36 protein-coding genes are annotated in these 44767 nt (G+C 67.6%); 25 read left to right on the top strand and 11 right to left on the bottom strand.

Features of this window, described 5'->3' with window-relative positions; genetic code table 11:
* Positions 1-189 precede the first annotated feature (189 nt).
* Positions 190-1089, bottom strand: coding sequence for a LysR family transcriptional regulator (locus tag AB0M24_RS45445; protein WP_363781011.1), 900 nt, complete (start codon positions 1087-1089; stop codon positions 190-192).
* 288 nt (positions 1090-1377) lie between these two features.
* Positions 1378-2118: a hypothetical protein gene (locus AB0M24_RS45440; protein WP_363781009.1), complete on the bottom strand. Its 741-nt coding sequence runs from the start codon at positions 2116-2118 to the stop codon at positions 1378-1380.
* A 204-nt stretch (positions 2119-2322) separates the two neighbouring features.
* On the opposite strand from AB0M24_RS45440, the gene tig reads away from it, so the two are divergent.
* From tig to AB0M24_RS45405, 7 genes are all read left to right on the top strand, one after another.
* Positions 2323-3660, top strand: a complete 1338-nt coding sequence (gene tig / locus AB0M24_RS45435) for a trigger factor (RefSeq protein WP_363781007.1) — start codon at positions 2323-2325, stop codon at positions 3658-3660.
* A 228-nt stretch (positions 3661-3888) separates the two neighbouring features.
* Complete coding sequence (locus tag AB0M24_RS45430) at positions 3889-4473, top strand: ATP-dependent Clp protease proteolytic subunit (RefSeq protein ID WP_363781013.1); 585 nt, start codon at positions 3889-3891, stop codon at positions 4471-4473.
* Between the two features lie 20 nt (positions 4474-4493).
* Positions 4494-5123: an ATP-dependent Clp protease proteolytic subunit gene (locus AB0M24_RS45425; RefSeq protein WP_363781005.1), complete on the top strand. Its 630-nt coding sequence runs from the start codon at positions 4494-4496 to the stop codon at positions 5121-5123.
* A 244-nt stretch (positions 5124-5367) separates the two neighbouring features.
* Complete coding sequence (gene clpX, locus AB0M24_RS45420) at positions 5368-6648, top strand: ATP-dependent Clp protease ATP-binding subunit ClpX (protein ID WP_030468156.1); 1281 nt, start codon at positions 5368-5370, stop codon at positions 6646-6648.
* A 65-nt stretch (positions 6649-6713) separates the two neighbouring features.
* On the top strand, positions 6714-7307 hold the full coding sequence (locus AB0M24_RS45415) for an alpha/beta fold hydrolase (protein WP_363781003.1): 594 nt from the start codon (positions 6714-6716) through the stop codon (positions 7305-7307).
* Positions 7308-7327: 20 nt separating this feature from the next.
* Positions 7328-9859 carry a serine hydrolase domain-containing protein gene (locus AB0M24_RS45410; protein ID WP_363781001.1) on the top strand — a complete coding sequence of 844 codons (2532 nt, stop codon included), beginning with the start codon at positions 7328-7330 and terminating at the stop codon, positions 9857-9859.
* Positions 9856-11151 carry a serine hydrolase domain-containing protein gene (locus AB0M24_RS45405; protein ID WP_363780999.1) on the top strand — a complete coding sequence of 432 codons (1296 nt, stop codon included), beginning with the start codon at positions 9856-9858 and terminating at the stop codon, positions 11149-11151. Before AB0M24_RS45410 ends, AB0M24_RS45405 begins: the two co-directional genes overlap by 4 nt.
* On the opposite strand, the gene AB0M24_RS45400 is transcribed toward AB0M24_RS45405, so the two are convergent.
* Genes AB0M24_RS45400 through fdhD form a run of 3 tightly spaced genes read right to left on the bottom strand, consistent with a single transcriptional unit; the run spans position 11148 to position 14012 of the window.
* Positions 11148-12029, bottom strand: coding sequence for an alpha/beta hydrolase-fold protein (locus tag AB0M24_RS45400; RefSeq protein ID WP_363780997.1), 882 nt, complete (start codon positions 12027-12029; stop codon positions 11148-11150). The two genes, AB0M24_RS45405 and AB0M24_RS45400, sit on opposite strands and share 4 nt — an antisense overlap.
* A gap of 38 nt (positions 12030-12067) precedes the next feature.
* Positions 12068-13198 carry a CaiB/BaiF CoA-transferase family protein gene (locus AB0M24_RS45395; RefSeq protein ID WP_363780994.1) on the bottom strand — a complete coding sequence of 377 codons (1131 nt, stop codon included), beginning with the start codon at positions 13196-13198 and terminating at the stop codon, positions 12068-12070.
* Positions 13185-14012, bottom strand: a complete 828-nt coding sequence (gene fdhD / locus AB0M24_RS45390) for a formate dehydrogenase accessory sulfurtransferase FdhD (protein WP_363780992.1) — start codon at positions 14010-14012, stop codon at positions 13185-13187. Before fdhD ends, AB0M24_RS45395 begins: the two co-directional genes overlap by 14 nt.
* Positions 14013-14076: 64 nt before the next feature.
* On the opposite strand from fdhD, the gene AB0M24_RS45385 reads away from it, so the two are divergent.
* The gene (locus AB0M24_RS45385; RefSeq protein WP_363780990.1) at positions 14077-15591 is read left to right on the top strand and encodes an NAD(P)/FAD-dependent oxidoreductase; all 1515 of its coding nucleotides are present in this window, start codon (positions 14077-14079) and stop codon (positions 15589-15591) included.
* Positions 15592-15650: 59 nt separating this feature from the next.
* On the top strand, positions 15651-16142 hold the full coding sequence (locus AB0M24_RS45380) for a hypothetical protein (protein ID WP_363780988.1): 492 nt from the start codon (positions 15651-15653) through the stop codon (positions 16140-16142).
* Here AB0M24_RS45380 and AB0M24_RS45375 read toward each other — a convergent pair.
* Entirely contained in the window at positions 16087-16692 is a 606-nt protein-coding gene (locus AB0M24_RS45375) for a DUF2238 domain-containing protein (protein WP_363780986.1), read from the bottom strand. The two genes, AB0M24_RS45380 and AB0M24_RS45375, sit on opposite strands and share 56 nt — an antisense overlap.
* A 73-nt stretch (positions 16693-16765) precedes the next feature.
* Here AB0M24_RS45375 and AB0M24_RS45370 point away from each other — a divergent pair, with 73 nt between their 5' ends.
* Both AB0M24_RS45370 and AB0M24_RS45365 read left to right on the top strand, forming a co-directional pair.
* Entirely contained in the window at positions 16766-17323 is a 558-nt protein-coding gene (locus tag AB0M24_RS45370) for a helix-turn-helix domain-containing protein (RefSeq protein ID WP_363780984.1), read from the top strand.
* A gap of 274 nt (positions 17324-17597) precedes the next feature.
* Positions 17598-19790: a glycosyl hydrolase family 28 protein gene (locus tag AB0M24_RS45365; RefSeq protein WP_363780982.1), complete on the top strand. Its 2193-nt coding sequence runs from the start codon at positions 17598-17600 to the stop codon at positions 19788-19790.
* Here the strand turns inward: AB0M24_RS45365 and AB0M24_RS45360 are convergent.
* The 3 genes from AB0M24_RS45360 to AB0M24_RS45350 form a co-directional block, all read right to left on the bottom strand.
* Positions 19783-22068: an FdhF/YdeP family oxidoreductase gene (locus AB0M24_RS45360; protein ID WP_363780980.1), complete on the bottom strand. Its 2286-nt coding sequence runs from the start codon at positions 22066-22068 to the stop codon at positions 19783-19785. The genes AB0M24_RS45365 and AB0M24_RS45360 overlap by 8 nt on opposite strands.
* Positions 22069-22216: 148 nt before the next feature.
* Positions 22217-23104: a hypothetical protein gene (locus AB0M24_RS45355; RefSeq protein WP_363780978.1), complete on the bottom strand. Its 888-nt coding sequence runs from the start codon at positions 23102-23104 to the stop codon at positions 22217-22219.
* Between the two features lies 1 nt (position 23105).
* A complete protein-coding gene (locus AB0M24_RS45350) occupies positions 23106-23558 on the bottom strand; it encodes a hypothetical protein (RefSeq protein WP_363780976.1) in 453 nt (150 codons plus the stop codon).
* An 85-nt stretch (positions 23559-23643) separates the two neighbouring features.
* Between AB0M24_RS45350 and AB0M24_RS45345 the strand changes: the two genes are divergently transcribed.
* From AB0M24_RS45345 to AB0M24_RS45335, 3 genes are read left to right on the top strand one after another with little or no spacing between them, the layout of a single operon-like run.
* Entirely contained in the window at positions 23644-26271 is a 2628-nt protein-coding gene (locus AB0M24_RS45345) for a valine--tRNA ligase (protein WP_363780975.1), read from the top strand.
* A gap of 4 nt (positions 26272-26275) precedes the next feature.
* Complete coding sequence (locus AB0M24_RS45340; protein ID WP_363780973.1) at positions 26276-27613, top strand: folylpolyglutamate synthase/dihydrofolate synthase family protein; 1338 nt, start codon at positions 26276-26278, stop codon at positions 27611-27613.
* A complete protein-coding gene (locus AB0M24_RS45335; protein WP_363780971.1) occupies positions 27610-28008 on the top strand; it encodes a DUF4233 domain-containing protein in 399 nt (132 codons plus the stop codon). The genes AB0M24_RS45340 and AB0M24_RS45335 overlap by 4 nt, the downstream gene beginning before the upstream one ends.
* Before the next feature lies 1 nt (position 28009).
* Here the strand turns inward: AB0M24_RS45335 and AB0M24_RS45330 are convergent, their stop codons facing one another.
* Positions 28010-28702: a hypothetical protein gene (locus AB0M24_RS45330; protein WP_363780969.1), complete on the bottom strand. Its 693-nt coding sequence runs from the start codon at positions 28700-28702 to the stop codon at positions 28010-28012.
* 144 nt (positions 28703-28846) lie between these two features.
* On the opposite strand from AB0M24_RS45330, the gene AB0M24_RS45325 reads away from it, so the two are divergent.
* The 10 genes from AB0M24_RS45325 to AB0M24_RS45280 all read left to right on the top strand — a co-directional run bounded on the left by AB0M24_RS45325 (position 28847) and on the right by AB0M24_RS45280 (position 43351).
* Positions 28847-29152 (top strand): PE domain-containing protein, encoded by a 306-nt coding sequence (locus AB0M24_RS45325; RefSeq protein WP_363780967.1) that lies wholly within the window; start codon positions 28847-28849, stop codon positions 29150-29152.
* Positions 29153-29156: 4 nt separating this feature from the next.
* Positions 29157-29759: a DUF3558 domain-containing protein gene (locus AB0M24_RS45320; RefSeq protein WP_363780965.1), complete on the top strand. Its 603-nt coding sequence runs from the start codon at positions 29157-29159 to the stop codon at positions 29757-29759.
* Positions 29756-31033 carry a PPE domain-containing protein gene (locus AB0M24_RS45315; RefSeq protein ID WP_363780963.1) on the top strand — a complete coding sequence of 426 codons (1278 nt, stop codon included), beginning with the start codon at positions 29756-29758 and terminating at the stop codon, positions 31031-31033. The genes AB0M24_RS45320 and AB0M24_RS45315 overlap by 4 nt, the downstream gene beginning before the upstream one ends.
* Positions 31030-31734 carry an ESX secretion-associated protein EspG gene (locus AB0M24_RS45310; protein WP_363780961.1) on the top strand — a complete coding sequence of 235 codons (705 nt, stop codon included), beginning with the start codon at positions 31030-31032 and terminating at the stop codon, positions 31732-31734. Before AB0M24_RS45315 ends, AB0M24_RS45310 begins: the two co-directional genes overlap by 4 nt.
* 150 nt (positions 31735-31884) lie before the next feature.
* Complete coding sequence (locus AB0M24_RS45305) at positions 31885-32322, top strand: hypothetical protein (RefSeq protein ID WP_363780959.1); 438 nt, start codon at positions 31885-31887, stop codon at positions 32320-32322.
* A 51-nt stretch (positions 32323-32373) separates the two neighbouring features.
* Complete coding sequence (locus tag AB0M24_RS45300) at positions 32374-33882, top strand: alkaline phosphatase D family protein (RefSeq protein WP_363780957.1); 1509 nt, start codon at positions 32374-32376, stop codon at positions 33880-33882.
* A gap of 22 nt (positions 33883-33904) precedes the next feature.
* Positions 33905-35866 carry a hypothetical protein gene (locus AB0M24_RS45295; protein WP_363780955.1) on the top strand — a complete coding sequence of 654 codons (1962 nt, stop codon included), beginning with the start codon at positions 33905-33907 and terminating at the stop codon, positions 35864-35866.
* A 94-nt stretch (positions 35867-35960) separates the two neighbouring features.
* The gene (pulA, locus tag AB0M24_RS45290) at positions 35961-41336 is read left to right on the top strand and encodes a pullulanase-type alpha-1,6-glucosidase (protein ID WP_363780953.1); all 5376 of its coding nucleotides are present in this window, start codon (positions 35961-35963) and stop codon (positions 41334-41336) included.
* A gap of 49 nt (positions 41337-41385) precedes the next feature.
* Positions 41386-41868, top strand: a complete 483-nt coding sequence (locus AB0M24_RS45285) for a MarR family winged helix-turn-helix transcriptional regulator (RefSeq protein WP_363780951.1) — start codon at positions 41386-41388, stop codon at positions 41866-41868.
* A gap of 40 nt (positions 41869-41908) precedes the next feature.
* Positions 41909-43351 carry a DHA2 family efflux MFS transporter permease subunit gene (locus AB0M24_RS45280; protein WP_363780949.1) on the top strand — a complete coding sequence of 481 codons (1443 nt, stop codon included), beginning with the start codon at positions 41909-41911 and terminating at the stop codon, positions 43349-43351.
* Here the strand turns inward: AB0M24_RS45280 and AB0M24_RS45275 are convergent.
* Positions 43348-43965, bottom strand: a complete 618-nt coding sequence (locus tag AB0M24_RS45275) for a hypothetical protein (protein WP_363780947.1) — start codon at positions 43963-43965, stop codon at positions 43348-43350. The two genes, AB0M24_RS45280 and AB0M24_RS45275, sit on opposite strands and share 4 nt — an antisense overlap.
* A 117-nt stretch (positions 43966-44082) precedes the next feature.
* On the opposite strand from AB0M24_RS45275, the gene ndk reads away from it, so the two are divergent.
* Positions 44083-44493: a nucleoside-diphosphate kinase gene (ndk, locus tag AB0M24_RS45270; protein ID WP_363780945.1), complete on the top strand. Its 411-nt coding sequence runs from the start codon at positions 44083-44085 to the stop codon at positions 44491-44493.
* The last annotated feature ends 274 nt before the right edge of the window (positions 44494-44767 follow it).

Genomic DNA, 44767 nt, shown 5'->3' with positions numbered 1-44767 from the left:
GGTCAAGTCGACGAAAAGCGTGTCGACTTGACCCAACCCCTCGGCTGCGGCCAACGATCAGGCACGACTCGTGACGGGGCCCGCCGGAGCGCACGGAAAAGCAAGCTCGCCTTCGGCATCGCCCAGGGCAGCTCGGCTTCGCCTTCGCCCAGGCAGCTCGCCTTCGGCTTCGCCTTCGCCTGTCCCTTGTCAGGTCAGCGAGGCGACCTGGTCGCTCACCACTTGGGCTGCTGCTGACACCAGGGCTGTCACTGCCGGGTTCGTCGAGTTGTCCTGGCGCCAGCCGAACTGCGTGTAGACGCGGAACGGTGCGGACCAGGGCAAGCGGACCAACCTGCCGTCGGAGAGCTCGGAGGCGACGGTCACTTCGGGCATGAGGGCTATGCCCAGGCCTGAGGCGACGGCTCGTTTGGCGGCGTCTACCGAGTCGAGTTCCAGGACGGGGGCGCGGGTGTCGTCGTAGCCGAGGGAGTTTTCGAAGAGTTCGTGGTAGGAGGCGCCGTTCTCTGCTCGGATCAGGGTGCTGCTGGTGAGGTCGTCCTCGGTCAGCGACTGGCGTTGGGTGAGCATGTGGCTCGGGCCCGCGACCATGACGAGGGGCTCGGGGCAGAGGACTGTGGTTTCCAGGCCTTCGCGGGGTTCGATGGCGCCGATGAAGAAGGCGCAGTCGAGGGCTCCGTCGCGGACGGAGTTCAGGTTGTTCAGGGTGTTTCGCGAGTGCAGCGAGAGTTGGACTGACGGGTAGCGCCAGCACATGTATTCGATGAGCGGTAGCAGACGGTAGTCGGTCAAACTCTGTGCGGAGCCGATGACGAGTTTGCCGTGAGGCTCGCCGTTCATCGTTATGGCTTTTCGGGCCTTTTCGGTGAGGTTGATGATGTTTCGCGCGAACGGGAGCAGTTCAACGCCCGCGGACGTCATCTGGATACCTCGGGGGAGGCGTCGGAAAAGGACGACTCCCAGGGCCTCCTCCAGGGCCTTGATGCGGGTGGTGATGGTCGGCTGCGAGCAATTGAGCGTGGCTGCGGCCTTGGTGAAGCTGCCGGTCTGTACCACGGTTGTGAACGCGAGAAGCTGGCGTGTCTCCATCAGGCGGATCCTCGGAGTAAAACGGTGCGACGACTTTTTCTCGTTCGTTCCCGTGGTCCTGTTACGCATGGTGCGGGCGCAGTAACGCTACCTGTCGGTCGCGCGCACACGATTAGTGCTAACGGAGTCATCTTGATCGGTCTGGAATCGGTGTTGCGGCCGAAAGAGTGAAATTGAGATGGGGGCCTCAACGGGCCGTAGTTGGGTGACTCTTTTCGGTGAGGTTTTTAGCCTGACGAACAAAAAACGCCGCCGTCCGGGGGTGGACGGCGGCGTTGTGGCGGGCTTCTAGCAGGAGACGGCTCGGGTTCCCGCGAGGAGTCGGAGGGTCTTCTTGGTGCCGGTGCCCGGCTCCGGGTAGGTCATCACGATCTCGTGGCCGTCGGCCCGCACTCGTTCGCGGCCCGCGTACTTGCGGAACGGGTCGAAGTCGGCGATGTGGGCCGCGGTGCTCACGCGTTTGACCTCGATCGTGACGACTCCCGGTCCCGGGGCGTCGAGCGAGTCGGGGGAGGTGACCTGCCAGGCCTCCGCCGGTGAGGTCAGGTCGAGCACCTCGTGGAGCTCGCCGTCGAGCTTGCGCACGAACAGGCGTGGCTGCTCGAAGCCGACGAACCCCTCGCAGACCTCGTTGTCGCCGCCGAACTTGAAGACCAGGAACGGGACGTCGTAGTTGTTGCGGTCCATGAGCGAGATGAAGCCCTTGGTCCAGGCGGCGGTCTGGATGGCGGTCTCGCCCTGGCCCGCGTACGCCCTGATGTCCTGCCTCGGCAGGCCCGCGCCGAGTCGCTCGTCGGACAGGTGGATCGACCAGCCGGGGTGGGCGGCGGTGCGGTCCGCCACGTACTCGGGACGGGTCCAGCGCTGGTTCTCGACGGTGATCGACTCCTGGCCCGCATTGCCGATGAAGGCGTACGGGGACGCCGTCGCCTCGAACGGGGCCGCTGCCCGGGCCGGTGCGGTGGTGAGGCCGAGCAGGGTCGCGCCGGTGATGGCTGCGGCGAGAAGTCTGGTGCTGGTGCGTCTCATCGTGGTTCCCCCCCAGTGGAAGTGAGGTCGTTCTGGCCGCCTTCGGAAGAGCCAAATCAGCGGGCCTCACAGTCCGGTCACGTGCGACGGACCGGGGTGGCGGCGGTCACAGCGCGGGTCTCGCCTAGACTCGCTGGGAATCCGGGCGCCACCTAAGGCGGTACCGGCTGTCTGCACGTTCTTGTTCGTTACGAGGAGTCCACGTTGAAGAGCACCGTCGAGCACCTGAGCCCGACGAGGGTCCGGATCAACGTCGAGGTGCCGTTCGACGAGCTCAAGTCGAACTTCGACCAGGCGTACCGGAAGCTCGCCAAGCAGGTCCGCATCCCCGGTTTCCGTCCGGGCAAGGCCCCCGCCAAGGTGCTGGAGAGCCGCATCGGCCGCGCTCCGGTCCTGGACGAGGTCATCCAGGAGGCCATCCCGGCCAAGTACCTGGAGGCGGTCAACGCGGGTGAGGTGCGCACGCTCGGCCGTCCCGACTTCGAGGTCACCAAGATCGAGGACGGCGAGACGCTCGAGTTCACGGCCGAGGTCGACGTTCGTCCCGAGATCACCGTGCCCGCGTTCGGCGAGCTGGAGATCACGGTCGACGAGCAGGAGGTCGGCGACGAGGACGTGGCGACGCAGCTCGACGAGCTCCGCGCCCGCTTCGGCACGCTGACCGGCGTCACCCGCCCCGCCGAGACCGGCGACTTCGTCATCGTCGACCTGTCCGCCACCGTCGACGGCGAAGAGGTCGAGGAGGCGCGCACCAGCGGCCTGTCCTACGAGATCGGCTCCGGCCAGCTCGTCGAGGGCATCGACGACGCCCTGGTCGGCGCGTCCGAGGGTGAGACCAAGACCTTCACCACCACGCTCGTCGCCGGCGAGCACCAGGGCCGTGAGGCCGAGGTGTCCGTGGTGCTGAACACGGTCAAGGAGCGTCAGCTCCCCGAGCTCGACGACGAGTTCGCGCAGCTCGCCAGCGAGTTCGACACGCTCGACGAGCTGAAGGCCGACCTGCAGACCCGCCTGGGCCGCGTCAAGAAGATGCAGCAGGGCGTGCAGGCGCGCGACAAGGTCCTCGAGGCGCTGCTGGAGACCACCGAGGTCCCGCTGCCCGAGGGCATCGTCCAGGGTGAGATCGACGCGCGGAAGCACGACGCCGTGCACGCCTTCGACCACGACGAGGCGAAGTTCGCCGAGTGGCTGACCGAGCAGGGTCAGACGGAGGAGGAGTTCGACGCCGAGCTGCGCAAGGCCGCCGAGCAGGCCGTCAAGACGCAGCTGGTGCTCGACTCGATCGCCGACGCCGAGCAGGTCACGGTCTCCGACGGCGAGCTCACCGAGCGGATCATCTACCAGGCCCAGCGCTTCGGCATCTCGCCCGACGAGTACGTCAAGCGCGCGCAGCAGTCCGGCCAGCTCGGCGCGATCTTCGCCGACGTGCGCCGCGGCAAGGCGCTCGCGAGCGTCGTGCGCCAGGCTTCGGTGTCCGACACCTCGGGCACCAAGCTGGACCTCGACGAGCTCTTTGGCGAGACGAAGTCCGAAGAGGAGTGAGTCGATCATGCCGAGATCGGCGCAGCCCATCTCGGCATGATCGACTCCCTGCTTTGTGCGAGCGGGCGAGCTAAGGAAATACAGCCCTGAGCGAACGCGGGCGGTGTCGGGCATCTGACGCCGCCCGCCTTCGTTAAGGTCGGTTGCAGAAGGTTTTGGCATTCCAGATTCGTTCCACCTGGAGTTAGGCAGGCAGACGTGACGCAGCACTCCTTCCCGACCCCCGAGATGCGGTCGGCCACCGCCGGGATGAACCTCAACGACTCGGTGTACGAGCGGCTGCTCCGCGAGCGGATCATCGTCCTGGGATCGCAGGTCGAAGAGGGCATCGCCAACCAGATCACCGCTCAGCTGCTGCTTCTCGCCGCTGAGGACCCCGAGAAGGACATCACCCTCTACATCAACTCGCCGGGTGGCTCCGTCACGGCGGGCATGGCCATCTACGACACGATGCAGCTGATCGAGCCGGACGTGGCCACCGTCGCGATGGGCCTCGCGGCCTCGATGGGCCAGTTCCTGCTCTCCGCCGGTGCCCCCGGCAAGCGCCAGGCGCTCCCGCACGCGCGCATCCTCATGCACCAGCCGTCGGCGGGTGTCGGCGGTACGGCCGCGGACATCGCGATCCAGGCGGACATGCTCACGCGCACGAAGCTCGAGATGGCCCAGCTGATCGCCGAGCACACCGGCCAGACCGTCGAGACCATCACCCGTGACTCGGACCGCGACCGCTGGTTCACGGCGCAGGAGGCGCTGGAGTACGGGTTCGTCGACAAGGTCGTCACCCGTTCCCAGCCGGTCAGCTCGGGCAACTAGGAAGCTGAGGAGATCTCGAAGTGAGCCAGTTCCACACCCCTCAGTCGCGCTACGTGCTGCCCTCGTTCGTCGAGCGCACCAGCTACGGCATGAAGGAGTCGAACCCGTACAACAAGCTGTTCGAGGAGCGCATCATCTTCCTCGGCGTGCAGGTTGACGACGCCTCGGCCAACGACGTCATGGCGCAGCTGCTCGTGCTCGAGTCCGAGGACCCGGACCGCGACATCCTGATGTACATCAACTCGCCGGGTGGCTCGTTCACCTCGCTGATGGCCATCTACGACACCATGCAGTTCGTGCGCCCGGACATCCAGACGTACTGCCTCGGCCAGGCCGCCTCGGCCGCCGCGGTGCTGCTGGCCGCCGGCACGCCCGGCAAGCGCCACGCGCTGCCGAACGCGCGAATCCTGATCCACCAGCCCTCCATGGAGGGTGCGTACGGTCAGGTGTCCGACCTGGAGATCCAGTCCAACGAGATCCAGCGCGTGCGCCGCCTGATGGAGTCCACCCTCGCGCGGCACACGAACCGGACGGCAGAGGAGGTCCGCGAGAGCATCGAGCGCGACCGGATCCTCACGGCCGACGAGGCCAAGGAGTACGGCATCGTCGACTCCGTGCTGCCCTACCGCAAGCTCTCGGCCAAGTCTTGATGGGTGGTGCCCACGGCTTGGGAAACCCCATGCCGTGGGCATCGTTCACCCACCCGACACGCCGATGTGACCAGTTAACTGGCCTGATCGACGTGCCGGGGGGACGCTGGTCCTCCCCTGAAACGGGGTAGGCCAGGTACCGTCAGGAGAACGGGCTCAGCACCCACAGCCAGTGGGACTGCCACAGCAAGTCAGCAGGCGCACTACAGCAGGTGTGCGCCGGAGGGGACATAGGTCAGCGGTCATGGCGCGTATCGGTGACGGCGGCGACTTGCTGAAGTGCTCTTTCTGCGGAAAGAGCCAGAAGCAGGTGAAGAAACTCATCGCCGGCCCCGGCGTCTACATCTGCGATGAGTGCATCGATCTCTGCAACGAGATCATCGAGGAGGAGCTGGCCGAAGCCGGCGACGTGAAGCTCGACGAGCTGCCGAAGCCCGCCGAGATCCACGAGTTCCTCGACCAGTACGTCATCGGACAGAGTGACGCCAAGCGCACCCTCTCCGTCGCCGTCTACAACCACTACAAGCGCATCCAGGCGGGCGACCGCGGGCGCGAGGGTCGTGACGACGGCGTTGAGCTGGCGAAGTCCAACATTCTCATGCTCGGCCCGACGGGCTGCGGCAAGACCTACCTCGCGCAGACGCTCGCGAAGATGCTGAACGTGCCGTTCGCCATCGCCGACGCGACGGCGCTGACGGAGGCCGGGTACGTCGGTGAGGACGTCGAGAACATCCTCCTGAAGCTCATCCAGGCCGCCGACTACGACGTGAAGCGCGCCGAGACGGGCATCATCTACATCGACGAGGTCGACAAGATCGCTCGAAAGAGTGAAAACCCGTCGATCACGCGCGACGTGTCCGGTGAGGGCGTCCAGCAGGCGCTGCTCAAGATCCTGGAAGGCACCACCGCATCGGTGCCCCCGCAGGGCGGCCGCAAGCACCCGCACCAGGAGTTCATCCAGATCGACACGACGAACGTGCTGTTCATCGTGGCCGGTGCCTTCGCGGGCCTGGAGAAGATCATTCAGGACCGGGTCGGCAAGCGCGGTCTGGGCTTCGGCGCCGAGGTTCGCTCCAAGGCCGAGGTGGACGCGGCGGACTACTTCGCCGACTCCATGCCGGAGGACCTGATCAAGTTCGGTCTGATTCCCGAGTTCATCGGGCGTCTGCCGATGGTCGCCTCCGTCACCAACCTCGACAAGCCGTCGCTGGTGATGATCCTCACCGAGCCGAAGAACGCGCTGGTCAAGCAGTACCAGAAGCTCTTCGAGATGGACGGCGTCGAGCTGGAGTTCACCAAGACCGCGCTGGAAGCGGTCGCCGACCAGGCGATCCTGCGCGGAACCGGTGCTCGCGGCCTGCGCGCGATCATGGAAGAGGTCCTGCTCCCGGTGATGTACGACATCCCGAGCCGCACGGACGTCGCCAAGGTCGTCATCACCGAGCAGACGGTGAAGGAGAACGTGAACCCGACGATCGTTGCTCGGCAGCCCTCGCGCCGAGAGCGTCGGGAGAAGTCCGCGTAGTTTGATCGTTCCGAAAGGGCGTCGGTGGCCGCACCGGCGCCCTTTCGGCGTTCTAAGGTGGAGGCATGTCGCTGCCTCACGTGCTCCTGATCCACGGCTACACCGGTTCCGGTCCCGGTCACTGGCAGCGCTGGCTGGCCCAGACGGTCTCCGAGCACGGCGGCATGGCCGACATGCCCCACTTCAGCGACCCGGACCAGCCCGACCGCGACACCTGGCTGCGTGAGCTCGACACCCACCTCGAAGCCGCGCCCACCGACCGCGAACGGGTCGTCGTCGCCCACTCGCTCGGGTGCTACCTCTGGCTGCACCACGCCGCCCGCGAGGGCAGCGTCCTGAAGGGCAGGGGGCACGTCGACCGCGTGCTGCTGGTGGCCCCGCCCGCGCCGGACTTCCCGGAACCGGCCATCAAGTCGTTCTTCCCGGCCCCGCTCGACCCGGCCGGTCTGCGCCGCGCTGCCACCGAGACGCGCCTGGTCGTGGGCGACGGCGACCCGTACTGCTCGATGCCCGCCGCCAAGCAGCTCGCGGAGACGTTGCGGATCGAGGTCGACGTGCTGCCCGACGCGGCGCACATCAACATCGACGCGGGCTACGGGGAGTGGCCCGCCGTGCTCAAGTGGGTGCGGTCGAAGACGGTGCCGCTCTCACCGCGCTGACTCAAGTTCCTGGGGGGAACGTGCACAGCACAACCGAATGGCTGCGACGCAGGCTGCCCGAACTGATCGCGGAACACGGCGTGGTCGGCGCGCAGGCGGCGGTCCTGGTCGACGGCGAGATCTTCAGCGCTGCCGCGGGTGTCCTGAACAGTGAGACCCGCGCGCCGGTGACGGGCGAGTCGCTGTTCCAGATCGCGTCCATCACCAAGATCTGGACGGCCACGCTCGTCCAGGAGCTGGCGAACGAGGGCCTGCTCGACCTCGACCGTCCCGTGCGGGACGTCCTGCCCGAGTTCAGGCCGGTCGTGACACCTCGCCACCTGCTGACGCACACCGCGGGCATCGAGGGCGACCTGTTCTTCGACACCGGCACGGGTGACCACGCCGTCGAGAAGTTCGTGGCGCTGCTGGCCGACGCCGAGCAGGTGTCGCCGCCGGGCGAGCTCTGGTCGTACTGCAACAGCGGCTTCTCGGTGCTCGGCCGGATCGTGGAGGTGCTGCGCGGCAAGCCGTTCAACACGCTCCTGCGCGAACGTCTCGCGGATCCGCTGGGCCTCACCATCGAGACGCACATCGTCCGGGGTGCGCACATCGCCGACGGTCACCTGGACGGCGGTCCGGTGAGCGACTACGGGCCGGTGTCCGACTTCCCGGCCGGTTCGGCGTTGGCCACGAGCGCGCGCGACCTGCTTGCGTTCGTGCGCATGCATTTCGGCACGCCAGGTCTCGCCGTGATGCGTCGGCGCCAGTTCCGGCTGCCCGACCTGGGCGACCACTGCTCGTGGGGCCTCGGCTGGATGATCGTGGACGGCGTCGACGGCACGGTGATCGGCCACAACGGCGGCAACAAGGGCATCGAGTCCTTCCTGCGGGTCGTGCCGGAGACCGGGGTGGCCGTCGCGGTGCTGACCAACGGCGGCGATGCCCAGCCCGTGTTCGACGCGGTCCGCGAACAGTTCTTGGGCGTGCGCGCGCATCCTCGGCCCGTCCCGCCGGCGGTGCCGATCCCGGTGGACCTCGCCAGGGTCGCAGGCGTCTACCGGTGCGCCGGGTACGACGTCCACGTGACGCCCGCGGACGAGGGGCGTGTGCAGGTCCGCTACGAGGGCCGTACCGAGCTCACCAGGTCGCTGGAACGCCCGGTTCGCGAGTTCACGGTGCTGCACGACAACGCCCTGATCGCCGTCGACGAGCCGCACACGGTGCTCGGTGTGAACGGGCGCTGGCTGTACTTCGGCCAGAACGCCGAACGGGTCGACACCCCGGCCGAGTGGATCACCCGCAGGCTCCCCGAACTGCTGGAGGAGCACGGAGTCGTCGGCGCCCAAGTGGCTGTGCTGCACGACGGCCGAATCGTCGACGCGGCAGCGGGTCTGCGCCGCAACGACTCGAACGAGCCGGTGACGACCGACTCGCTCTTCCAGATCGGCTCGATCACGAAGATCTGGACGGCCACGCTGGTCATGCAGCTCGTCCACGAGGGCCTGCTGGATCTCGATCGTCCCGTGCGGGACGTGCTGCCCGAGTTCAGGCCGGACGTGACACCTCGCCACCTGCTGACCCACACTGCGGGCTTCGAGGGCGACAAGTTCGCCGAGGTCGACAGCGGCGACCCGGACACGATCGAGACCTACGTCGCCCAGCTGTCCGAGGCCGTGCAGATCAGTCCGCCCGGCGAACTCAACTCGTACTGCAACGCCGGCTACGTCGTGCTGGGCCGGATCGTGGAAGTGTTGCGCGGCAAGCCTTTCCACGCCGCACTGCGTGAGCATCTGGTCGACCCTCTCGGCCTGACACACGTCGCCACCCACCTCGCCGAGTACCCCGGCCACCAGGTCGCCTCCGGTCACCTGCGGGGAAAGCCCGTCGACGAACCGTTCCGCGAGTGGGACGCTCCGGCAGGCCGCGTGCTGGCCATGAACGCCCGCGACCTCCTCACGTTCGTGCGCATGCACTTGGAGACAACGGCTTTCGCCGCGATGCGCGAACCGCAGATCGCCCTGCCGGACTTCGGTTTCGGCGGCCACCAAGGCCTCGGCTGGATGCTGCTGCACTACGACAACGGCGTCGAGGGCATCGGCCACACCGGCCTCACCATGGGCTACCAAGCGATCCTGCGTGCCATCCCGCAGGCCGGCGTGGCCGTCGTCGTGCTCACCAACGGCGGCCGGGCGGTGCCTCTCGTGCAGGAGATCTACGACCACCTGCTCGGCGAGCTGTGCGGAGTCCGGTTGCCTGCCTTCCCGACGCCACCGGTCACTCCGCTGCCCGTGGACGTCGACGAAGTCGTTGGCACATATAGGTCTGGTCACGTCAACCTGCACGTGACGCCGGGTGCACCGGGCCGCGTCCGGGTGCGCTACGAGCCCCGCAACCGGGTGGGCGAAGCGCTGATGGTGGACGAGGAACGCGAGTACACCGGACTTCGCGAGGACGCGCTGATCTCCGTGGAACCGTCGGGAGGCCGGCACGCGGTGATCGTCCTTTGCCGACAGAACGGCCACGTGCGCTGGCTCCACTTCGGCCGGGCGGCGACCAAGGGGGAAGAATGATCAGCGAGTGGATCCAGCGCCGGTTGCCGGAGCTGCTGGAGGAACACGGAGTAGTCGGCGCTCAGGTCGCCGTGCTCGCGGACGGCGAAATCGTTGATGCCGCAGCAGGCGTGCGCAACGCCGTCACGAAGGAGCCGGTGACGAGCGACTCGCTCTTCCAGATCGGGTCGATCACCAAGGTGTGGACGGCGACGCTCGTCCTGCAGCTGGTGAACGAAGGTCTGCTCGATCTGGACAGGCCGGTTCGGGATGTGCTGCCGGACTTCAAGGTCGCGGACGAGCAGGCGTCGAAGGTAATCACGCCGAGACACCTGCTGTCGCACACCGCCGGGTTCGAGGGCGACCTGAGGTTCGAGACGGGCTCGGGCGACGACATGCTGGAGAAGTTCGTCCAGCTGCTCGCCGACGCCGGGCAGCCCACCCCGCCCGGCGAGCTCTACTCGTACTGCAACAGCGGCTACGGCGTGCTCGGGCGGATCGTGGAAGTGTTGCGCGGCAAGCCTTTCCGGGACGTGCTGCGCGAACGGCTGGTCGAGCCGCTCGGGTTGCGGGTGGCCGTGTCCCGCGCCGAGTACGCCGACCACGAGATGGCGGACGGGCATCTGCAGGGAGAGCCGGTCACCCAGCACCTGCTGGAGTCCGGTGTGGCGGCCGGTTCGGTGCTCGCGATGCCCGCTCGTGAGCTGCTTCGGTTCGTACGCATGCACTTGGAGACCACCGAGTTCGACGGCATGCGCGAGAAGCAGGTCGCGCATCCGGACTTCGGCACCGGCGGATGGTGGTGGGGCCTCGGCTGGGAGCTGTCGAACTACGAGGGCGGTGACGTCATCGGCCACACCGGCATGACCATGGGCTACCTGTCGGTGCTGCGGGTCGTGCCGGCCGCCGGGATCGCGGTTGCCGTGCTGGCCAGCGGGGGCAACGAGGCGGGGCCGTTGTTCGGGGCGATCTTCGAGCACCTGCTCGAGGAGCTCGCGGGCGTGCGCAAGCGCAAGATGCCCGAGGTGCCGTCAGATTCGGCGGTGGATCACGAGAAGGTCGTGGGTGTCTACCGCTGCACCGCGCTCGACATCCACATCACCCCTGCGGACGAAGGCAGGGTGAAGGTGCGGAAGGCCGGACGCGACCCGGTCACCGCGCCGCTGATCTCGACGGACGAGGTCGAGTACGTGCACCTCACGGACGACGTGCTGATCGCGGTGGACAAGAGCGGCGTGCTCCCATTGGGCGATCGGGACGAGCACGGCCGCGTGCGGTGGGTGCACTGGAGCCGTGCGGCGATGAGGATCTAGACGGCGCGCTTGGCGTACTTGGCGAGGAACCGCACGACGTCCGGCGTCACCTTGCGGTAGAAGCCGTCGTCGTGCCCGCCCGGCTTCACGACGCCGACCTCGGGCTTCACGTCGCGGATGAACCGGCGGGTGCCCTCGATGAACCTGTCGCGGTCGCCGATCCACACGCCCAGCGCGGTCGGGCCGGTGGACTTGAGGTGCCGCAACGGGTCCAGCGACGCCCACTCGCCCTCGTCCTTGAACGCTCGCCGCTTCGCCATCTCCTGCCACGTCGTCAGCAGGCCGGGGGAGATGGCGGCGGTGGCGGCGATCGGGTCGCCGCGTTCGGCGCGGCGGCGGGCGTAGAGCAGGGCGCCGAAGCCGCCCATGGACGCGCCCGTGATGGCGAAGGGTTCGCCGTAGCCGCGGTCGTGCAGCCAGCGCGGGACCTCGTCGAGCAGCATGGCCATCGGGTCGTCGCCCGGGACGTTCTCGTGCCAGTAGTTGTCGCCGCCGTCGACCGCGACGAAGCCGAACGCCGGCACCGAGCCCTTCGCGACGGCCGAGGCGAGCACGTCGGCCAGGTCGCCCACGGCCGCGTGCCGGGCGTCGCCGTGCAGGCCGTGCAGCAGGATCGACATCGGCAGGCCGCGCGGGGGCGTGCCGGACGGGAGGTAGAAGGCGAGCGTGACCCAGCGGTGGCGGGCGTTCGAGTAGACGCGTTCGAAGTTGACGGTCGGCTTGGCGGTGCTGGTGCCCTGGCCGCGGTCGGTCGTGGCGATCTGCCGTTCGGGAGCCGAGGAGGACGACGCCACGTACGTCGCGACGCCGGTGGCGGTCGCGATGACCACGCCGATCGCCGCGAGCAGTGTGCGGCGGCTGTACCTCGGTTCCCCCATGCTCACCTCATCGCGCGGGTTCCGGTCCCCGTTTCCTTCTAAAGGACGGAACGCACGCGTAAGGAGGACAGTTCCTCCTCTGAACAGCCCAGCCAGCGCAGCACCTGATCAGTGTGCGCGCCGAGGGCCGGGACCGCACCCGGTGACCACTCGAAACCGGCCACGGGAGGCGGCAGCATCCGCACGGATCCGCCGGGAACCCGCACGTCAACCCATGTGGAGAGCTGCGGATGCGTGGGCAGGTCGGTGATCGGGCGGGTCAGTGCGGCGGGCACGTCGGCGGCGTCCAACGCGGCCAGCAACTCGTCCGCCGTCATGGTGCAAAACGCCCGTTCGAGGAGCTTCTGCAGCTCGTCCCGATGCTCCACACGGGACGCCACTGTGGCGAACCTCTCCTCCGCGGCGAGCCCGATCAGGCCGCACAGCCGTTGCCACTGGCCATCGTTCTGCACGGCCAGATGCACGGCGCCGTCCGCGCACGCCACCGGCCCGTACGGCGCGATGCTCGGGTGGTGCGCGCCCGACCGAGGAGCCGCGGCGCCCGTCCCGGCGGCGTAGAGCATCGGCTGGTGCATCCACTCGGCCATCGCCTCGAACAGCGACAGCCGCAGCCTCGCTCCGGAGCCGGTGCGCGCCTTCTGCAACAACGCCGCCAGCACTGCCGAGTGCAGCTGCACCCCCGCCGCGATGTCCGCCACGGAGATGCCGGCGCGGGCTATCACGTCACCCTCGCCGGTCAGCGACACCAGCCCGGCCTCGGACTGCACCAGCGCGTCGAACGCCTTGCGGTCCGCGTACGGGCCGTCCCAGCCGTAGCCGGACAGCTCGCCGACGATCAGCGTCTCCGGCAGGTCGAGGTTCAGGCGCGACCACACGCACGGCGACAGGTTGCACAGCAGCACATCGGCCTTGGCGACCAGCCGTTCGAGGATCTCGCGGCCGTCGGGGTGGTTGATGTCGAGCGTCACCGACTCCTTGCCGACGTTCGTCCACGCGAAGTACGACGAAACGTCGCCGCACGACGAGTCGTAGTGCCGCGCGAAGTCGCCGGTGCCGGGCCGTTCGACCTTGATGACGCGCGCCCCGAGATCGGCCAGCAGCCGCGTCGCGTACGGCACCGCCACGGCCTGCTCCAGGCTCACCACGACGACGCCGTCAAGCGGTCTCAAGCACGCGCTCCCCACCGGTGTAGACGTTCATCGAGTCACCGCGCAGGAACCCGACGAGCGTCATGCCCTGCTCCTCGGCCAGCTCCACGGCGAGCGACGACGGCGCGGACACCGCGGCCAGCACCGGAATCCCTGCCATCGCGGCCTTCTGCACCAGCTCGAACGACGCCCGCCCGGACACCATCAGCACGGCGCCGCGCAACGGCACCAGGTTCTGCAGCACCGCCCAGCCCAGGACCTTGTCCACGGCGTTGTGGCGGCCGACGTCCTCGCGCACGACCAGCAGCTCGCCGTTCACGAACAGCCCTGCCGCGTGCAGCCCGCCGGTCGACTCGAAGACCTTCTGCCGTTCCCGCAACGCGTCCGGGAAGCCCGTGAGCGCCTCGGGAGTGACCCGCACGTCGTCGAGCGCGGGGGAGTAGCGGGTCTTGAGCTTCACCGCGTCGAGCGCCGCTTTCCCGCACACACCACACGATGAGGTGGTGTAGAAATTTCGCTCCACCCCGGTGTCCGGCGGCGGCACACCCTCGGCCAGCGCGATGTCCAGCACGTTGTAGGTGTTCATCCCGTCCGGCCCCGTGCCCTCGCAGAACCGGGCGATCGAGACGTCCTCCGCTGACCCGATCACACCCTCGCTGAGCAGGAAGCCGTGCGCGAGCTCGACGTCCTGGCCGGGGGTGCGCATCGTGACGGCCAACGCCTTCCCGTCGACCCTCAGCTCCAGCGGTTCCTCGGCTGCCAGGGCGTCCACCCGGCGGCGCCGACCGTTCGACGACACCCGCTCCACCGCTCGGCGCACCGTCACTCGGCCCATGTGCACATCTCCTTCGGACCGCTATGTTCCCCACGACCAGGCTACGTGGGAGGGATTCCGGGGCATGGACGACGTCGTGATCGTGGGAGGCGGCCACAACGGGCTGGTGGCGGCCGCGTACCTCGCACGGGCGGGGAAGTCGGTCAGGGTGCTGGAGAAGCTGCCGCACGTCGGCGGCGCGGCGGTCAGCGCGTCACCGTGGGAGGGCGTCGACGCTCGCCTGTCCCGCTTCTCCTACCTGGTGTCGCTGTTACCCGACCAGATCGTCGCCGACCTGGGGCTGAACCTGGCGTTGAAGTCCCGTTCGGCGTCGTCGTACACGCCCAACGGCAAGTCCGGGCTGCTGGTCGAACGCTCGCCCGGCGAGGCGACCGTGCGGTCGTTCGAGGCCGTGTGCGGGTCGCTCGACGACTGGGAACGGTGGCAGCGCTGGTACGCGGACCTGGAGCTGTTGGCGGCCGCGTTGGCGCCGACTCTTTTGGAGCCACTGGTTTCCCGGGACCACCTGCGCGTGCACGTCGACGCGGTGGCGCGCGGCCGGGTGTGGGACCAGGTCTTCGAACGGCCGATCGGCGCGACGCTGCAGGAGCTGTTCGACAACAACCTGGTGCGCGGGGTCGTCGCCACGGACACGTTGATCGGTACGCACTCGTCGCTGCATTCGTTGCGCGCCAACAAGTGCTTCCTCTACCACATCATCGGCAACGGCACGGGTGAGTGGAAGGTGCCGGTCGGCGGCATGGGCGCGGTGACCGCCGAGCTGGAACGGGTCGCTCGCGAGGCCGGTGCGGAGATCGTCACGGGTGCTGAGGTGACCGCGATCGAGTCCGACGGCAAGACCGCGTCGGTGACGTACGGCGGCGAAACGGTCGAGGCGCGGTTCGTGCTGTCCAATGTGGCGCCGTCGGTGCTGGGACGCTTGCAGGGCAAGGAAGTCCACGACGCACCCGGCTGCCAGCTGAAGATCAACATGCTGCTCCGGAAGCTGCCGGAGCTGAAGTCCGGGGTCGACGCGCGGCTCGCGTTCGCGGGCACGTTCCACCTCGACGAGTCCTACGACCAGCTGGAGACCGCGTACCTGGAGAGCGCCGCGGGCCAGGTGCCGTCGGTGCTGCCGGGCGAGATGTACTGCCACTCGCTCACCGACCCGTCGATTCTCGGGCCGTCGCTGGCGGGCCACGAGACGCTGACGTTGTTCGGCCTGCATCTGCCCGCGTCGTTGTTCGAGGGCCGCAACTCCGAACTGCGCGACGAGCTGGTGGGCCGCTACCTCGACCAGCTCAACGCCCACCTCGTCGAGCCGATCCAGGACTGCCTGGCGACCGACGCCGAGGGCAAACCGTGCATCGAGGCGCGCACGCCGCTGGACCTGGAGGACGAGCTCGGACTGCCGGGTGGCAACATCTTCCACGGCGAGCTCGACTGGCCGTTCGCGGAGAGCGCCGACGACGTCGGCAAGTGGGGCGTCGAGACGGACGTGGACAACGTCTTCGTCTGCGGCGCGGGCTCCCGGCGTGGCGGTGGCGTGAGCGGTATCGGCGGCCACAACGCCGCGAAGGCCGTCCTCGAGCGCATCTGAGACAGATTCTGCGACATTCTTGATGACGTAGGCCGTTATCTCTGGTTACAGTGGATTCCGTGGGGGACTTCTACGGGATCGCGGAGATCGCCGACGCCATGGGGCTCAGTCGGCAGCTGGTGACGGTGTGGCGCAAGCGCCGCTCGCACGGCATTCCGGAGCCGGACGCGGAGCTCGCGTCCGGCCCGATCTGGCGCAAGGAAACCGTCGAGCCGTGGATCGAGCGCACGCGCGGCCGCCTCGGTCTCGCGGGTGGCGCGGAGTCGGCCAGCCGCAGCCTTCGTCTGCGCACCTGCCGTCGTGTGCTGCGGCTCGCGGCGTTGATGCTGGAGGAGCCGCAACGGCCCCGCGTGCTCAACGAGGCCGCCGCTCAGCTGCGCGACCTGGCGCACGAGATCGACCAGACCGCGGACGACGTCGTCGGGGCGTTGCTGCGCGAACTGGTCGAGCCGGTGCGCAACCCGGACGAGTCGGCCGAACTGCTGCGCGTGCCGATCATCGAGTCGTTGCCGCTCGTGACCGCCGTAGCGCGAAACTCACCAGACTGGTGACCAAGGCGCCCAACGCGGCCAACGCCATGTCCGCGTGGGCGTCCCACATGTCGCCCTGCTGGCCGTTGTAGGCCTCGGCTGTTTCGGCGCCGAGCGTCATCGCGATCGCCCACTCCAGCAGCTCGTAGGCCGCGCTGGTCGCGAGCACGATCTCCAGCGAGCGCAACCACTTCTGTCGCAGCAAGGCGGTCAGGCACACGCCGTACGCGAAGTGCACGAGCCGGTCGAAGTGGTTGCGCTCCCACCCGAACACGTCCGACAGTCGCACGCCCAGGACGGCGTTCGTCCAGTCGTCGTACGGCACGAACGAGTAGATCCAGCGCGCCGCGATCGTGTGCAGCGCCAGGAAGAGCAGCGCCCACGCCCACTGCGCGGTGTCGAGGCGCTTGCGGAGCAACCACAGCGCGATCAGCGCCACGGCCGTCAGTGAGCTGTGAAGTGCCTGCTCGGCGGGCCACGGCGGGTTGATCCACGTGGCCACGACCAGTGCGCCGAACGCTCCCAGCAACCACAGCTGCCCCCGAGTCATGCGCACAGCTTGGCTGATCATGGCCGGTTTTATATCAGGATTTATATATCAAGGAACCTTGCTAAAGGTTTATTGAGATGGGTACCGTGGTGTCATGACCGACGGCTACGTTCGCGATCCCAAGGCGCTGCGGGCGCTCTCGCACCCGTTCCGCTGGAAGCTGCTCCACCTGCTCGGCGAGCGCGGGCCGCTCACGGCCACGCAGTGCTCGGAGCGGCTCGACGAGAGCGTGGCGAGCTGCTCCTACCACCTGAACATGCTGGCCAAGTACGGCTTCGTGGAGGAGGTGGAGGGTCCGGGCAGGCAGAAGCCGTGGCGGATCGCCCAGACCCGGCAGTCGATCTCGCCGGACGGACTCGACCCCGAGTCCGCGATGGCCGCCGAAGCAGCCGTGATGTCCTACCTGGACCAGGAGTTCGCGAGGCTGCGGGAGCGGCTGGCCACTCGCAAGCTGCTGCCGGATGAGTGGCGCGACTCGGTGGGGACGACCGGCAGCACCAAGTTCCTCAACGCGGACGAGCTCGCTGAGCTCAAGGGCGAGTTGGAAGCGTTGCTGGAGAAGTACCACGAGCGCGGTGAGGATCCATCGCTGCGGCCGGAGAACGCCCGGCCCGTCCGGATGTTCCTCGGCATCACCGTCGCCGAAGACTGATCAACTGACCGAACTGAGGGGATTCGTCATGTTGTCACACGACCAAGCGTTTGCTATCGCGAAGATGAGGCAGTCTGAGTTGGAGTCTGACGCCGAGGCTCGGCGACTCGTTCGCGCACCTGAGGAACCCGCCCGTGAGGCAAAGGGCGGCGTGGTCGCGTCGGGCCGTCGTCGCTGGAGGCTGTTCGGTCGCGTTCGACCGGCGTAGCGTGTGCACTCGCCGCCGCTGTAAAGGTTTTCACCACGTTTCAACCCATCCGAGGGGAGAACAAGGGTGTTCCGGAGACTCGGCGTGGCGGTGAGCGCGGCACTGTTGGGCATGGCAGTGCTGGCGGAACCCGCGCAGGCGGCGGAGTTCAACGTGAAGGACTACGGCGCCGTCGGCAACGGCAGCGCCAACGACACGGCGGCCATCGACAGGGCGATCACGGCGGCGAACGGTGCGGGTGGCGGCACGGTGAGGTTCCCGTCCGGCACCTACCGCTCGCCCAACTCGATCCACATGAAGAGCAACGTGACGCTGCAGCTCGACGCGGGCGCCACGATCATGGGCGCGAGCGGCAGCGGCTACGACAAGCCTGAGCCGAACCAGTGGGACGACTACCAGGACTACGGGCACAGCCACTTCCACAACGCCATGATCTGGGGCGACCGGCTGACCAACATCGGCTTCGTCGGCGCCGGCACCATCGACGGCGGCGGCGCGCTGATCACCGGCAACCCGAGCAGCGGTCAGGCCGACAAGATCATCTCGTTGACGCGCTGCGAGAACCTCACCGTCAGCGGCATCAAGCTGCGGCGTGGCGGGCACTTCGCGATGCTGATCAACGGCTGCCGCAACGTCGTCAGCGACCGGTTGACCATCGACACCGCGAGCGACCGCGACGGGTGGAACGTCATCAGCACCACCAACGTGACGATCACCAACGGCAACTTCGCGGGCAACGACGACGCGCTGGCGTTCAAGAGCGACTACGCCCTCGGGCAGAAGCTCAGCAACGGCAACGTGAAGGTCTACGACACCAAGCTCAGCGCGGGGTGTTGCAACGCGTTGATGTTCGGCTCGGAGACGTGCGGTGACTTCACCGGCTACGACTTCCAGCGGATCTCCATCAACGGCTCCAACAAGTCCGGTCTCGGGCTCGTGTCGATGGACGGCTCGGTGATCTCCGACGTGCACTACAAGGACATCACCGTCACCGGCGTCAAGTCGCCGATCATGCTGAAAGTCGGCGCTCGCAAGCGATGCGGGAACAGTCCCGGCGTCGGCACGATCAAGAACATCACCTACGACAACATCACGATCAACGGCGCGTCCGGCGGATTCAGCCCGACGATCATGGGTGACGTCGACGGTCACGTGACCGACGTGACGTTCAACAACGTGAAGATCAACGTGCCCGGCGGCAGCGGCACCATGTCGACCAACCCGCCGAGCAACGACCGCACCAACTACAACCCGAACAGCATCGGCACGCGGCCCGCGTACGGCTGGTACATCCGCTACGCCGACCGCATCAAGTTCCTGAACGGCAGCGGGGTCTCGTTCACGAACAACGACGGCAGGCCCGCCGTGATCACCGACAACTCGAGCGACATCACGTTCGACACGTTCGGCTTCGAGCGCGGCACGAACAGTCCGACCGACTTCCTCTTCCGCAACGTCAACGGGTTCTGCGTGCGGGCGAGTGGTTCGCCGCGGATCCAGAACACGTCGTCGACCGAGAAGTGCGGTGTCAGCAACGACTTCAGCCTCACCGTCGACCCGGCGGCGCGGACGATCCAGCCCGGCGAGACCGCGTCCTACGCGATCCGCACGGCCGCGACCGGCTCACCCGGCCCGATCGCGCTGGACGCGTCGAACGTCCCGCCCGGCACCGTGGTCCAGTTCAACCCGGCGACGGTCAACCCAGGCGACACGTCGGTGATGACAGTGGCGACTCTGCCGGACACCCCGGAAGGCACCTCGGACATCACCGTGACCGGCACGGCGGGCTCGATCACCAAGTCCGCCACCGCGAAGCTGACGATCGGGGACGCGCCGGACGAACTGGTGCTGAGCGCGCTTTCGGTCGCGGACACCGGGAACGCGGGGGACTGGTCGTTGCAGACCAACCTGCGCACCGGCGTCGCGCAGTACGGCGACCGCGACTTCACGTTCAGCGCGGTGCCGGCCGAGGTCGCGGGCGCGAAGTGGGTCCGCACCGCCAACGACTCGAAGTCGGCGACGCAGAACCCGTTGGCGCGCTTCACGATCAACCGCGACGCGGTGGTCTACGTCGCGGTCGACACGCGGCTCGGCAAACGTCCGTGGATGGACGCTTTGTGGCTGGACAGCGGGCTGCAGCTGGTCAACACCGAAGGGTCCCCGAAGACCTTCCGCCTGTACGCCAAGGGTTTCCCGGCGGGCGAGGTGCAACTGGGACCCAACGGTGGTGCGAGCAACTACAGCGTCATAGTCAAATAGCTTCCAGTCGCACGATCACCGACTTGGAAGTCGGCGTCCCCGAGGTGTCCGCCTTGGAGTCCAGCGGGATCAAGGGGTTCGCCTCGGGGAAGTACGTGGCCACGCATCCACGCGCGGTCGAGTAGGAGACGATCCGGAACGACTCGGCGCGGCGTTCCACAACGCCCGTCGGGTCGTCCTTCCACTCCGACACGATGTTCACCATCTGACCGTCTTTGAACCCCAGATCGGCAATGTCCTGAGGGTTCACGAACACCACGCGACGGCCGTCCTTCACGCCGCGGTAGCGGTCGTCCAGGCCGTAGATCGTGGTGTTGTACTGGTCGTGGCTGCGCAGCGTCTGCATCAGCAGGCGGCCGTCCGGCACCTCGATCACCGTCATCGGCGCCGCGGTGAAGTTCGCCTTGCCGGTCGCCGTCGCGAACTCCTGCTTGTCGCGCGGCGGGTGCGGCAGCACGAAACCGTCGGGCTGGCGCACGCGCGTGTTGTAGTCGGTGCAGCCCGGCACCACGCGCGAGATGTGCTCGCGGATGATGTCGTAGTCCTTCTCGAAGTCCTCCCAGGCAACGGGATGCGACGAGCCGAGCGTCTTGCGGGCGAGCCGGCAGACGATCGAGACCTCGGACAGCAGCTGGTCCGACGCGGGCGTCAACCGGCCTCGCGAGCGGTGCACGACCGACATCGAGTCCTCGACCGTCACGAACTGCTCACCCGAGTGCTGGACGTCGCTCTCGGTGCGGCCCAGCGCGGGCAGGATCAAAGCGGTGCGACCGTGGATCACGTGCGAGCGGTTGAGCTTCGTGGAGACGTGCACGGTCAGCGAGCACTGCTCCAGCGCCTTCTCGGTCACCGGGGTGTCCGGGGTGGCGCTGACGAAGTTGCCGCCCATCGCGATGAACACCTTGCCGCGGCCGTGGCGCATGGCGTTGATGGCGTCCACGGTGTCGAAGCCGTGCTTGCGCGGGACGGAGATGCTGAACTCGTTCTCCAGCGCCAGCAGGAACTTCTCGGGCATCTTCTCGTAGATGCCCATCGTGCGGTCGCCCTGCACGTTCGAGTGGCCGCGCACGGGGCACAGGCCGGCGCCGGGCTTGCCGATCATGCCGCGCAGGAACATGACGTTCGCGACCTCGCGGATCGTCGGCACGCTGTGCTTGTGCTGCGTCAGACCCATGGCCCAGCAGGCGATCGTGGCCTTCGAGTCGACGAACATGCCGGCGACGCGGGTGATCTGCTCGCGGGTCAGGCCGGTCGCGGTGAGCACGGCGTCCCAGTCGAGGTCCTTGACGTGCTCGGCGTAGGACTCGAAGCCGTGCGTCTTGGCGTTGATGAACTCGCGGTCGACCTTGTCCCACTCCAGCAACAGGTGCGCGATCGCCTGGAACAGCGCCTGGTCGCCGCCGACCTTGATCTGCACGAACTCGTCGCACAGCGCGGTGCCGCGACCGATGACGCCCGCGACGTTCTGCGGGTTCTTGAACCGCATCAGCCCGGCTTCCGGCAACGGGTTGACCGCGATGATCTTCGCGCCGTTCTTCTTGGCGTCCTCCAGCGCGGACAGCATCCGCGGGTGGTTCGTGCCGGGGTTCTGGCCGACGACCACGATCAGGTCGGCGAGCTCGAAGTCCTTGATCGACACCGAGCCCTTGCCGATGCCGATGGTCTCGTTGAGCGCGGCGCCCGACGACTCGTGGCACATGTTCGAGCAGTCCGGCAGGTTGTTGGTGCCGAACGAGCGGACCAGCAACTGGTAGAGGAACGCGGCCTCGTTGCTGGTGCGGCCGGACGTGTAGAAGATCGCCTCATCGGGTGAGGAGAGCGCGTTCAGCTCCTCCGCGATCAGCGTGAACGCGGCGTCCCAGCTGATCGGCGAGTAGTGCGTCGCACCCGGCTTGAGGACCATCGGCTCGGTGAGGCGACCCTGCTGCCCGAGCCAGTAGTCCGTCTTCGTCTGCAGGCTCTCGACGGAGTGCTCGGCGAAGAACTCCGGTCCGATGCGTCGCTTGGTGGCTTCCTCGGCGACGGCCTTGGCGCCGTTCTCGCAGAACTCCGCCATCTTGCGGTGACCCTGCGGCTCCGGCCAGGCGCAACCGGGACAGTCGAAACCTTCACGCTGGTTGAGCAGGCGCAACGTCTTGACGGTCCGGCTGACACCCATCTGCTCGACCGCGCGGTCGAGCGACACGAGCACGCCGGGAATGCCCGCCGCCCATGTCTTGGGAGTGCTGACTTCGAGCGCGGACTCGTCGACGTCGTGCTGCGGGGGCTTGCTGCTCATACGTCCATTGTTCGCTGATCGACGTCGGCGCCGCCAGCGCCCCCGAAGAACGCGGCGGCGTCGTCGTCACGGGCCCCAAGGGGTTAGACGGTCCGTGACGGCTAATTGTGATCGCCGTCACCTCTGTGCGGCACCTCTGAAAGAGTGATCACTTGCAGCCGTCGTCGGTCGGCATCGGCGCGTTGGAGGCGAACCACTCCTCGGTCGAGCGGTCGCTGGTCTTGCCGGCCGGCTTCGGCTTCTCGGTGAAGGCCGGTGCGAGGTAGCCCTCCTCGGCCGCCTTGCACGCCATCAGATACGTGTAGCCGTCGATCTTCACGACCCAGAGCCCTTCCTCCGTGAGCACGAAGTCGGCGTCGGACCGCACCATCGCGAGCAGCTCGGTCTGCTCGACCAAGGAGTCCTTCCTGTCGCCCGGATCGAACGCGTAGGCGAACCGGTAGCTGGTGTGCACGAGCGGGCGGCCGTCCGCGTCCCGGTCGGCCCACATCCGCCCGTCGACCCTGACCGGCACGGGCAGCAGCGTCGTGCCCTCCTTGATGCTGGTCCACAGCACGGTGTCCTTGATGGGCTCGAAGTGCGCGCGGTTGTCCGGCGCCAGCATCGAGAGCAACGGCTCGCGGTTGCGTTCGACGACCACGGCCCGGTCGAGGTGCCCGGCCATGACGGCCTTGCGCGCGGCCTCGTAGAGCGCCGTGTACTCCGGGTTCTGGTCGGGCGCGACGATGCCCTTCTCGCCCTCGGCCCACTGCTCGGCCGGCGTGCGGGCGAACGGGTTCTCGGTGTCGACCCCGTGGTAGGCGGCGGGCAGCTTCATCTCCGGCAGCGACACCTCGCCGAACTTGCCGGCTTTGTGGAGACCGAACAGCACCGCGCCGATGACGACCAGCGCGATCAGGGACACGACCTTGCCGCCGTGCCGGCGCAGGCGCGCCTGTCTGCGCTGCCTGCGGATGTCCCGCTTGGCGAGTTTGTTCGCCTTGCGGATCCAGGCCGCGTCCTTCAGGTCCGGGTGGTCCTCGAGGTCGTACGGCATTTCATCCCCCAGGTCTTTCAGTGGTCGTCGCGGCGAGGACCGTCAAGCCGTCGTCCCGCAGCTGGAAGTCGGCCTGCGCTGTCAGGAACACCACGCTCGGGGAGCCGTCCGGGTTGTCCAGCGCGTATGCGAACCGGTAGTCGGTCATCACGACGAGCCGGTCGTGCTGGTCGGTCGCCTCGAACATCGATCCGCTCACCCGCACCTCGCGCGGCTTCCGCAGCGTGACCAGCGACGGCAGCAGCGCGTCGCGGCCGAAGACCCTCCGCGACTCGGGTGCGACGAAGTCCAGGAACGCCGCCGGGTCGCAGTCGACACGCGCCAGGACCAGCGCCCGCCGCACGGCCAGGTACGCCGGGTCGTCGGTCAGCGGCTCGATGCCGGCCGCGCCCCGAGCCCAGCCGACGGCCTCGGTGCCCGCGAAAAGATCTTGGATTCCCCCAGGTGGTGCCACGGTTCGGGGATGCTACGTCGCCCGGAGCCCGTTAGCAGGTATCTCGGTTTAAGTCGATACCCGGCGCTCCGTAGACTTGACAGCTGTGACTGAACTCGACACCGCAACCCAGCGTCCTGACCTCCCCGCCGCGTGGACTCCGGCGGAGGTAGAGGCGGAGCTGTACCAGCGGTGGGTCGACCGGGGCTACTTCACGGCGGACCCGAACAGCGACAAGCCGCCGTTCACCATCGTGCTGCCGCCGCCGAACGTCAACGGCAGCCTGCACATGGGCCACGCCCTGAACCACTCGGTCATGGACGCGCTGACCAGGCGCCGCCGCATGCAGGGCTACGAGGTCCTGTGGCTGCCGGGCACCGACCACGCGGGCATCGCGACGCAGAACGCCGTCGAGCGGGCGCTCGCGGGTGAAGGCCTGTCGCGGCACGACCTCGGGCGCGAGAAGTTCGTCGAGCGCGTCTGGGAGTGGCGCGAGGAGGTCGGCGGCAAGATCCTCGGCCAGATGCGCCGCCTCGGTGACGGCGTCGACTGGACGCGCACCCGGTTCACCATGGACGAGGGCCTGTCGCGCGCCGTCCAGACGATCTTCAAGAAGATGTTCGACGACGGCCTGATCTACCAGGCGGAGCGGATCATCAACTGGTGCCCGCGCTGCCAGACGGCGTTGTCGGACATCGAGGTCGACCACAGCGACGACGACGGCGAGCTCGTCTCGATCCGCTACGGCGAGGGTGAGAACTCGATCGTCGTCGCGACCACGCGCGCCGAGACGATGCTCGGGGACACCGCGGTCGCCGTCCACCCGGACGACGAGCGCTACCAGCACCTCATCGGCACCGAGGTCGAACTGCCGCTGACCGGCCGCAAGATCCCGATCGTCGCGGACGAGCACGTCGACCCGAAGTTCGGCACGGGCGCCGTCAAGGTCACGCCCGCGCACGACCCGAACGACTTCGAGATCGGGCAGCGCCACAACCTGCCCAACCTGACGATCATGGATGAGCGCGCCACGATCACCGCGCACGGCCCGTTCTTCGGGCTCGACCGGTTCGAGGCGCGTCCGGCGATCGTCGCCGCGTTGCGCGCCGAGGGCCGGATCGTCGCGGAGAAGCGCCCGTACGTCCACGCGGTCGGCCACTGCTCCCGCTGCGACACGGTCGTCGAGCCGCGGCTGTCCCTGCAGTGGTGGGTCAAGGTCGAGGGCATCGCGGCGGCGGCTTCGGCGGCGGTGCGCGACGGCCGCACCAAGATCCACCCGGCCGAGCTGAACAAGCGCTACTTCGACTGGACCGACAACCTGCACGACTGGTGCATCTCGCGCCAGCTGTGGTGGGGCCACCGGATTCCGGTCTGGTACGGGCCGAACGGCGAGGTCGTCTGCGTCGGACCGGATGACGAGGCGCCGACGGGTGAGGGCTGGCGTCAGGACGAGGACGTCCTCGACACCTGGTTCTCCTCTGGTCTGTGGCCGTTCTCGACCTTGGGCTGGCCGGACGAGACCGAGGACCTCAAGAAGTTCTATCCCACCACGGTTCTGTCGACCGGCTACGACATCCTGTTCTTCTGGGTCGTCCGGATGATGATGTTCGGCCTGTACGCGATGGGCGAGGTCCAGCCGTTCGACCACGTCTTCCTGCACGGCCTGGTTCGTGACCAGTACGGCAAGAAGATGTCGAAGTCCAAGGGCAACGGCATCGACCCGCTGGAGTGGATGGACCGCTACGGCGCCGACGCGACGCGCTTCACGTTGCTGCGCGGGGCGAACCCCGGTTCGGACCTCGCGGTCGCGGAGGAGTGGGCCGCCGGGGCGCGCAGCTTCACCACGAAGCTGTGGAACGCCACGCGGTTCGCTTTGTCCAACGGTGCAACGGTTTCTCGCCCGCTGCCGGATCGTTCCGAACTCACGGCCGCGGACCGCTGGATCCTGGACACCCTCGACGAACTCGTGTCCACTGTGGACTCGAACTTCGAGGCGTTCCAGTTCTCCCGCGGCTGCGACGCGCTCTACCGCTTCACGTGGGACGAGTTCTGCGACTGGTACCTGGAGATCGCGAAGGTCCAGATCGCGGAAGGCCGCGTCGAGGCCACGCAGTCGGTGCTGGGTCACGTCCTCGACGTCCTGCTGCGCCTGCTGCACCCGTCGATCCCGTTCATCACCGAGACGCTGTGGACCGCGCTGACCGGCGAGGAGTCGCTCGTCGTCGCGGAGTGGCCCAAGCCGGTCGGCGGGGAGCGGGATGAGGATGCCCGCGCGCAGATCGAGGGTCTGAAGAAGTTGATCAGCGAGATCCGCCGGTTCCGTTCCGAGCAGGGCCTCAAGCCGGGGCAGAAGGTCGCGGGCAAGGTCCGCGGCGCGTGCTGCGTCGGCCTGATCGACCAGGTGCCGTCGGTGCGCTCGATCACGCGCCTGACCGAGCCGGGCGACGAGTTCACCGTCTCCGCGACGCTGGAGGTCGGTCTGCCCAAGGGCGCGGTGAAGGTCGAGCTGGACCTGTCCGGCGCGATCGACGTCGTGGCCGAGCGCAAGCGCCTCGAGAAGGACCTGGCGGCGGCGCAGAAGGAGCTCGACGGCACGACGAAGAAGCTGGGCAACGAGGCGTTCCTCGCCAAGGCGCCCGCGGACGTCCGCGCCAAGATCGAAGAGCGCAAGGCCGCCGCCGAGTCCGACATCACCCGCATCAACGAGCGCCTCGCGGCGTTGCCGGAGGCGTAGTTCCGTGGAAACGAACCTCGACGAGTTCCTCGACGTCGAGAACGAGCTCAACCAGCGGTGGCCCGAGACCAAGCTCGAGCCGTCGCTGGACCGGATCAAGGCGCTGGCGCACGTGCTCGGCGACCCGCAGACGAACTACCCCGTGGTTCAGCTGACGGGCACCAACGGCAAGACGTCGACGTCCCGCATGACCGATGCGCTGTTCACGCGCATCGGTCTGCGGACCGGCCGCTACACGAGCCCGCACCTGCAGCTCGCGACCGAGCGGATCAGCCTCGACAACCAGCCGATCGCGCCCGAGCGGTACGTCGAGGTCTACCGCGACATCGAGCCGTACCTCGCGATGGTCGACTCGCAGTCCGAGATCCCGCTGAGCAAGTTCGAGGTGCTCACCGGCATGGCCTACGCGGCCTTCGCGGACGCGCCCGTCGACGTCGCCGTCGTCGAGGTCGGCATGGGCGGCACGTGGGACGCGACCTCGATCATGGACGCGAAGATCGCCGTGCTGACGCCGATCGGCCTCGACCACACCGAGTACCTCGGCACGCGCGTCGAGGACATCGCGCGCGAGAAGGCCGGCATCATCAAGCCGGACTCGGTGGCGATCGTCGCCGAGCAGGGCCCCGAGGCGATGAAGGTCATCCTCGAACGCGTGGCCGAGGTCGACGCGATGATCGCCCGCTTCGGCAGCGAGTTCGGCGTCGTCTCGCGCTCGGTCGCGGTCGGCGGCCAGATGATCACGTTGCAGGGCCTCGGCGGCGTCTACGAGGACATCTTCCTTCCGCTGCACGGCGAACACCAGGCAGCCAACGCCGCTCTGGCACTGGCGTCGGTGGAGGCGTTCTTCGGTGCCGGTGCCGATCGTCAGCTCGACGTGGAGATGGTTCGCGAAGGTTTCGCCTCGGTCATCACGCCAGGCCGCCTGGAGCGCGTCCGCTCCGCCCCCAACGTCTTCGTCGATGCCGCGCACAACCCGCACGGCGCCGCCGCACTGGCTCGCGCGTTGGACTCGGAGTTCGGCTTCCGCAAGCTCGTCGCGGTCGTCGCCGTCATGTCCGACAAGGACGCCGAGGGCATCCTCTCCGCCCTGGAACCGGTCGTGCAGGAGCTGGTGATCACCACCAACTCGTCCCCGCGCGCCATGGACCCGGACGTGCTCGCCGGCATCGCCGTCCCGATCTTCGGCGAGGACCGCTTCGAAGTCCGTCCGCGCCTCGCCGACGCCATCGAGGAAGCCATCCACCTCACCGAGGACGAGCTGTCCGGCGGCGGCGTGATCGTCACCGGTTCCGTCGTCACCGCGGGCGAGGCCCGTGCCCTGTTCGGAAAGGAGCCGGCATGACCACCGAGCCAGCCCCTTTGAAGAAGGACCCGCTGAAGGCCTTCCGCGGCATCATGGCCGGCACGCTGATCCTCGAGGTCATCGTCGTGGGCCTGGCCCTGCCGGTGATCGCCAAACTGCACGGCGGCGTGGGCACCCTGGTCGGCTGGGTGGCGTTCGGCTTCATCGCGGTGTTCATCGCGATGTGCGCCTTCGTCCGCCGCCCGTGGGCCATCCCCGCGGTAGTCGCGCTGCACGTGCTCCTGATCGCCACCTGGATCCTGCTGCCCGCGCTGGGCGTGATCGGCGTGATCTTCGGCCTGGTCTGGATCTACATGCTGTGGCTGCGCAAGGACCTGCTCAAGCGCATGGCCGAAGGCCGCCTTCCCGCGCAGCAACAACAGCAGCAGTCCTAGCTCACGTCCGGTCGTAAGCCATCAACGCGTCGGCCGCGACCAGCACCCGCCGATCAGCGTCGTCGTAGTCAGCGGTGAACGGGGTCCTGGAGTCACTGCTCCGGCGCAGGTCGACGCTCCACGCCGAGCCGTGGCCCGGGATCTCGATCGTGTAGGAGGCCTGGTCCGACCCCGTGAACCGCTGCCACTCGGTGCGCACGGCCTTGCGCCCCTTCACCTGAGTGACCGTGCCCAGCGGGTTCGGCTCCACGAACCAGTCGTACGAGGCATTTCCGGGCTCGTACGGCGACAGATAAATACTCAGAGTGTTGTTGAGGCCGGTCTTCCTGCTGACCGCAATTTGGCAATAGAACTTGCTGGACACCACCCGGATGACGTCTTTCGTACCCAGAACTTTCTCGGCGACATCGTCACTGATGGCGGCACACCAGTAATACGGACCCCACTGCACACCCTTACCCACGCCCGCTTCCTCGGCGTTGATCGGCAGCACCAACGCGAAGCCGTGCGGTTCGGGCGCGGTCCACGCGACACACGACTCCGGATCACCCGTGAGCACGTTCTCGCAGTTCCCCTGCGGCCCGACGGCAGGCGTCGGCGGCTTGATCTTGGCCGGAACAGCTTTCGGTTCCACCGACGAACACGAGGCGAGCAGCATTGCGGCGCTGACGAAAAGCGCCAATGAACGAAGCATGCAGCACTTCGTACCCTCACTTGTCGCAATGTCGTGGTGACACTTCGCCTTGTTCACCCGATCGTGCCGTGAAGCCCGGACAAGGCCCCTGACCCGGCGCTATGCTGCTTAACGCACGAATCTGCGTGGGGAAGGGTACTGGGGATGAGCGGGACCAAGGTCGACCTCGAGACACTGCGCGCTGCCATCAAGGAGTACGAGTCCATCTACCTCGACCTCGAGAAGGCACACCTCGCCGGCGAGGAGCTGGTGAGGGTCGAGGCCGCTGGGCTCGACATGCCGAGCAAGGTCTACAACAACTGGGCGGTCACCTCTGGCGACGCGCACCAGAAGTCGAACGAGCAGCTGCGCAAGACGCTCAAGACCCGCATCGAGAACCTCAGGGCCACGCTCACCCAGTACGAGCAGACAGAGCACGGCAACCAGGCAAACCTCAAGCCGAAGGACTGAGCAGTTGCGCATCCGAACGATCGTCGCCGGTACCGCCGCGCTCGCACTGCTGGCGGGCTGCAGCACCGGTAACGGCACCACCGGTACGCCGACGAACGCGACCCAGCCGACCAGCACCAGCCAGGGTGGCGGAGCGCCCAAGGTCTCGAACCCGCTCAACCTGACGGCTGCCGAAGGTGCTCCGTGCAACGTGGTCACCGCGGCTCAGCTGACGGCTTATGGTCTGCCCGGCGTCACCGGGTCGCCGAACTCCTCTGCTCTTGGTGCCGCCTGCCAGTGGTCAGGCTCGCTCACCGCCGCGGAGATGTCCGTCGGCATGTCGATCCTCCCGGCGGGGACGACCCTCGATTCCCAGTACGCCAAGAAGGACACGTTCGGCGTGTTCGAGGAGCGTCCCGCGATCCAGGGCTACCCAGCGATCGTCTCCCTCCTCTCCGACCGGCGCAAGGAAGGCAACTGCGAGCTCACCGTCGGCGCCTCCGACGAGCGGGCGATCCTCTTCACCTTCCTCAGCGATGAGAAGAGCAAGTACTTCGCGGACCCGTGCGCTGGGGTGACCGAGTTCGCGAACCAGGCAATCACGACGATCAAGGCAGGTGTGAAATGACACGGCCCGCGCCCAGTTGTTTCTCCGAGGACACCTCCCGCGCGGAAGCGTTCACGGGGCATCAGATCTACGCCCAGATGCACGGGGGACCGGGCACCGCGCCGGCGCAGCGCGCCGCGGACAAGGCATCGGAGCTGGAGCGCACCTATGCCGGTGTCGAGGCCAGGCTCAAGAGGGTCGGTGAGACGCTCGGTGAGACGTGGACCGGGGCCAGCGCGGACGCCGCTCAGGCCGCCGCGAACCCCATCAACCAGGCCATGATCCAGATGCAGGACGCGCTGCGGCAGGCCGACCACTCGATCTCCAACCAGGTCTACCAGTTCAACCACAACAAGTCGCAGCTCAAGAACATGCCGGAGAACAAGCCGGAAACGGGCTTCTGGGACGACGCGACGCCGTGGGACACGGACACCGAGGACGCGGTCAACGCCTACAACGGCGATGAGAACCACAACCGGAACGTCTACAAGGAGTTCCAGAGCGCGAGCAACACCAACCGCAGTGAGCTGCCGAAGCAGTTCCCCGGCGTCACGGCGGACACCCTCAACGTCGAGGTCATCAACAACAACGACAACGGTGGCATCGACAAGCCTGGCACCAACGTCGGCACCACCGGCATGCCGAAGGGCACGCCGACCTTTCCGAGCTCGACGGGTGACCCACAGGGCACGACCGGCAGCACGTGGACCCCGCCCGGCAGCATCACCGGCGGCAACGACACCACGACGTCCCAGGCCGTCGGCGGCGACGTCAACAGTCCTCTGAGGACCGAGCTCCCCGGTGGCAAGCCGCCCGTCGGCAGCGTGATCGACCGGCCGCCGAACACGGGCATCCCGCCCATCGGCGTGCCCGTCACCCCCGGTCTGAACGGCCCCGGCGGCAGCGGGCGTGGTCCCGGTGGCGGTGCGGGCAGAGGCCCCGGTGGTGGCGGTGCTGCGGGCAAGTTCGGTGGCGGGTCCGGCTCCGCGGCAGGCAAAGGCGGGCTCGGCGGCGTCGGCACCGGCAGCAGCAGCGGTCAGCAGCCCGGTGGCAAGTCCGGCGTGTTCGGCGGCATGGGAGAGACCGGGCCGAACGCGGCCGGTCGCGGTGGTGCCGCGGGTGCTGCGGGCCGGGGTGGTGCCGCGGGTATGGGCGGCATGGGCGGCCACGGCCAGAAGGGGCAGGGGGAGGACGACCTGGAGCACAAGTCGGCCGACTACCTGGTCACCGAGGAGAACACCAACGAGATCATCGGTGACATGCCGATGGTCGCGCCGCCGACGATCGGGGGGTGAGCGTGCTGCGTTCGTCCATTCAGCTGTCCGACCTCGCGTTCGACGTGCTGTGGAAGCAGGAACGGCTGGGCGAGTACCACCCCGCGCTGTCGGTCGAGTCGCCCGGTGAGACCGAGGACGAGCGCGCGCTGATCGAGCGCGACGTCATCGGCGAGCTGCGCCGGGTCGGGCTCGATCATCCGGACGTGCGGGGCACGTTGCACCTGATCGCCAAGGCGGAGCAGGACTACTCGGCGTGGATCGCGGTCACGCCGGAGGAGACGAAGCCCGTGGTGGTCGCGGCGAACTCGCAGCACGGTGTTCTCGCCGTGCACGACAACGGGTTCGTGCAGCTGCACCCGATCCGGCCGGAGAACGCGCCGGAGGTGCTCGCGATGCAGCTGCCGGACGTCCCGGCGGGGCGCGGCGCGTCGATCAACGTGCACGAGTCGGAGATCAACGTCCACCAGCCGGGCAAGGCGTCGCCGTCGATCTCGCTGCGCCAGCTGCTCGCCCAGCCTCGCAAGGGCACGGCGAAGCTGTACGCGGCCAAGCGCAACGGCGAGGGCCGGCAGCGGGCCAAGACCTTCCTCACCACGATCGACTTCGAGGACGGCCGCTGGCTCGTGGTCAAGTACACCGACCAGAACCACCAGACGTGGGTGCACGCCACGCCCGCGTCGCGCCAGATCATCACCGACTGGCTGAAGCGCCTGACGTAGTGGCGCGACCCGGAACGTGGCGGGGTAATTCACGCTCAGCAGGGCACCTCGCGGCACCCGTCTGACCGCGAATTGCCCAGCTACGTTCCGGGCCACACCACTACAAAGGGATTTACCGCCGCATAACCGGACTGCACCAGCGTCGCGGCTGTGAGAAAGCCACTTGCCCTCGCCGCCGCACTGGCCGCGACGCTGCTGTCCGTCGGGATCTCCGGCACCGCCAACGCGGCCGAGACCGTCCCCGGTTGCCCGAGCGCCAAGCAGATCGGCTCCACCGGAGCCATCACCTTCCAAGGCAAGCAGATCGGCTCCGTCAAGCAGTTCGCCGGCTGCGGCAAGAACTACCCCTACCTGTGGGTGTGGGACTCGTACTACTCGAGCCACCGCAACGTGAGCGTCAGCAACTGGATCGCGGAGTTCAGCGGCGGCGAGGAGATCCCCCACGGCGGCGGCGAGGCCACCGGCAAGCAGGAGCTGTGGGGCAAGGGCGCGGCGACGCTGGACAAGTGCACCAAGGCCGTCGCCACGATCCGCACCGGCTCCGGCGTCACCGACTACGTGTGGGGCGCGACGGACAAGCGCTGCTGAAGTTCACCTCGGGTTCGGCGGCCGGTCAGCATCGCCGACTAGAAACCGCGCATGACCTTCGACCGTCGCACGTTGTTCAAGGCAGGCGCACTCGGCACGGCCGCAGCCCTGGTGCCGAGTGGCGTCAGCCTCGCCAAGACCGACCGTCCCGTTCTCACCCACGGCGTCCAGTCCGGCGACGTCACCTGGGACGGTGGCATCGTCTGGACCCGCGCGGACCGTCCTTCCCGGATGCTCGTCGAGGTGTCCAACGACCCGAAGTTCCGCCTCTCCCGCCACATTCGCGGCCCGCTGCTCACGCCGGAGACCGGTGGCACGGGACAGGTCAGGGTCGGTCACCTGCTGCCCGGCCGCACCGCCTACTACCGCGTCACGGCCGAGGACCTGCACGGCCGCACCTGCAGCGAGCCCGTCACCGGCAGCTTCAGCACCGCCCCGCTCGGCCGCGACCAGGTCAGCTTCGTGTGGTCCGGTGACGTCGCGGGCCAGGGCTGGGGCATCAACCCCGACATCGGTGGCATGCCGATCTTCAAGGCCATGGCCGACCGCAAGCCCGACTTCTTCATCCACAGCGGCGACAGCGTCTACTCCGACGGCCCGATGCAGCCACAGGTGACGCTCCCGGACGGCCGGATCTGGCGCAACGTCGTCACGCCCGAGAAGTCCAAAGTGGCCGAAACGCTCGACGAGTACCGCGGCCAGTTCGCCTACAACCTGTTGGACGACAACCTGAAGCGCTTCGCCGCCCAGGTTCCCACGTTCGCCCAGTGGGATGATCATGAAGTTACGAACAACTGGTACCCCGGCGAGATCCTCGACCTCCCGCAGTACACCGAGAAGCGCGTAGATGTGTTGGCACAGCGCGCTTTCCAGGCGTTCCACGAGTGGATGCCGCTCGACCGGCACAAGGCTGTCGACGGCCGCGTCTACCGGAAGTTCTCCTACGGCCGCAACGTCGAGATCTTCGTGCTCGACATGCGCACGTACAAGGACAAGAACACCTCGCCCAAGGACAAGCCGGGTGTGATCCTCGGCGAGAAGCAGGCGAAGTGGCTCGTCGACAGCCTGGCGCGCAGCACCGCCACGTGGAAGATCATCGCGGCGGACCTGCCGATCGGCCTCACCGTCCCGGACGGCGTGGACATCGAGGGCGTCGCCAACGGCCTGCCGGGCGCGCCCAACGGCCGTGAGCACGAGATCGCGTGGGTGTTGCGCGAGCTCAAGAAGCGCAAGGTCCGCAACACCGTCTGGCTCACCGCGGACGTCCACTACACGGCGGCGCACCACTACTCGCCGGACCGCGCGGCCGTGGGCGACTTCGACCCGTTCTGGGAGTTCGTGTCCGGCCCGGCGCACGCGGGTGCGTTCGGCCCGAACACGCTCGACCCGACGTTCGGCCCGCAGGCGGTCTTCGTGCACGCGCCGCCCGCGCCGAACACCACGCCGCTCGACGGTTTCCAGCACTTCGGCGAGGTCCAGGCGAACCGGCACGAGCTCACCGTCTGGCTGCGTGACGCAACCGGCGCAGCGCTCTGGTCCAAAACGCTGAAAGCCGCGTAGCAACCGCAATAGGGTCGGGTGCGTGCCCATCTCGTTCGACACCACCGGATTCCGCCAGCTCGACCAGAAGACCTGGAAGCACGGCAACGGGGACCACGTAGATCTCACCTACTACGACCTGGTCCCCGACCTGCCCGCCGCGCTGGACGACCTGCCCAGACTCAGGCACGACCTGGCTGAGATCCACGCCAAGGACGGCTGTCTGATCGAGGCGCACGTCGTCCAGCTCGCGGGTGTGCCCGCGCTGCTGCGGATCATCAAGGTGCCGCTGCCGAACCGCCCCGCCGGGCAGGCTTTCCTGTGCTCGTTCACGGTTCCGAAGGCGAACGGCAGCGCGGTGTTGCAGCTGATCGCGGCGGAAGGCCAGGTCACGGGCATGCGCGAGGGCGTGCTGGCGCCGGAGGTCGGGTTCGAGCGCTGGATCATGCAGCACCCGTACGCGCCTCAGCTGCAAGGCCGGCTGCCGTTCCACGCGGGCGACGACCCGCGGTACGACAGCCGGTTCCCGGATCACCCGCTCTCCCGCGCCCGAGCGTGGGCCCACCACGTCGTGCGCACCGCACGGCTCGACCCGGAGTTCGCCGCGCTGCCGCCGTTCCAGCCCGGTCAACCGCAGCAGCCGGAGGTGCCGCCCGAGGTCGCCGAGATCTTCAACTCCCAGCTGATGACCGCGACCTGCGGCGTCCCGGTCGCGGGCTACCTCGCGTTGCAGATCGGCGAACGCACGACGTACTGGAAGACCCTCGACGGCGCACTGCAACACCGCCTCGCACGCGGAACCCTCGGCCGCTCCCCGATGAGCCAGGGCCGGTTCCGCGAGATGGTCATGGTCGACGAGCAGTCCGGCAGCGCGTTGATGATGGACCGCTTCATGACCGACGGCGCCACGCTCGGCATCCAGCTCGGTCTGCAGCAGGTCAGCAGGGAAGAGGCGTACGCGGCCGTCACGCCCGAGGCGCTCAAGGAGGCCTACCGCTGGGTCGGCCGGATGATCGAGATCGCCAACGGCCGCAGCGAGTACCTCACGCTGGAACCGATCGTGAACCAGGGCGAGCAGGTCGAGCCGTACGCGCTGATGGCCATGCAGTACCGCGACGGCGAGGACATCGTCCTGGTCTCGTGCGCCCCGGCACCGTCGGTGAACACACCGTTCAAGGGCGGCCCCGGTATCAACGCGCCGGTCTCGCGGGCAGCCGCTCAGGGCATCGGCGAACTGGCGCTGGCCGCGATGCTCGAATGGGGCCCGCACCCGCTCGACATGGCGATCACCTTCAACCGCTGGAAGGGGTCGATCGAGGCCCAAGGCACTCCCGAGAGCGTCACCGACGAGGTGCGCGCGCAGTTCTCCGGCCAACTCGTCACCGCGGTGCCGGGCATGTCCGTCGGCGGCTACGTCGCGTTGCAGGTCGGGGACCAGCGGACGTACTGGCGGCTGCCCGACACCGACCTGGCCGACCGGCTCGGGTTCGGTGGGCTGGCGCGCACCCACTCGCCGGGCCACCGGTTCCGCGACGTGGTGCTGATCGACCAGCACAGCGGCGAGCTGCTCATCCCCGGCCGCTACAGCGACGACGGCTCAACGTCGGGCACCAAGTCCGCGCTGGTGCGGGTGAGCCAGGAGGAGGCGATGGCCGCGGCCACGCCGGAAGCCTGCGAGGAGTCGTTCCAGCGGCTCGGCCGAAGCGTGTACATGGCGGCGAAACGCAGCGAGCACGTCTTCGTCGAGCTGCTGGAGAACGACCTGCGTCAGGACCCGCAGGTGTTCCTCGGCGTCCACGGTTTCTTCGACGACGACCCGACCGCGGTCGCGTCCGCCTCGCCGGCACCGTCGGCGAACACGCAGTTCAACGGCCTGCCCACGCTGGAGGGGCCGGGGGAGCCGGGGACGATCGTCGGGCTCGGGCCGCTCGCACTCCAGGCGCTCAACGACTGGGGCATCCACCCCCTCCACGCAGTGCCCACGTACCACCGGCCGACGCGCTGATCGCAAATATTTGCAAGGCCCGACGTATTGTTTCCCGCCGTTTGTCGTGGTTTCGTGCAGCAACCCTGCAAGAAGTTGCGACAAGGAGGTCGCGATGCGTCGGGTCGTCGCCGCGCTCGCTGCACTGGTGCTACTACCGCTGACACCGGTCCAGGCCGTTGCTCAACCGAAGCAACGCCTGGCTGTGGGGGAGGTGGTGGACATAGCGCCCGGTGTGCGCGACGGGGACGCGAAACTCGCGTTGCCACCGAAGCGCGACGACCTGCGAGGTGAGCGCTTCTACTTCGTGATGCCCGACCGGTTCGCGAACGGCGAGAAGCGCAACGACAAGGACGGCTTCAACCCCGCCGACAAGGGCTTCTACCACGGCGGCGACCTCAAGGGCCTGCACTCGAAGCTCGACTACCTCGACGGCATGGGCATCACCGCGATCTGGATGACGCCGATGTTCCTCAACCAGTGGGTGCAGGGCGACTCGGCCGCGTACCACGGTTACTGGACCGTCGACTTCACCAAGCTGGACCCGCACTTCGGCACCGTGCAGGACATGCGCGACCTGATCCGGGACGCGCATCGTCGCGGCATCAAGGTGTTCTTCGACATCGTCGCGAACCACACCGCCGACGTGATCAAGTACGCCGAGAACAAGACCTCGTACGTGTCCACGGGCGCGCAGCCGTACCTGGACGCTGACGGCAAGCCGTTCAACATCTCGGACTACGCGGGCAGCAAGGACTTCCCGAAGCTCGACGCGAAGAAGTCCTTCCCGTACACGCCGGTGCGTCAGGGCCCGACGAAGTACCCGTTGTGGCTCAACGACTCCACGCTCTACCACAACCGCGGCGACTCGACGTTCTCCGGCGAGTCGAGCGAGCAGGGCGACTTCTCCGGCCTCGACGACCTGATGACCGAGCACCCGCGCGTGGTCAACGGCATGAAGGACATCTTCACGAGCTGGATCGACACGCTCGACATCGACGGCTACCGCGTCGACACGGTCAAGCACGTCAACATCGAGTTCTGGCAAGCGCTTGCGCCGCACGTGAAGCAGTACGCGAACCGCAAGGGCAAGAAGGACTTCTTCGTGTTCGGCGAGGTCTTCGACTCCTCACCGGAGAACACCTCGAAGTACACGACGACCGGGCGCATGCAGGCCACGCTCGACTTCCCGTTCCAGAGCAGCGCGCTGAGCTTCCTGTCCGGCAAGGGTTCCCAGCGCCTGGGCGAGGTGCTGCTCGACGACGACCGCTACACCGACGCCGACTCCAACGCGTCCTCCCTGCCCACGTTCCTGGGCAACCACGACATGGGCCGCATCGCGTGGATGATCCGCAACGACCGGCCGGGCATCTCGGACGACGAGCTTCTGCAACGGCTCAAGCTCGGCAACCAGCTGATGTACCTGTGGCGTGGCAACCCGGTCGTCTACTACGGCGACGAGCAGGGCTTCGCGGGTACGGGCGGCGACAAGCTGGCCCGCCAGGACATGTTCGCCTCGAAGACGCCGGAGTACATGGCGGAGAAGCTGGTCGGCTCCGACCGCACGGGCGCTGTTGACAACTACAACACCGCGCATCCGCTGTACCAGCAGCTCAAGGCACTGGCGGCGCAGGTCGACCAGGACCCGGTGTGGCGGGACGGCAACCAGGTGCTGCGGTACGCCGACGGTGACGTGTTCGCGTTCAGCCGGATTCTCGGCCGCGAGCACCTCGTCGTGGCCAACGCGGGTACCTCGCCCGCGACCGTGACCGTGCCGGTTTCTTCAGCTGGGTTCGAGAACGCGCCCGTCCAGAACGGCCGTGTCACGGTGACGGTGCCCGCGTTGTCGTCGTTGGTGCTCAAGGGAACCAGCGATGTCGTCGCGTCGAAGCCCGCGCCGGTGCTGGTCGCTCCGGCCGCCGGAACCGTGCTGGACAAGCGCGTCGAGCTCCGCGCGGACGGCATCGGCACGCCCAACGCCGCGGCGACCTTCGCGGCGCGCGTCGAGGGCACGAGCGACTGGACCGTGCTCGGCACCGACGACGCTGCTCCCTACCGCGTTTTCGCGGACCTGGCGGCACTTCCGGGTGCTGCGGTCGGCAAGCGCGTCGAGCTGCGCGTGGTCGCGAAGTCCGGCGAGATCGGTGCGGACGGCGCGTTCGTGTCGCTCGTGGCCGCGCCGCCGATCCCCGATCCCGGCACGAGGAACCCGGACTGGCTGGTCGTGCACTACCAGCGGGACTCGTACGACGGCTGGGGTCTGCACGCCTGGGGTGACATCGAGACGCCGGTCGACTGGAACGCGCCGCTGCCGTTCGCCGGTGAGGACGCCTACGGGCGCTTCGCGTGGATCAAGCTGAAGCCGGGTGCCAAGTCCGTCGGGATCATCGCGCACAAGGGCGACGAGAAGGACACGTCGGTCGACCGGTTCGTGGATCCGAGCGTGACGCCCGAGGTGTGGCTGAAGCAGGGTCAGACGCCGGTCTACGCCTCGGAGCAGGCCGCTACCGGCAAGGCGGTCGTGCACTACGTCGGTGACTCGACCGGTGTCGTGGTTCGTGTCGCAGGTCGGCCGGATGTTCCAGTGTCGAATGGTATTGCTGAACTACCGCCCACCACCGACTTCTCCGTGGTGCGAGGGACGACCGTGGAGGCGTCGGGCAAGTTCACGAGTGGCCACTCGTGGGTCGCGGGCGGCAAGGTGCACGCTACGAAGGCCGCCGCCGAGAACCGGGCGGTGATCCACTACAACCGGGCGGACGGCGACTACACCGACTGGACGATGTACCACTGGACGGGCTCCGCGGAGCCGTCGCCGGGCTGGAACCAGTCGCGGGTGCCGGACGGGCGGGACGCTTATGGCGTCTACTGGTCGGTGCCGCTCGCAGCCGGTGCGGCCGGGCTGAGCTACATCATCCACCGCGGCGACACCAAGGATCCCGGGCCCGACCAGTTCCTCGACCTGGGCCAGAAGGGGAACGAGGTGTGGCAGTTGCAGGGCAAGGAGACCTACCTGCTGCCGCCCAACGCCGGTCCCGCCGCCGACGACGACCTGACCAAGTCGAAGGCGATCTGGATCTCGAAGGACAAGGTCGTCTGGGACGTGCCGTCCGTGCAATCCGACGGATACCGGCTCGAGTACGGCTCACGGGTGCTGCGCCTCAGTCCTACTTCTGACGAGGTTCCGGCGCAGTTCCCGCATCTGCGCGGCAAGCCGGTGTTCGCGGTGCGCGGGTTCGTCGACGAGGCGTTGCGGGACAAGCTCTCCGCCGTGCACGTCGACGCGGGTGGTGCGATCCGGCATCGGACGGGCGTGCAGATCGCGGGCGTCCTCGACGACCGTTATGCCGCCGCGGCAACGAAACTGGCGTTCGGGCCGACGTTCGACGGCGACTGCGTGACCGTGCGGTTGTGGGCGCCGACCGCTCAGAACGTTCGGTTGCGGGTGTTCGACCAGCCGTCCGGTGAGCCGAAGATCGTGGACCTGAAGCGCGACGACGCGTCGGGTTCGTGGTCCGCCAAGGGGAACTGGAAGAACAAGTACTACCAGTTCGAGGTCACCAACTGGCAGCGCACGGTCGTGGTCACCGACCCGTACTCGGTGGCGCTGTCGGTGAACTCGACGCACTCGCAGTTCGCGGATCTGCGCGACCCGAAGACGCAGCCTGGTGGTTGGTCGAAGGACGTCGCTCGCGGCATCGGTGGTGCGATCACCGAGCTGCACGTACGCGACTTCTCGATCAACGACCAGTCCGTTCCTGCAGGGGAGCGCGGTACGTACAAGGCGTTCACGCACCGCGACTCCGTGGGCATGAAGCACCTCAACGCGTTGGCCGCGGCGGGGATGGACACCGTGCACCTGCTGCCGACGTTCGACATCGCGACGATCCCCGAGAAGCGTTCCGACCAGGCAACGCCCGCGTGTGACCTGCCTTCGCTGGCTCCGGATTCCGACGCTCAGCAGGCGTGTGTGGGTGCGGTCGCTGGTCGTGACGGCTTCAACTGGGGCTACGACCCGTTCCACTACGACGTGCCCGAGGGCTCGTACGCGACGGAGGACGCGCAGAACGGCTGGGCGCGCTCGAAGCAGTACCGCGAGATGGTGAAGTCGTTGCACGACAACGGCAACCGCGTGGTGGTGGACGTCGTCTACAACCACACGGCTGCCGCTGGTGACGCACCGACGTCGGTGCTCGACAAGGTCGTGCCCGGCTACTACCAGCGGCTCAACCTCGACGGGTCGGTCGCGAACTCCACGTGCTGCGCGAACACCGCGACCGAGAACGCGATGATGGGCAAGCTCGTGGTCGACTCGGTCGTGCGGTGGGCGCGCAACTACAAGGTCGACGGGTTCCGGTTCGACCTGATGGGCCACCACCCGAAGGCGAACATCGTCGCGGTGCGGGCGGCTCTGGACGCGCTGACCGTGGAGAAGGACGGCGTGGACGGGCGCAAGATCGGCGTCTACGGCGAGGGCTGGGACTTCGGCGAGGTCGCCGGCAACGCCCGGTTCGAGCAGGCCACGCAGGCGAACATGGCCGGCACGGGCGTCGGGACGTTCAGCGACCGGTTGCGCGACGCCGTTCGTGGCGGTGGGCCGTTCGACGACGACCCGCGGGTGCAGGGCATCGGCTCCGGGCTGGCCGGCGACGTGAACTCCTCGCCCGCCAACGGGAACGTGGCCGCGCGGCTGGAGAACTACAGCGACCTGGTGAAGCTGGGCATGGCCGGCAACATGGCTGCTTACCGTTTCCAGTCGACCGCCGGACCGGTGGTTGCGGGTCGGGATGTCAAGTACAACGGGTCTGCCGCCGGGTACACCGGGCAGCCGTTGGAGGCCATCACGTACGTGGATGCGCACGACAACGAGACGTTGTTCGACGCGTTGACGTACAAGCTGAAGCCCGAGACCTCGATGGCTGATCGCGTGAAGATGCAGACGGTGTCGCTGGCTCCGGCGCTGCTCGGGCAGGGGCGGCCGTTCGTGCACGCCGGTACCGAGTTCCTGCGTTCGAAGTCGTTGGACCGCAACAGCTTCGACTCGGGTGACTGGTTCAACGCCTACGACCCGTCGTTGCGCGACAACGGTTTCGGTCGCGGGTTGCCGCCCAAGGCCGACAACGAGTCGAAGTGGCCGTACGCGAAGCCGTTGCTGTCCGGGCCGAAGCCCTCGTCGGCGGACATGAAGGCGTCGCTGGACGCGACCCTCGAACTGCTGCGGATCCGGAAGTCGTCTCCGCTGTTCTCGCTGGGCTCCGCCGACCTGGTGCAGCAGAAGGTGTCGTTCCCGGCCGCTGAGTCCGGTGTGATCGTCATGCACATCGACGACACCGTCGGACCGGACGTTGATCCTGGTCGGCGGGGTCTTGTGGTGGTGATCAACCCGTATCCGACGGACAAGGCTGTTGTCCTGCCTCCGGGTGACTGGAAGCCGGTGACCAGCGAAAAGCGGGTGGGCGCCGCGCGGTCGGTCGTCGTGCTGGAGAGGTAGTCCGCTGGACAAATCGTTTTAGTCGAGAAGATTCGGTACCGTAGTGCTCATGGGCACGACGGGGTGTACTGACCTGATGATGCTGCTGCATCTGACCGGGCATGCGCTGGAGACCGAACTGACGGCGCGGCTCGCGGAGATCGGACTGACTCCGCGAGCCCGCTGCGTTCTGTCCAGCGCTTTGGCCGCTGAGCGCACGCAGTCGGAGATCGCCGACGACGTCAGCATCGACAAGACGACCATGGTCGTGACCATGGACGCCCTGGAGCAGGCCGGGTTCGCCGAGCGCAAGCCGTCGCCCACCGACCGTCGTGCGCGCGTCATCGCGGTGACCGACGCAGGCCGCGCGATCACCGAGAAGGCCGACCGGGTGGTCGCCGAGGTCTACGAGAGCGTCCTGGGCTCACTGCCGGTCGACGAACGAGAAGGCCTGGTCAACGGCCTGACGCGACTGCTTGAAGGCCGTCTGAGCACCCCGATGCCGTGCGAGAAGCCGCCGCGCAAGCGTGCTCTGCGTCATGCCGTTGGCTAAAAGATAGTCCCGTACAAAACTATCTGTTACGGTTCCTCTTATGGATACAGGGGGACCGAAGACGGACTCGCGCTGGCTGGCGCTGATCGTCCTGTGCGCGGGCATGCTGATGATCGTTCTCGACCAGACGATCGTGAACGTCGCGCTGCCCGCGATCGAGGAAGACCTCAAGTTCGGCCAGGCCGGGCTGGCCTGGGTCGTGAACGCGTACCTGATCGCCTACGGCGGTCTGCTGCTGCTCGCCGGACGTCTGGGCGACCTGATCGGGCACAAGAAGGTGTTCCTGATCGGCCTCGGCGTCTTCACCGTCGCCTCGCTGCTGTGCGGGGTCTCGTTCAGCTCCGAGATGCTGATCGTGTCGCGCTTCGTGCAGGGTGCGGGCGGCGCGCTGGCCACGTCCGTGACGCTGGGCATGGTCGTGACGATGTTCCCGAAGCCTGACGAGCAGAGGCGTGCCATCGGCATCTTCAGCTTCGTCGCTGCTGCCGGTGCGTCCATCGGCCTGTTGCTCGGCGGTGTGCTGACGGACGCCATGTCGTGGCACTGGATCTTCTTCGTGAACATCCCGATCGGCATCGTGGCCGCGGTGGCCGCTGTTCGGTTGGTGCCTTCGTCGGTTGGTCTCGGACTGCGCGAAGGTGCGGATGTTCTTGGCGCGCTGCTGATCGTGGCCGCGGTGATGCTCGGCGTGTACACGATCGTCAAGGCCGAGCACTACGGCTTCGGCTCGGTGCAGACTTTGGGGCTGGGCGCTGTCGCTCTGGCGTTGCTGGTCGGATTCGTTGTGCGGCAACGGACTGCCGCGAAACCGTTGCTGCCGTTGAGGGTGTTCCGGTCTCGCAACGTGACCGGCGCGAACCTCGTGCAGATCTCGATGGTCGCCGGCATGTTCGGGCTGTTCTTCCTGGGCACGCTCTACATGCAGCTCGTGCTCGCCTACTCGCCCTTGGAGATCGGCCTCGCCTTCATGCCGGTCGCCGGCGCGATCGCGGTGTTCTCGGTGTCGCTGTCGGCGCGCCTGAACTCGCGGTTCGGCGAGCGGAACATGCTGATCGTCGGACTCTTGTTCATGCTCGTCGGCATGGTCGTGTTCACGCAGGTGCCGGTCGACGGGTCGTACGTCTTCGACATCCTGCCCGCGGTGGCGCCTCTCGGCATCGGGCTGGGGTTGTCGTTCCCGGCTCTGATGACGCTGGCGATGTCCGGCGCCTCGCACGACGAGGCCGGTCTGGCATCTGGTCTGGTGAACACGACCGCGCAGGTGGGTGGCGCTTTGGGGTTGGCTGTTCTGGCCACCACCTCGACCTCGTACACGTCGTCGCTGATTGCCTCAGGGGTTGGCCGGCTGGAGGCGTTGACCTCGGGCTTCCACCTGGCGTTCTGGATCTCGGCGTCGTTGGTCGCGGTGGCCTTGGGACTGGCGGTGTTCGTGCTGCGGCAGGTGTCGGTCGCCGCCGAGTCGCAGCCCGTGCTGGTGCACTAGTGGTCGGCTAGCTCTTCGCGTTTGCGGACGTCCTCGGTGCGCAGGATCGTGAACTTGCGGTCCTGCGCTTTGAGGACCTTCAGGAAGCCCGGGCTGGTCTCGAACACGTAGACGTCTTCGGCGTCGTTGATGCGTTCCTTCGGGACCCACGGGGTGCTGACGATCGCCGCCACCGCGAGTGCTGTGGCGGCGAGGATCCAGGCGAACCATTTGAGCAGCCAGCGGGCGTTCCGGATCGCCAGTACGAACGCGACGCCCAGCGCAACTGCTCCGAGCGGCATCCACCACCGGTGGTACGTCAGCGTGTGCGACACCATCAGCGCTACCAGGACGATCAGCGTGAGCAGTGCCGTCGTGTTGGCGCGTTCCGGGTCCTGGCGGGTGCGGAAGTAGAAGAAGAACGTCGCCGGGGTGACGATCATCAGCAGGACCGTGCTGATCCGGTCGTCGGCCATGAAGGTGCCGAGGAACAGGCCTGGGGCGTCGTCCAGTTCCAGGGTGTGGAGCAGGGCGAAACTTGTGTGCCAGTCGTAGTGGCTGACTGCGAGGAGCCTGAGCAGTACGAAGAGGACCGCGGCGCCGGTCAGGGCGGATCCGGTGTGCTTTGCACTCACGCTGCGAACTATGGCGTATCCGCGGTCACAGCCCTGCGGAGGTGTGCGGGGAGTGCGCGGTTACCCTTGGCGGCACTTCCCGTACCTGTTTGTACCTGTTTTGAGGAGTTTGGCGTCGTGTCCGAGCGCACCCTGGTTCTCGTTAAGCCCGATGGCGTTGAGCGTGGTCTCGTTGGCGAGGTGATCGCCCGGATCGAGCGCAAGGGGCTGAAGCTCGCCGCTCTGGAGCTGCGGACCGCCGACCGCGCTACCGCTGAGCAGCACTACGCGGAGCACGACGGCAAGTCGTTCTACAACGACCTGGTGGACTTCATCACCGGTGGGCCGTTGGTGGCTCTGGTGGTTGAGGGTGCTCGCGCGATTCCCGCCTTCCGTCAGCTTGCTGGTGGGACTGACCCCGTGGAGAAGGCCACTCCTGGGACGATTCGTGGCGATTTCGGGCTTGAGGTTCAGTACAACCTCGTGCACGGGTCGGACTCTGCCGAGTCGGCTGAGCGGGAGATCAAGATCTGGTTCCCGAACCTCTGATTGTTGGTTCAGGCGCCTGTCGGCGCGGCGCGTGGGGTCCGTAGGTCGTCCCCCGGCTGTGTTGGCGGGCGCCTGTTTCGTGTTCGTAGGTGGGGGCGTGCCGTGCTGCCGTTCCGGTTGCGTTCTGGGAGCTCTGCCCCAGACCCCGCCAATCTGATCAAAGACCCACCAGCGCTGCGGGCGGGTTGATGGCACGCCTGTTGCTTTGGGCGGCTTGCTGTTGCGTAGGTGCTTGCGTTGGTGGGGTGGGTCCCGTCACGAGTCGTAGCGGAGC

This window comes from Lentzea sp. NPDC051838 (genome assembly GCF_040681245.1).
Lineage (GTDB): Bacteria > Actinomycetota > Actinomycetes > Mycobacteriales > Pseudonocardiaceae > Lentzea.
This window is presented reverse-complemented; position numbering and strand designations above follow the sequence as displayed.

Bases quoted from the DNA above. Each gene is read 5' to 3' on its own strand.
- AB0M24_RS45370 (WP_363780984.1), top strand. From the start codon at position 16,766: ATGACCGACGGCTACGTTCGCGATCCCAAGGCGCTGCGGGCGCTCTCG.
- AB0M24_RS45445 (WP_363781011.1), bottom strand. From the start codon at position 1,089: ATGGAGACACGCCAGCTTCTCGCGTTCACAACCGTGGTACAGACCGGC.
- AB0M24_RS45430 (WP_363781013.1), top strand. From the start codon at position 3,889: ATGCGGTCGGCCACCGCCGGGATGAACCTCAACGACTCGGTGTACGAG.
- AB0M24_RS45440 (WP_363781009.1), bottom strand. From the start codon at position 2,118: ATGAGACGCACCAGCACCAGACTTCTCGCCGCAGCCATCACCGGCGCG.
- fdhD (WP_363780992.1), bottom strand. From the start codon at position 14,012: ATGGGCCGAGTGACGGTGCGCCGAGCGGTGGAGCGGGTGTCGTCGAAC.
- AB0M24_RS45285 (WP_363780951.1), top strand. From the start codon at position 41,386: ATGGGCACGACGGGGTGTACTGACCTGATGATGCTGCTGCATCTGACC.
- clpX (WP_030468156.1), top strand. From the start codon at position 5,368: ATGGCGCGTATCGGTGACGGCGGCGACTTGCTGAAGTGCTCTTTCTGC.
- AB0M24_RS45415 (WP_363781003.1), top strand. From the start codon at position 6,714: ATGTCGCTGCCTCACGTGCTCCTGATCCACGGCTACACCGGTTCCGGT.
- AB0M24_RS45375 (WP_363780986.1), bottom strand. From the start codon at position 16,692: ATGATCAGCCAAGCTGTGCGCATGACTCGGGGGCAGCTGTGGTTGCTG.
- AB0M24_RS45280 (WP_363780949.1), top strand. From the start codon at position 41,909: ATGGATACAGGGGGACCGAAGACGGACTCGCGCTGGCTGGCGCTGATC.
- AB0M24_RS45400 (WP_363780997.1), bottom strand. From the start codon at position 12,029: ATGGGGGAACCGAGGTACAGCCGCCGCACACTGCTCGCGGCGATCGGC.
- pulA (WP_363780953.1), top strand. From the start codon at position 35,961: ATGCGTCGGGTCGTCGCCGCGCTCGCTGCACTGGTGCTACTACCGCTG.
- AB0M24_RS45355 (WP_363780978.1), bottom strand. From the start codon at position 23,104: ATGCCGTACGACCTCGAGGACCACCCGGACCTGAAGGACGCGGCCTGG.
- AB0M24_RS45300 (WP_363780957.1), top strand. From the start codon at position 32,374: ATGACCTTCGACCGTCGCACGTTGTTCAAGGCAGGCGCACTCGGCACG.
- AB0M24_RS45385 (WP_363780990.1), top strand. From the start codon at position 14,077: ATGGACGACGTCGTGATCGTGGGAGGCGGCCACAACGGGCTGGTGGCG.
- AB0M24_RS45330 (WP_363780969.1), bottom strand. From the start codon at position 28,702: ATGCTTCGTTCATTGGCGCTTTTCGTCAGCGCCGCAATGCTGCTCGCC.
- AB0M24_RS45325 (WP_363780967.1), top strand. From the start codon at position 28,847: ATGAGCGGGACCAAGGTCGACCTCGAGACACTGCGCGCTGCCATCAAG.
- AB0M24_RS45315 (WP_363780963.1), top strand. From the start codon at position 29,756: ATGACACGGCCCGCGCCCAGTTGTTTCTCCGAGGACACCTCCCGCGCG.
- AB0M24_RS45335 (WP_363780971.1), top strand. From the start codon at position 27,610: ATGACCACCGAGCCAGCCCCTTTGAAGAAGGACCCGCTGAAGGCCTTC.
- AB0M24_RS45405 (WP_363780999.1), top strand. From the start codon at position 9,856: ATGATCAGCGAGTGGATCCAGCGCCGGTTGCCGGAGCTGCTGGAGGAA.
- AB0M24_RS45360 (WP_363780980.1), bottom strand. From the start codon at position 22,068: ATGAGCAGCAAGCCCCCGCAGCACGACGTCGACGAGTCCGCGCTCGAA.